41 protein-coding genes are annotated in these 42337 nt (G+C 66.0%); 26 read left to right on the plus strand and 15 right to left on the minus strand.

Annotated elements, in window-relative coordinates:
• The first annotated feature begins 54 nt into the window (after positions 1-54).
• The 4 genes from ACE3P0_RS17855 (at position 55) to ACE3P0_RS17870 (ending at position 6862) form a co-directional block, all read left to right on the plus strand.
• On the plus strand, positions 55-2154 hold the full coding sequence (locus ACE3P0_RS17855) for a molybdopterin-dependent oxidoreductase (RefSeq protein ID WP_374404107.1): 2100 nt from the start codon (positions 55-57) through the stop codon (positions 2152-2154).
• Complete coding sequence (locus ACE3P0_RS17860; protein ID WP_374404108.1) at positions 2151-3929, plus strand: DUF885 domain-containing protein; 1779 nt, start codon at positions 2151-2153, stop codon at positions 3927-3929. Before ACE3P0_RS17855 ends, ACE3P0_RS17860 begins: the two co-directional genes overlap by 4 nt.
• A gap of 30 nt (positions 3930-3959) precedes the next feature.
• The gene (locus ACE3P0_RS17865) at positions 3960-4754 is read left to right on the plus strand and encodes a TIGR00266 family protein (protein ID WP_172203353.1); all 795 of its coding nucleotides are present in this window, start codon (positions 3960-3962) and stop codon (positions 4752-4754) included.
• Positions 4755-4879: 125 nt separating this feature from the next.
• Positions 4880-6862 carry an acetoacetate--CoA ligase gene (locus ACE3P0_RS17870; RefSeq protein ID WP_374404109.1) on the plus strand — a complete coding sequence of 661 codons (1983 nt, stop codon included), beginning with the start codon at positions 4880-4882 and terminating at the stop codon, positions 6860-6862.
• Here ACE3P0_RS17870 and ACE3P0_RS17875 read toward each other — a convergent pair.
• The 8 genes from ACE3P0_RS17875 to gatC form a co-directional block, all read right to left on the minus strand.
• A complete protein-coding gene (locus tag ACE3P0_RS17875) occupies positions 6854-7300 on the minus strand; it encodes a GNAT family N-acetyltransferase (RefSeq protein WP_374404110.1) in 447 nt (148 codons plus the stop codon). The genes ACE3P0_RS17870 and ACE3P0_RS17875 overlap by 9 nt on opposite strands.
• Positions 7301-7371: 71 nt before the next feature.
• Positions 7372-8553: an ABC transporter substrate-binding protein gene (locus tag ACE3P0_RS17880; RefSeq protein ID WP_374404111.1), complete on the minus strand. Its 1182-nt coding sequence runs from the start codon at positions 8551-8553 to the stop codon at positions 7372-7374.
• A gap of 311 nt (positions 8554-8864) precedes the next feature.
• Positions 8865-10325 (minus strand): Asp-tRNA(Asn)/Glu-tRNA(Gln) amidotransferase subunit GatB, encoded by a 1461-nt coding sequence (gatB, locus tag ACE3P0_RS17885; RefSeq protein WP_374404112.1) that lies wholly within the window; start codon positions 10323-10325, stop codon positions 8865-8867.
• Between the two features lie 57 nt (positions 10326-10382).
• Positions 10383-10979 (minus strand): hypothetical protein, encoded by a 597-nt coding sequence (locus tag ACE3P0_RS17890; protein ID WP_374404113.1) that lies wholly within the window; start codon positions 10977-10979, stop codon positions 10383-10385.
• Positions 10980-10981: 2 nt separating this feature from the next.
• Positions 10982-11611: a LysE family transporter gene (locus ACE3P0_RS17895; protein WP_374404114.1), complete on the minus strand. Its 630-nt coding sequence runs from the start codon at positions 11609-11611 to the stop codon at positions 10982-10984.
• On the minus strand, positions 11608-13104 hold the full coding sequence (gene gatA, locus ACE3P0_RS17900) for an Asp-tRNA(Asn)/Glu-tRNA(Gln) amidotransferase subunit GatA (RefSeq protein ID WP_374404115.1): 1497 nt from the start codon (positions 13102-13104) through the stop codon (positions 11608-11610). The genes ACE3P0_RS17895 and gatA overlap by 4 nt, the downstream gene beginning before the upstream one ends.
• 27 nt (positions 13105-13131) lie before the next feature.
• Complete coding sequence (locus ACE3P0_RS17905; protein ID WP_374404116.1) at positions 13132-14118, minus strand: aldo/keto reductase; 987 nt, start codon at positions 14116-14118, stop codon at positions 13132-13134.
• A 13-nt stretch (positions 14119-14131) separates the two neighbouring features.
• Positions 14132-14419 (minus strand): Asp-tRNA(Asn)/Glu-tRNA(Gln) amidotransferase subunit GatC, encoded by a 288-nt coding sequence (gene gatC, locus ACE3P0_RS17910; protein WP_374404117.1) that lies wholly within the window; start codon positions 14417-14419, stop codon positions 14132-14134.
• Between the two features lie 232 nt (positions 14420-14651).
• Here gatC and ACE3P0_RS17915 point away from each other — a divergent pair, with 232 nt between their 5' ends.
• From ACE3P0_RS17915 to ACE3P0_RS17950, 8 genes are all read left to right on the plus strand, one after another.
• A complete protein-coding gene (locus tag ACE3P0_RS17915; RefSeq protein ID WP_374404118.1) occupies positions 14652-15695 on the plus strand; it encodes a rod shape-determining protein in 1044 nt (347 codons plus the stop codon).
• Positions 15696-15800: 105 nt separating this feature from the next.
• Positions 15801-16715 carry a rod shape-determining protein MreC gene (mreC, locus tag ACE3P0_RS17920; RefSeq protein ID WP_374404119.1) on the plus strand — a complete coding sequence of 305 codons (915 nt, stop codon included), beginning with the start codon at positions 15801-15803 and terminating at the stop codon, positions 16713-16715.
• Between the two features lies 1 nt (position 16716).
• The gene (gene mreD, locus ACE3P0_RS17925; RefSeq protein ID WP_206254144.1) at positions 16717-17238 is read left to right on the plus strand and encodes a rod shape-determining protein MreD; all 522 of its coding nucleotides are present in this window, start codon (positions 16717-16719) and stop codon (positions 17236-17238) included.
• A gap of 16 nt (positions 17239-17254) precedes the next feature.
• Entirely contained in the window at positions 17255-19135 is a 1881-nt protein-coding gene (gene mrdA / locus ACE3P0_RS17930) for a penicillin-binding protein 2 (RefSeq protein ID WP_374404121.1), read from the plus strand.
• On the plus strand, positions 19132-20259 hold the full coding sequence (gene rodA / locus ACE3P0_RS17935; RefSeq protein WP_374404123.1) for a rod shape-determining protein RodA: 1128 nt from the start codon (positions 19132-19134) through the stop codon (positions 20257-20259). The genes mrdA and rodA overlap by 4 nt, the downstream gene beginning before the upstream one ends.
• The gene (locus ACE3P0_RS17940) at positions 20256-21365 is read left to right on the plus strand and encodes a septal ring lytic transglycosylase RlpA family protein (RefSeq protein WP_374404125.1); all 1110 of its coding nucleotides are present in this window, start codon (positions 20256-20258) and stop codon (positions 21363-21365) included. The genes rodA and ACE3P0_RS17940 overlap by 4 nt, the downstream gene beginning before the upstream one ends.
• A gap of 190 nt (positions 21366-21555) precedes the next feature.
• A complete protein-coding gene (locus ACE3P0_RS17945; protein WP_374404127.1) occupies positions 21556-22671 on the plus strand; it encodes a YbdK family carboxylate-amine ligase in 1116 nt (371 codons plus the stop codon).
• Positions 22668-23528 carry a gamma-glutamyl-gamma-aminobutyrate hydrolase family protein gene (locus ACE3P0_RS17950; RefSeq protein WP_374404128.1) on the plus strand — a complete coding sequence of 287 codons (861 nt, stop codon included), beginning with the start codon at positions 22668-22670 and terminating at the stop codon, positions 23526-23528. Before ACE3P0_RS17945 ends, ACE3P0_RS17950 begins: the two co-directional genes overlap by 4 nt.
• 2 nt (positions 23529-23530) lie before the next feature.
• Here the strand turns inward: ACE3P0_RS17950 and ACE3P0_RS17955 are convergent, their stop codons facing one another.
• On the minus strand, positions 23531-24001 hold the full coding sequence (locus ACE3P0_RS17955) for a MarR family winged helix-turn-helix transcriptional regulator (protein ID WP_374404130.1): 471 nt from the start codon (positions 23999-24001) through the stop codon (positions 23531-23533).
• Between the two features lie 145 nt (positions 24002-24146).
• Here ACE3P0_RS17955 and ACE3P0_RS17960 point away from each other — a divergent pair, with 145 nt between their 5' ends.
• The 7 genes from ACE3P0_RS17960 (at position 24147) to ACE3P0_RS17990 (ending at position 30705) form a co-directional block, all read left to right on the plus strand.
• A complete protein-coding gene (locus tag ACE3P0_RS17960; protein WP_374404132.1) occupies positions 24147-25457 on the plus strand; it encodes a chloride channel protein in 1311 nt (436 codons plus the stop codon).
• A 109-nt stretch (positions 25458-25566) separates the two neighbouring features.
• A complete protein-coding gene (locus tag ACE3P0_RS17965; RefSeq protein ID WP_374404133.1) occupies positions 25567-26712 on the plus strand; it encodes a D-alanyl-D-alanine carboxypeptidase family protein in 1146 nt (381 codons plus the stop codon).
• A gap of 17 nt (positions 26713-26729) precedes the next feature.
• Positions 26730-26993 carry a YbeD family protein gene (locus ACE3P0_RS17970; RefSeq protein ID WP_374404134.1) on the plus strand — a complete coding sequence of 88 codons (264 nt, stop codon included), beginning with the start codon at positions 26730-26732 and terminating at the stop codon, positions 26991-26993.
• A gap of 153 nt (positions 26994-27146) precedes the next feature.
• Positions 27147-27797, plus strand: a complete 651-nt coding sequence (lipB, locus tag ACE3P0_RS17975; RefSeq protein ID WP_374404135.1) for a lipoyl(octanoyl) transferase LipB — start codon at positions 27147-27149, stop codon at positions 27795-27797.
• A gap of 9 nt (positions 27798-27806) precedes the next feature.
• Complete coding sequence (gene lipA / locus ACE3P0_RS17980) at positions 27807-28757, plus strand: lipoyl synthase (RefSeq protein ID WP_374404136.1); 951 nt, start codon at positions 27807-27809, stop codon at positions 28755-28757.
• A gap of 247 nt (positions 28758-29004) precedes the next feature.
• Positions 29005-29550, plus strand: coding sequence for a porin family protein (locus tag ACE3P0_RS17985; RefSeq protein WP_374404137.1), 546 nt, complete (start codon positions 29005-29007; stop codon positions 29548-29550).
• A gap of 141 nt (positions 29551-29691) precedes the next feature.
• A complete protein-coding gene (locus ACE3P0_RS17990) occupies positions 29692-30705 on the plus strand; it encodes an AraC family transcriptional regulator (protein WP_374404138.1) in 1014 nt (337 codons plus the stop codon).
• A 12-nt stretch (positions 30706-30717) separates the two neighbouring features.
• Here the strand turns inward: ACE3P0_RS17990 and ACE3P0_RS17995 are convergent, their stop codons facing one another.
• Entirely contained in the window at positions 30718-31626 is a 909-nt protein-coding gene (locus ACE3P0_RS17995; protein WP_374404139.1) for a LysR family transcriptional regulator, read from the minus strand.
• 118 nt (positions 31627-31744) lie between these two features.
• Between ACE3P0_RS17995 and ACE3P0_RS18000 the strand changes: the two genes are divergently transcribed.
• Together ACE3P0_RS18000 and ACE3P0_RS18005 are read left to right on the plus strand one after the other, a co-directional pair.
• A complete protein-coding gene (locus tag ACE3P0_RS18000; RefSeq protein ID WP_374404140.1) occupies positions 31745-32680 on the plus strand; it encodes a DMT family transporter in 936 nt (311 codons plus the stop codon).
• A gap of 148 nt (positions 32681-32828) precedes the next feature.
• Positions 32829-33860 carry a low specificity L-threonine aldolase gene (locus ACE3P0_RS18005; RefSeq protein ID WP_374404142.1) on the plus strand — a complete coding sequence of 344 codons (1032 nt, stop codon included), beginning with the start codon at positions 32829-32831 and terminating at the stop codon, positions 33858-33860.
• A 173-nt stretch (positions 33861-34033) separates the two neighbouring features.
• Here the strand turns inward: ACE3P0_RS18005 and ACE3P0_RS18010 are convergent, their stop codons facing one another.
• From ACE3P0_RS18010 to ACE3P0_RS18030, 5 genes are all read right to left on the minus strand, one after another.
• On the minus strand, positions 34034-34528 hold the full coding sequence (locus ACE3P0_RS18010; RefSeq protein ID WP_374404144.1) for a hypothetical protein: 495 nt from the start codon (positions 34526-34528) through the stop codon (positions 34034-34036).
• Positions 34440-35246, minus strand: coding sequence for a hypothetical protein (locus tag ACE3P0_RS18015; RefSeq protein ID WP_374404145.1), 807 nt, complete (start codon positions 35244-35246; stop codon positions 34440-34442). Before ACE3P0_RS18015 ends, ACE3P0_RS18010 begins: the two co-directional genes overlap by 89 nt.
• A 201-nt stretch (positions 35247-35447) precedes the next feature.
• Positions 35448-36014: a thermonuclease family protein gene (locus ACE3P0_RS18020; RefSeq protein ID WP_374404147.1), complete on the minus strand. Its 567-nt coding sequence runs from the start codon at positions 36012-36014 to the stop codon at positions 35448-35450.
• Positions 35992-38175 carry a primosomal protein N' gene (locus ACE3P0_RS18025; protein ID WP_374404148.1) on the minus strand — a complete coding sequence of 728 codons (2184 nt, stop codon included), beginning with the start codon at positions 38173-38175 and terminating at the stop codon, positions 35992-35994. The genes ACE3P0_RS18020 and ACE3P0_RS18025 overlap by 23 nt, the downstream gene beginning before the upstream one ends.
• 342 nt (positions 38176-38517) lie before the next feature.
• Positions 38518-39708, minus strand: a complete 1191-nt coding sequence (locus tag ACE3P0_RS18030; protein WP_374404149.1) for a class I SAM-dependent rRNA methyltransferase — start codon at positions 39706-39708, stop codon at positions 38518-38520.
• Positions 39709-39840: 132 nt separating this feature from the next.
• On the opposite strand from ACE3P0_RS18030, the gene ACE3P0_RS18035 reads away from it, so the two are divergent.
• The 5 genes from ACE3P0_RS18035 to ACE3P0_RS18055 all read left to right on the plus strand — a co-directional run.
• Positions 39841-40227, plus strand: a complete 387-nt coding sequence (locus ACE3P0_RS18035; RefSeq protein WP_374404150.1) for an MAPEG family protein — start codon at positions 39841-39843, stop codon at positions 40225-40227.
• The gene (locus tag ACE3P0_RS18040; RefSeq protein WP_374404151.1) at positions 40227-40628 is read left to right on the plus strand and encodes a hypothetical protein; all 402 of its coding nucleotides are present in this window, start codon (positions 40227-40229) and stop codon (positions 40626-40628) included. Before ACE3P0_RS18035 ends, ACE3P0_RS18040 begins: the two co-directional genes overlap by 1 nt.
• Before the next feature lie 28 nt (positions 40629-40656).
• Complete coding sequence (locus ACE3P0_RS18045; RefSeq protein ID WP_374404152.1) at positions 40657-41028, plus strand: VOC family protein; 372 nt, start codon at positions 40657-40659, stop codon at positions 41026-41028.
• Positions 40965-42023, plus strand: a complete 1059-nt coding sequence (locus ACE3P0_RS18050) for a GNAT family N-acetyltransferase (RefSeq protein ID WP_374404153.1) — start codon at positions 40965-40967, stop codon at positions 42021-42023. Before ACE3P0_RS18045 ends, ACE3P0_RS18050 begins: the two co-directional genes overlap by 64 nt.
• A gap of 120 nt (positions 42024-42143) precedes the next feature.
• Positions 42144-42337 (plus strand): 4Fe-4S binding protein (locus ACE3P0_RS18055; RefSeq protein ID WP_374404154.1); only part of this gene is annotated, 194 nt, incomplete at its 3' end.

The following is a 42337-nucleotide window of genomic DNA, read 5'->3' on the forward strand; positions in this document are numbered from 1 at the left end:
GGAACACATAGAATCTCGCTTTCCGGCTACCCGCCGGCCCCCTGAGCGAGCGCCATGAGCGAAACCACCCCCACCGCCGGCAAGCACGTCGTCCGAGCGGCCTGCCCCCACGACTGCCCCGACACCTGCGGCATGCTCGTCACGGTCGAAGACGGCCGGGCCACCAAGATTCAAGGTGCCCCGGATCTGCCGATCACCAACGGCGCGCTGTGCACCAAGGTCGCCTTCTACCTCGAACGCACTTACTCCGAACAGCGCCTGCAATACCCGATGAAGCGGGTTGGCAAGAAGGGCGAGGGCAAGTTCGAGCGCATCAGCTGGGATGAGGCGCTCGACACCATCGCCACCAAGTTCAAGCAGATCGCCGCGGACGACCCGCGCGCAATCACGCCCTACAGCTACGCCGGCACCATGGGCCTGGTGCAGGGCAGTTCGATGGACCGGCGCTTTTTCCACCGCCTCGGTGCCAGCCTCCTCGCCCGCACGATCTGCGCTGAAGCCGGCTTCCAGGGCTACAAAGCCACCATCGGCGCGACGCTGGGCACCGACCCGGAAGCCTTCGCGGACGCGCCCTACATCATCATCTGGGGCGCCAACCCGGTGGTGTCGAACCTGCACCTGTGGAGCCGGGTGCAGGAAGCCAAGCGGCGCGGCGCGCGCGTGGTCTGCATCGACCCGCTGCGCACCCAGACCGCGGAGAAGTGCCACTGGCACCTGCAGCCCTACCCCGGTACTGACGGCGCGCTGGCGCTGGCGATCATGCATGTGCTGGTGCGCGACGACCTGCTCGATCACGACTACATCCGCGACTACACGCTGGGCTTCGATGCGCTGGCCAAGCGCGTGCGCGAGTGGACGCCCGAACGCGCCGCGCGCGAAACCGGGCTCGCCGCCGCCGACATCGAACAACTGGCGCGCGAGTACGGCACGGCCAAGCCCGCCGCGATTCGCGTCAACTACGGGCTTAACCGCTGCGCCGGTGGTGGCAGCGCGATGCGCGCGATCACCTGCCTGCCGGCGTTGACCGGTCACTGGCGCCACGCTGCGGGCGGCGTGCTGCTCTCCACCTCCGGTACCTACGCGGTGGATGGCCTCGCGCTGGAGCGCCCCGACCTCTATCCGGAAGACCCGCGCTTCCCGCCGCGCACGATCAACATGAGCACGATCGGCGACGAGCTGCTGCATCGCGACGACCCGAAGCTGCGCGCGATCATGGTCTACAACTCCAACCCGGTCGCGGTAGCGCCGGACTCCAACAAGGTACGCGCCGGCTTCGGCCGCGAAGACCTGTTCGTGGTGGTGCACGAGCTGTTCCAGACCGACACGGCCGACTACGCCGACATCCTGCTGCCCGCCACCAGCCAGCTCGAACACTGGGATGTGCACAAGAGCTACGGCCACCTGAACGCGCTGGCCAACGTGCCCGCGATTGCGCCGCTTGGCGAGGCTCGGCCCAACACCTGGGTGTTCCGCGAACTCGCAAAGCGCATGGGTTTCACCGAGCCCTGCTTCAGCGAGGACGACGAGGCCATCGCCGCGCAGGCCTTCCGCAAGGACCACCCGCGCAACGCCGGTTTCGACTGGGAGACCATGAAGCGCGACGGCTTCCAGCGCATGGCGCTGCCAACGCCGTTCGCCCCCTTTGCTAAGGGCGGCTTCCCGACGCCTTCGGGCAAGTGCGAGTTTTACTCCGCCTCGCTTGAGGCACAGGGCCACGACCCGCTGCCGACCTACGTGCCTCCGCACGAGGGGCCAACCTCCAACCCGGCGCTGGCGGCAAACTACCCGCTCGCCTTCATCAGCCCACCTGCGCGCAACTTCCTCAACACCACGTTCGCCAACATCCCGCGCTTTTTGAAGGCCGAGGGCAAGCCCTGGCTCGACATGCATCCGCAAGACGCCGCCGCGCGCAACCTGGCCGACGGCCAGCGTGTGCGCATCTTCAACGACCGTGGGGCCTTCCACGCAACGTTGAGGGTGGACGCGGCACAGCCCGGTGTCCGCGCCGGCGTGGTCAGCGCGCCGTCGATCTGGTGGCAGAAACTCTCCGGCGACGGTGAAAACGCCAACGCGGTGACCTCGCAAGCGCTCACCGACCTGGGCAACGGCCCGACCTTCTACGACTGCCTGGTGCAAGTGGAGGCCGCAGCGTGAAGAAGCCCGAGATGCGCCATTCGGTCGCCGCCGCGCTGATCGCCAGCCTGTTTGCTGCGGCGCCGCCGGCGAATGCCGATGTGGCGCCGGTTGTGCCCACCAATCCCGTCTCGCGCGCCGATGCGAGCTTCGACACCTTCAAGCAGGGCTTCATCGACGCCCTGCTGACACAAAACCCGGAATGGGCCTTGCAGGTCGGCCAGTATCGCGACGCGCAGCGCCTCGCCATTCCGGACCCCGCGGCAGACCTTGCGTTCGCACAGAAATGGCTCGGGCAACTCGCGCGCCACCCGGTCGGGCAATTGTCCGAATCGAACCGCGTCGACCGCGCGTTGATCGAGAACCAGCTACGCAGCATCCAGTGGTACCGCAGCCAATTCCGCAACCTGGAATGGGATCCGAGCGAATGGAATATCGGCGAAGGCTTCTCGATCCTGCTGACGCGCGACTACGCGCCGCGCGACGCCCGCCTGCTCGCGATCTCGGCCCGCCTCGCACAGGTACCGGCTTACTACACGGCAGCCCGGCACACAGTGCGTCGCCCGACGCTGGAACACACGCGACTCGCGATCCAGCAAAGCCAGGGCGTGCTCGATCTGCTTGGCGCGCCGCTCGAATCGGCGATCAACGACTCGACGCTCGACGAAGCGCGCCTTGCCGAGCTGCGCACGCGCGCGTCGCTCGCGCGGCAAGCGGTGCGTGAATGGATCGCCCATCTCGAAACGATGCTGCCGCGCCTGACGCGCGGCGAGGCACGCAGCTTCCGCATCGGGCCAGCGCTGTATGCGCGCAAGTTCGCCTACGACATCCAGACCGATCTGACACCGACGCAGCTCTACCGCGCCGCGCTGACCGAGAAGGAGCGCCTGCACGCGAAGATGGATGCGCTCGCCGCAACACTGTGGCCCAAGTATTTCGCCGATACGCCGCTGCCTGCCACGCGGCTGGAGCGCATCAGCCAGCTGATCGGCAAGCTCTCGGAACGTCACGTCGCGGCAGGGGAATTCGTCGACGAAGTGAAGCGGCAGATCCCGCAGCTCGAAGCCTGGGTGCGCGATCATGACTTGCTGACGCTGGACCCGGACAAACCGCTGCAGGTGCGCGAGACACCGCTGCACAAACGCGGCGTGGCCGGCGCTTCGATCGATGCCCCCGGGCCTTTCGATCCGGCAGCGACCACCTGGTACAACGTCGATCCGCTCGACAACGAGCCCGCCGCCGAGCAGGAAAGCACCCTACGCGAATACAACCACTGGATGCTGCAGATCCTCAACATCCACGAAGCGGTGCCTGGCCACTACGCGCAGCTGGTCTACGCCAACCGCTCGCCCAGCCTGGTGAAAAGCCTGCTCGGCAACGGCGCAATGATCGAAGGCTGGGCGGTGTACGCCGAGCGGATGATGCTCGAATCCGGCTGGGGCAACCACGAGCCGGAGATGGAGCTGATCTACGCGAAGTGGGCGTTGCGGGTGGTGTGCAACACGATCCTGGACTACAGCGTGCATACGCTGGGCATGACCGAAGCGCAGGCGATGCGCCTGCTGCGCGATGAAGCCTTCCAGCAGGAAGCGGAAGCACAGGAGAAATGGCGCCGTGTGCAGCTCACCCAGGTCCAGCTGACCAGCTACTACAGCGGTTTCGCCAGCATCTACGCGCTGCGCGAGGATCTACGCCGCCGCGAGGGTGAAGCCTTCAACCTGAAAGCCTTTCATGAGCGCTTCCTGTCTTTCGGCAGCGCACCGGTGAAATACATTCGTCAGATGATGCTGCACTGAAGCGGCACGAATCCAAAAGGAGAGACCACCATGGCCATGGATGTTGTGGACTACGAGATCAAGGGCGACGCGATGCAGTTCGTCGAGATCGAACTCGATCCCGGCGAGGCGGCGATCGGCGAAGCCGGCGCGATGATGTTCATGGAAGACGGCATCGAGATGGACACCATCTTCGGCGACGGCTCCAGCGCGCAGCAGGGCCTCTTTGGCAAGCTGATGGGTGCGGGCAAGCGCCTGCTGACCGGCGAGTCGCTGTTCACCACGATCTTCCACAACGAAGGCAGCGGCAAGAAGCGCGTCGCCTTCGCGGCCCCCTTCCCGGGCCACATCGTGCCGGTGGATCTGGCGAAGATCGGCGGCACGCTGATCTGCCAGAAGGATTCCTTCCTCTGCGCGGCGCGCGGCGTCTCGATCGGCATCGCCTTCCAGCGCAAGCTCGGCGCAGGCCTGTTCGGCGGCGAGGGCTTCATCATGCAAAAGCTCGACGGCGATGGCATGGCCTTCGTGCACGCCGGCGGCACGCTCGTGGCGAAGGAACTGCGCGCAGGTGAAACGCTGCGGGTCGACACCGGCTGCGTCGTGGCCTATGAATCGAGCGTGGACTTCGACATCCAGTACGTCGGCCGCATCAAGAGCGCGCTGTTCAGTGGTGAAGGCCTGTTCTTCGCCACGCTGCGCGGCCCCGGCAAGATCTGGCTGCAATCGCTGCCGCTGTCGCGCATGGCCAACCGCATCGTGATGGCTGCACCAGCGGCGGGCGGGCAGTCGCGCGAGGAAGGCTCGGTACTGGGCGGCCTCGGCCGCCTGCTCGACGGCGACAACTGATCGCCCACGATCCGCCGCGCGCTCCGGCGCCGGCGGATCGCGCCAGATAGTCGCCGCGGCGCCTGACGCCAGCATGACAGTCCGCGCATGATGCGCCGATCTGCATTCATGAACGGAGACGACGGATGGAAGATCAGATCGCCTGGCGCCCTTCCGACGCAATGATCAAGGCCGCGCGCATCACCGCGTTCGGCGACTGGCTGGCCCGCGAACGCGGGCTGTGCTTCGATGACTACGCGCAGCTGTGGCAATGGTCGGTGGACGATCCTGATGCGTTCTGGTGCGCCGTGTGGGACTGGTTCGACATCCGTGCCGATGCGCCGCGTGGTCACGCGCTGGCCGACGCGACGATGCCGGGCGCAACATGGTTTCCCGGCGTACGGCTCAATTACGTCGATCAAGTCTTCCGCCACGCCAGCGATCAGCGCCCAGCGATCGTGTTCCGCAACGAGGCTGGCGATGCACGTGAAGTGTCATGGGCGGCACTGCAACGCGAAGTCGCGGCGCTGGCGGCGTCGCTGCGCGCGATGGGCATCGGCCCTGGCGACCGCGTTGTCGCCTACATGCCCAACATCCCGGAAACCGTCAGCGCCTTCCTCGCTGTCGCGAGCCTCGGCGCAGTGTGGTCGATCTGCTCGCCAGACATGGGCCGCGTCGCGGTGCTGGACCGCTTCCGCCAGATCGCGCCGAAAGCGATGCTGGCCGTCGACGGCTACCGCTACGGCGGCAAGACGCACGACCGACGCGAGCTGGTCGCCGAACTGCTCACCGAGCTCCCCACGGTAGCGCATCTCGTGCTGCTGCCGCAGCTCGATGCAGTGATCGACGCGACGAGATTCCGTAACGGCGTCAGCTGGGCCAGCGTCACGCAGGGCGATGCGCCGCTCGTCAGCACGCCAGTACCCTTCGACCACCCGTTGTGGGTGGTGTATTCCTCCGGCACCACCGGGCTACCCAAACCGATGGTGCATGGGCAGGGCGGCGTGGTGCTGGAGCATGTAAAGCTCGCCGGCCTGCACCTGGATCTCGGCCCGCACGATCGCTACCACTGGTTCAGCAGTACCAGCTGGATGATGTGGAACGCGCAGATCGCCGGCCTGCTCGTCGGGGCGACGATCTGCATTTACGACGGCAGCCCCGGCTACCCGGATCTCACTGCGCTGTGGCGCTTCGCTGGCGAAAGCCGCGTGAGCTATTTCGGCGCCGGCGCGGCCTTCTATGCCTCCTGCCAGAAAGCCGATATTCACCCGGCCGAAGTGGCCGATCTTTCCGCACTGCGCGGCCTCGGCTCGACCGGCTCGCCCCTTTCGCCCGAGAACTACCAGTGGCTGTACGACGCGGTGCGCAGCGACATCTGGATCAGCCCGATCTCGGGCGGCACCGATATCGTCAGCGCCTTCGTCGGCGGTGTGCCGACGCTGCCCGTGGTGCGTGGCGAAATGCAGTGCCGCTGCCTCGGCGCACGCATCGAGGCCTTCGACGAAGCGGGCAAGGCCTTGCACGACGAAGTCGGGGAACTCGTCTGCACTGCGCCGATGCCCTCGATGCCGCTCTACTTCTGGAACGATGCGGGCAACCGACGCTATCGCGACAGTTACTTCGATGTGTACCCCGGCATCTGGCGCCACGGCGACTGGGTGCGCATCACGCCGCGCGGCGGCGCGGTGATCTATGGCCGCTCGGACGCCACAATCAACCGCCACGGCATCCGCATGGGCACGAGCGAGCTGTATCGCGCAGTGGAAGACCTGCCGCAGGTGATCGACAGCCTCGTCGTGGACCTCGAATACCTGGGGCGCAAATCCTACATGCCGCTGTTCGTCGTGCTGCGGGAAGGCGACTCGCTGACGTCGGCGCTCGAAGGGGCGATCCGCGAACGGATCAAGCAGGCACTGTCCGCGCGCCATGTGCCGAACGACATCTTTCAGGTCGCAGCGATTCCGCGCACGATGTCCGGCAAGAAGATGGAGCTGCCGATCAAGAAACTGATGATGGGCCAGCCGCTCGACAAGGTCGCCAACCCGGACACCATGGCCAACCCTGACAGCCTCGCCTGGTTCATCGACTTTGCGCGACGGCGCACCGAACGCAGCGGCGCCTCAGACTGAGGTGTAGATGCTGGGCTGGTGGCGCTCCATGTAGCGATCGGGTGCCGCCAGCTCGGTAAAGCCGTATCGCGCGTACAGGCCGTGCGCGTCGCCGGTTACCAACACCATGCGGCGCAGGCCTTGCAGCTCGGGATGCGCGACGACCGCATCCATCAACTGTTTCGAATAGCCCTGCCCGCGGTGCGCAGGCAACACGAACACATCGGCCAGATAGGCAAACGTCGCCCTGTCGGTGATCACACGGCCGAACGCGACTTGCACATCACCCAGAAAACCGCCGAAGCACAGCGAGTTCGCCACCGCGCGATCGAACACCTCACGCGGCAGACCCTTCGACCAGTAAGCTTCTTGCGACAGGAAGCGATACACGCCGTCGAAATCGAACTCGGTCAGCGTGGTCGAAATGCGCAGCGGCGTAGCAGGCGGAAATCCTGACATCGGGGCAACTCCAGACATGACGCCGCATGCTACGGCGCGCCAAGGCCCGCATACAACCCACCGTGCGCGCCTCAGCGCACCAGCTCGCCCTGCCTGCCCAGGATGGCTACCTCGACGAAGCGCGAGCCTTGACGTGATGCCCCTCCGAACGAGATGTCGAAACCGCCGATGTCGAAACCACGCAAGCCCTGCAGCGCCGCGCCCAGGCGCGCCGGATCGGCATTGCTGCCAGCCCGACGCAAGCCTTCGATCAACACCTGCGCCGACACATAGCCTTCAAGCATCACGGAATTCACCGTGAATTCAGCGGCGTCCTCCTCGCTCGCGCCGCCGAGTTTGAGGTCGTTCGCAAAGCGCCGCAGCAGCGCCGCGCTGGCACTACCCGCGGCGGGCACCGTCTGTGTGATCAGCAAGCCGCGGGCACGATCGCTGCCGACCCGCTCCGCGATCCATCGCCCGTCGGCCGACGACAGCGCCATCATCACCGCATGGCGCGGATCGCGCTGGTAGCTGGCCACCATGGCGGCCATCAGGGTGGGATCGGTCACCGCGAACAGCACGGCCTGATGCGGCACACGCAGCACCGCGTCGATCGCCTCGCGCACATTCGGCAGTTCGTGTGCCTGGGTGTCGCGCTTGGCCTTGTTGTCGTGCGCCACGCGCGCAACGAGCCGCAAGCCGTGCTGCGCCGCGAGCGCATCGGCCAGCGCAAGGATCTCGGTACCCACCTCGTCCTTCTGATGTACCAGCGCCACCTCGCGCATGCCCGACATTTCGCAATGCTGGAACAAGGCCTTGATCTCGTCGCGATAGCCGGCGCGCGTCACGAACACCTGAGCGGAGCCGGACTCCAGCACCCTCGCAACCCCCGCACGCGGCCCCACCAGCGGAAGACCAAGCGCTTCGGGCAGGCGGGCTTGCAGCAACGCCAGACTCGCTTCATTGCTGCTGAGCCCGAACAGCGCAATCGGTTTGGTTTGTTCCACCAGTGCGCGCGTTGCGGCAAGCGCCTTGTCCGGCTGCTGCTCGTCGTCGCGCACGACCAGTTTCAGCTTGCGGCCGGCAACACCGCCACGCGCGTTTGCTGCGTTGAAGGCCACCATCGCGCCGGCGCGCAGATCGTTACCGATGTGTGCGCTCGATCCGCTGAAGCTCGCCACCTGCGCAACCACCCAATCGCCTGCCGCACGCGCCGGCGCGGCGCACACCATACCGATCGCCAACAGCCAGGCCAAGCTGAACCCTTTTTTCATCCCCAACACTGCGCCTCCCGAGGTTCGATTCCGTGGCCGCCCCCGCGACCGCGGCTGATACAGGCCCCACGGCTGTGCCACGGGGAGCGCGATGATAGGCATCGCCCGACGCCGCTGCCGATGCCCATTACCCCTGTCAAATTGCCCAAATTCGACAATTTTCCGAGAAACCGATCGGCAGCCCGACGCGCGGTGGCGCGGTAGCTCTCGGCAGGAACAGGCGCACCCGAACGGGGGCCCTGCGCCAGGGACGCACCAAAGCAAACGGCCGGGACATGCCCGGCCGTTTGTGTGTAGGGGTAAAGCAGGCGTCAGCCGCCGAGTTTCTTCTTCAGCAACTCATTGACCTGCGCCGGCGAGGCCTTGCCCTTGCTCGCCTTCATGACCTGGCCCACCAGCGCGTTGAAGGCCTTCTCCTTGCCGGCGCGGAACTCCTCCACCGACTTCTGGTTGGCCGCCAGCACCTCGTCGATGATCGGCTCGATCGCAGACAAATCGGTGACCTGCTTGAGGCCCTGCTTCTCGATCGCCTCGTCAGCACTCGTCGCGTCACCATTCCACAAGGCATCAAAAACCTTCTTGGCGGCCGAGTTCGAGATCGTGCTGTCGGCAATGCGTGCGAGCATGCCAGCCAGCTGCGCGGGCTTGACCGGCGCATCGGTGATGTCGCGGCCTTCCTTGTTCAGACGCGCGGCCAGCTCGCCCATCACCCAGTTGGCCGCGGGCTTTGCCGATGCCGCGCCGACGATGGCAACTGTGTCGACGTAGTACTGCGCCATCTCGCGGCTGGCGGTGAGCGTTGCCGCGTCGTAGGCGGAGAGCTGGTACTCGCCACGGAAGCGTTCCTGCAGGGCGGCCGGCAGCTCGGGCAACTCGCCCTTCACGCGTGCGATCCATTCGTCGGAAATCACCAGCGGCAGCAGATCGGGGTCGGGGAAGTAGCGGTAGTCCTGCGCGTCTTCCTTGCTGCGCATCGCGCGGGTTTCACCTGCGTCCGGGTCGAACAGCACGGTGGCCTGCTGAATCGTGCCGCCGTCTTCCAGGGTTTCGATCTGGTAGGCGATCTCGGCTTCGATCGCCTCCTTGAGGAAGCGGAAGCTGTTGAGGTTTTTCACTTCGCGGCGCGTACCGAGCTTCTCGGTGCCCTTCTTGCGCACCGATACGTTGGCGTCGCAGCGGAAGGAGCCTTCCTGCATGTTGCCGTCGGAAATATCGATCCAGCGCACCAGCGAATGCAGCGCGCGGGCGTAGGCAACGGCCTCGTCACTCGACCGCATCACCGGCTCGGTGACGATCTCCAGCAAGGGCGTGCCGGCGCGGTTCAGGTCGATGCCCGACATGCCGTGGAAGTCTTCGTGCAGCGACTTGCCGGCGTCTTCCTCAAGGTGCGCGCGGGTCAGCTCGATGACCTTCTCGTAGGCCTTGTCGCCCTCGCCGACCTGCACCGTGATCGTGCCGCCCTGCACCACCGGCAGCTCGTACTGGCTGATCTGGTAGCCCTTCGGCAGGTCGGGGTAGAAGTAGTTCTTGCGCGCGAAGATCGAAGTCGGCGCGACCTTGGCACCGATCGCCAGCCCGAAGCGGATCGCACGCTCGACCGCGCCGCGGTTCAAGACCGGCAGCACGCCCGGCAGCGCGATGTCGATCGCCGAGGCCTGGCGGTTCGGCTCGGCGCCGAAGGCGGTGGAACTGCCGGAAAAGATCTTCGATTGCGTCGAGAGCTGAACGTGTGTTTCCAGCCCGATCACGACTTCCCAGTCGGCTCTGCTCATTTCGTGTCTTCCAATCTCGGTGCTGCACAACTTGCAGCGCCGCATCTCAAATCAGGTTCAGTTGCAACGGTTTACCCGCCGGTCGTACAGGATCGGCAGGATGTAATCCATCGTCGATGACGGTTTGCAGTACTGCTCGCAGTTGCTGTAGGCCAGCGTCACCTTGGGGCCCTGCTCCCACATCCGCAGCGTGCAGCGGCCACTGCGCGCCTTCAGTTCGACCGACGGCATGCGCTGCGTCTGCGTGAAATCGGGCAGCGCGAATTCGCACACACCGCCCTGCGGCGTCGCCAGCCGCGTGCGCAGGTAATGCACATTGCCGTCAGCGACTTCGATATCGGCCTGCGCGGTGTGGTGCCGTTCGTCGTGCGCCGCGCAGCGGAACGTCACATTGAGCGGCTTGGCTTCCATTGCCTTCTTGGGCCGCCCGACAGCCGGCGCGGCGGGGCTGGGTGGCGTCGGCTTCAGCGGCACTGCGGGCAGCGGGCGGTCCGCACCCTTGCCGCTCGGCGCCTTCTCGGCCATCACCGGCGGCTTGGCCGGTTCGAACACTTCGTCCTCGCCTTTCTTGCCGACCTTTTCCGTCGCGCAAGATGCCAGCAAGGCGAGACTCAGCGCCACCGCCACACGACGCGCCACCTGGGACACCCGCACGCTCATGCTGCGCGTTTGAAGTTCGCCAGCAGCAGCCCGACACACACGAACAGACTGCCGAAGAAACGGTTGGTCCAGCGGATGTGATTCGGGTCGCGCAGCGCCGCCAGCACGCGCGCCGCGAGCAAGGTGTAGCCGCTCATGACGACCGCGTCGGTGAAGAACAGCGTGCCGGCGCAGATCAGGTACTGCAGCGCCTGCGGCGCGTGCGGATCAATGAACTGCGGCAGCACTGCGAGCATGAAGATGATGCCCTTCGGATTGCTCGCATTCACAAGGAAGCCACGCAGCACCAGCGCGCCGCGCGCCGCCGGCACCACCTCACCGGCATCCTCCACCAGCGGCTTCGGCTCTGCCCGCCACTGCTGCACACCCAGCCAGATCAGGTAGGCCACGCCAAACCACTTGATCGCCATGAAGGCCACGTTCGAGGCCGCGAGGATCGCGCCCAGGCCGAGTGCGACGACCAACACCAGCAGCCCGACGCCCATCTGCAAGCCGAGGATGTTCCAGGCCCCGCGGCGGAAGCCGTAGCGCAGGCCCGCAGTCATGCACGACAGCGCGCCGGCACCCGGCGACAGGCTGATCAGCCACGACGCTGCGAAGAACGCGAGCCAGGTTTCGAGTTTCACAGCGCCGGCGCCTTGGCGTGGAAGTCCGTCGCTTGCTGGAAGCGGTGTGCGATTTCCAGCATGCGTGCTTCATCGAAGTAGTTGCCGATCATCTGCAGCCCGACCGGCAGACCGCCCGCGCCGAAGCCGCAGGGAATCGACATCGCCGGCAGGCCGGCAAGGTTGATCGCGACGGTGTAGATGTCCGCAAGGTACATCTGCACCGGGTCGTCCGCCATCTGGCCGATCGGCCAGGCGGTGGTCGGGCTGGCCGGCCCAAGCAGCACATCGCACTGCGACAGCGCGGCCTTGAAGTCTTCCGCGATCAGGCGGCGCAGTTTCAGGGCCTTGAGGTAGTAAGCGTCGTAGTAGCCGTGCGACAGCACATAGGTGCCGACCATGATGCGGCGCTGCACTTCGCGGCCGAAGCCTTCCGACCGGCTACGCATGTACATCGCCTCAAGCGCCGACGTCTTGTCGTTGACCAAGTCGCGGTATTCCGCGGCGCGGTGTCCGTAGCGCACGCCGTCGAAACGGCTGAGGTTGGAGCTCGCCTCGGCCGGCGCGATCACGTAGTAAGCCGGGATCGCCAGTTCGGTCTTAGGCAGGCTGACTTCGACGCGCACGGCGCCGAGCTTCTCCATCTCGCGGATCGCAGTTTCGATCGCGTCGCGCACATCGGCGGCGAGGCCGTCACCGAAGTATTCCTTCGGCACGCCCAGGCGCACGCCAGCGAGCGGCTTGGCCGGATCGGCCGGGGCTTTCGCGAGCAGGCGGGTGTAGTCCTCGGTTTCGCGCTCGGCCGAGGTCGAATCCTTCTCGTCGAAGCCGGCAAAGGCGTTGAGCAGGATCGCGCAGTCCTCGGCGCTCTTTGCGAAGGGGCCGCCCTGGTCGAGCGAGGACGCATAGGCCACCATGCCCCAGCGCGATACGGCGCCGTAGGTGGGCTTCAGGCCGGTCACGCCGCACAGCGAGGCGGGCTGACGAATCGAACCACCGGTGTCGGTACCGGTGATCGCCGGCGCCAGGCGCGCCGCCACCGCTGCCGCGGAGCCGCCCGAAGAGCCGCCGGGTACGCGCGACACATCCCACGGGTTCTTCACCGCGCCGTAGGCCGAGTGCTCGTTGGTCGAGCCCATCGCGAATTCGTCGCAGTTGGTCTTGCCCAGCATCACGGTGCCGGCGGCCTTCAGACGCGACACCACGGTGGCGTCGTAGGGGCTGACGAAATTCGACAGGATCTTCGAGCCGCAGGTCGTCAGCACGCCTTCGGTACAGAAAATGTCCTTATGCGCGATCGGGATGCCGGCGAGCGGGCCCACCGCCCCCGCAGTGCGTGCGGCATCGGCAGCGGCGGCCTGCGCCAGTGCACCCTCACGGTCGACCGTGATGAAGGCGTTGAGCGAAGGGTTCAGCGCCGCGATGCGGTCGAGGAAGGTCTGCGTCAGTTCGACGCTGGAAAACTGTTTTGCCGAGAGGCCGGCAGCAAGCTGTTTGAGGCTCAGTTCAAGCACGTTGGATCCGTGTGGCAGTGCCCGCGATCACCAGAGGTGGTGCACCGAAGGCTTGATCAATCGTTCGTAGATATCGCGCACCGCCGCCATCTCGGCCTCGGTGAGCGCACGCAGTCCTTCGACGGCGAGGTTGGCGTCGAGCTGGTCGGGGCGCGAGGCACCCGGGATCACCGTGGACACTTGCTGGAACATCAGCACCCAGCGTAGCGCCCACAGCGCCAGCGGCGTGTGGTCCGGGAATACGCGCTTGAGCTCCTCCACCGCCTGCAGGCCCAGTTCATAGGGCACGCCGGAGAAGGTCTCGCCCTTGTCGAAGGCGGCCCCGTCACGGTTGAAGTGGCGATGATCTTCCGCACCAAACGTGGTGTCGCGACCGAATTTGCCCGACAGCAGGCCACTCGCCAGCGGCACCCGCACAATCACGCCGATGTCGCGCTTCGCGGCCTGCTCGAAGAACAAGCCGGCTGGGCGATGGCGGAACATGTTGAAGATGATCTGCACCGTGGTGACGTTCGGATACTCGATCGCCTTCAGCGCTTCCTCGACCTTCTCGACGCTGACGCCGAGATTGAGGATCTTGCCTTCGCGCTTGAGGTCATCGAACAGGCCGAAGATTTCCGGCCGGTAGAACACCTCGGTCGGCGGGCAGTGCAGCTGGATCAGGTCCAGCGCTTCGAGGCCGGAGTTCTTCAGGCTCGCCTCGACGAAGCCACGCAGGCGCTCGACGGAGTAGCCGGCATTCACATGCGGAGAGACCTGGCGCCCGCATTTGGTCGCGACGAACACCCGTTCGCGGCGCGCACGCACGACGCGGCCCACGGCCGCTTCGGACATCCCCGCGGAGTAGACGTCGGCGGTGTCGATGAAGTTGATACCGGCGTCGATCGCGCGATTGAGGATCGTCTCGGCGTTGGCGTCCGAAAACGCATCGCCCCAACGGCCGCCAACCTGCCAGGTACCCAGCGCGATCTCGGAAACCTCAAAACCGGTCTTGCCCAGCCTGCGTTGCTGCATGGCAACCTCCCGCTTACTCGATGACCTTCGGAACCAGGTAGAGACCTTCTTCCGCCTGTGGCGCCACGGCCTGGTAGGCGTCGCGACGATCGGTTTCCGAAACGCGGTCTTCGCGCAGGCGCTGCGCTACAGCCTGGGGGTGATAAAGCGGTTCGACACCGGTGGTATCGACGGCCTGCATGCGTTCGATCAGGCCGAAAATCCCGTTGAGCTTTTCCTGCGAGGCCGCGGCCTCCTGTTCGTCCAGCTCGAGCCGGGCAAGCCGCGCGATGCGGTGAACGTCGTCGTGAGTCAGCGACATGGCCGGAATTTCATTCAAAACAAGGAATTGAATAGGTTATCATAGACCCTTTACCCGCCCTAGCCGGACGGGTGCAGGGCACCGTCGAACGGCGGTTTGCAGCCAAGCGAGGCCACTTTGGCCCACTGATCGGCCGCCCCGGTTCGCGACATCCGCAGCCGGCCATGCGCCACAAGGGCGCACCCCGCACCGCCCCGGGCACCCCCCAGACAAAACACGGATTTACTCAGACATGTTCGGATTCCTGCGTTCTTATTTTTCGAACGATCTCGCGATCGACCTCGGTACCGCCAACACCCTGATCTACGTCCGCGGCCGCGGCATCGTGCTCGACGAACCTTCGGTGGTCGCGATCCGCACCGAAGGCGGCCCGAACGCGAAGAAAACGATCCAGGCCGTGGGTTCGGCCGCCAAGCAGATGCTGGGCAAGACGCCGGGCAACATCACCGCGATCCGCCCGATGAAGGATGGCGTGATCGCCGACTTCACCGTCACCGAGCAAATGCTCAAGCAGTTCATCAAGAAGGTGCATCCTTCGTCGATGCTGGCGCCGAGCCCGCGCATCATCATCTGCGTGCCCTGCGGCTCGACCCAGGTTGAGCGTCGCGCGATCCGCGAATCGGCACTGGGCGCTGGCGCTTCGCAAGTGTTTCTGATCGAAGAACCGATGGCCGCCGCAATTGGCGCCGGCTTGCCGGTTGCGGATGCGACCGGTTCGATGGTGGTCGACATCGGCGGCGGCACCACCGAGGTGGGCGTCATCGCGCTCGGCGGCACGGTGTTCGCGAACTCGGTGCGTGTCGGCGGTGACAAGTTCGACGAAGCGATCGTGAACTACATCCGCCGCAACTACGGCATGTTGATCGGTGAAACCACCGCCGAGAACATCAAGAAGGAAATCGGTTCGGCCTTCCCGGGCTCCGAAGTCCGCGAAATGGAAGTCAAAGGCCGCAACCTCGCCGAAGGCATCCCGCGCGGCTTCACGATCTCCAGCAACGAGATCCTCGAAGCGCTGGCCGATCCGCTCAACTCCATCGTGTCCGCCGTGAAAAACGCGCTCGAGCAGACCCCGCCGGAACTCGGCGCTGACATCGCCGAGCGCGGCATGGTGCTGACCGGTGGCGGCGCGCTGCTGCGCGACCTCGACCGTCTGCTGATGGAAGAAACCGGCCTGCCGGTGATCGTCGCCGACGATCCGCTGACCTGCGTGGTGCGCGGTTCGGGCATGGCGCTCGAAAAGATGGACAAGCTCGGCAACATCTTCGCCAACGAGTAAGCTCGCCGCGAAGCAAGCCACCCGGCAGCGCGCGCGTGAAGCGCGCGTTGCCCGTTCACCCCACGCCGCAGGCTTTCCGCACGCGAACCGAAGCGCCCAGACACCATGTCCGTCGTCGGTCACCAGCCTCCTCCATTCTTCAAGCGCGGCCTGCCGGCATCGGCGCGGCTCACGCTCTACCTCGTGCTGTCGATCGGGCTGCTGGTGGCCGACCTACGTTTCCGCTACCTCGAAACGGTGCGCCACGGCGTCACGGTGCTGACCTATCCCTTGCAGATCGCCGCGTCGACACCCGCGGAATGGGCCAACCGCACCTACGACTACTTTTCCTCGCTGAGCAGCCTGCAGAGCGAGATCAAGAACCTGCGCGCGCGCGCACTGGATGACGCGAAACGCCTGCTGCGCCAGCAGAGCCTGGAGAACGAGAACCATCAACTGCGCGAACTGCTCGCGATGCGCGAGCGCATCGGTGCGCGCAGCATCGCCGCAGAAGTGCTCTACACCGCACGTGACCCGTTTGCGCGCCGCGTGATCATCGATCGCGGCGAGCGCGATGGCATTGAGCAAGGTCTTGCCACCATCGACAACGCGGGTGTCGTCGGGCAGGTGACACGGGTATTCCCGTTGCAGGCGGAAGTCACGCTGCTGACCGACAAGGATCAAGCGATTCCGGTGAAAGTGGTACGCACCGGCCAGCGCGCCGTGATGTTCGGCGCCGGCGGCGGCATGCTCGAACTGCGCTACCTCGCAGCCAACGCCGATGTGGAGCCCGGCGACGTGATCGTCACCTCAGGCCTCGACGGCATCTACCTTCCCGACCTGCCGGTCGCGAAAGTCGTGAAGGTCAACCGCGACGATGCACGCGGCTTCGCGCGCTTTATCTGCCAACCGGTCGCCGGCATCGAGCGCAGCGGTGCCGTGCTGGTGATCGGTCGCAACGTGAAGCCGCTCGAAGACCCGACCGCCAACGACCCGGCGCCGCCGACCACCACGCCGGGCGGCCGCCCGAAGAGGAAGTGACATGCAGCCAACGCACCGCTCCAGCCGCATCCTGCTGCCGGTCCGCATGGGCTGGGTGTGGATCACACTGTTCCTCGGCCTGACGCTGAACCTGGTGCCGACGCGCGCGCTGCCCGGCGTGCCGGATTTTGTCGCGCTGGTGCTGGCTTTCTGGTGTGTGCGCGAGCCGCTGCGGGTGAACATGGGCGCAGGCTTCTGGCTCGGGCTGCTGACCGACATCGGCTACGGTTCGGCGCTCGGTCAGCACGCGCTCGCCTATGTGCTGCTGGCCTTCATTGCGAGCACCATGAGCCGCCGCCTGCTGTGGTTCCCGCCCGCGGCACAGGCGCTGCAGATGGTGCCGCTGTTCCTGATGACGCAGATCGTCATGCTGGTGGTGCGCCTGATTGCCGGCGCCGAGTTCCCGGGCTGGGAGTACTTCTTCACCACCTTCACCACCGCGCTGCTGTGGTTCCCCGCGCACTTCGTGCTCTTGCTGCCGCAGATGCAGCCGATCGAACGCGACCAGAACCGTCCGCTCTGAGCGGCGTCGAAAAGCGATGGAATTCAAGACCCCCGAACAGGAGATTTCGCGCTTTCGCGGCCGTGTGCTGGCAGCGAGCATGTTTGTCTTCTTCTGCTTCGGCCTGCTGGTCGCACGCTTCGTGTGGCTGCAGGTGATCCGACACGATTACTACAGCACCCGCGCGGAGGACAACCGCATCTCGCTGGTGCCGATCGTGCCGAACCGCGGCCTGATCGTCGATCGCAACGGCCTCGTGCTGGCGCGCAACTACTCCGCCTACACGCTGGAAATCACGCCGGGGCGCGTCAAGGATCTGGACGCCACGATCGATTCACTGGCCGGCATCGTCGATATCCAGCCGAAGGACCGCAAGCGCTTCAAGAAACTGCTTGAAGAGAGCAAAACCTTCGAAAGCCTGCCGATCCGTAACCGCCTGACCGACGAGGAAGTGGCGCGCTTTGTCGCCCAGCGCTATCGCTTCCCCGGCGTGGATATCAAGGCGCGCCTGTTCCGCCAGTACCCGGAAGGCGAATTTGCGTCCCATGTGCTGGGCTACATCGGCCGCATCAACGACAAGGAAAAGACGCGCATCGAAGAAGACGAGGACCGCGCAGCGAACTATCGCGGCACCGAGCACATCGGCAAAAGCGGCCTGGAACAGAGTTACGAAGACGAACTGCACGGCACCACCGGTTTCGAGCAGATCGAGGTGGATGCCGGCGGCCGCGCGGTACGTTCGCTTGCGCGCACTCCGCCGGTGCCGGGCCGCAAGTTGGTGCTGACGCTCGACAGCCAGTTGCAGAAGATCGCCGAAGCGGCCTTCGGCAACCGACGCGGCGCCTTGGTCGCGATCGAACCGGGTACCGGCGGCGTGCTGGCGCTGGTCTCCAAGCCGACCTTCGACCCCAACCTGTTCGTCGACGGGATCGATCCGCAAAACTGGGACGCTCTGAACAATTCGCCCGACCACCCGCTGATTCATCGCGCGATCTACTCGTCCTATCCGCCCGGATCAACATTCAAGCCCTTCATGGCGCTCGCCGCGCTGATGACCGGCAAGCGCACGCCGTCGCAGGCGATTTCGGACCCCGGCTACTTCTGGTTCGGCGGCCACCAGTTCCGCGACGACAAGAAGGGTGGCCACGGTTCGGTCGACATGGCCAAGTCGATCATCGTCTCCTGCGACACCTACTACTACGCGCTCGCCAACGACATGGGCATCGACTCGATCGCACGCACGCTCGGTCAGTTCGGCCTGGGCTCGCGCACCGGCCTCGATATCGGCGGCGAAGCCACCGGTGTACTGCCCTCGCCGGAATGGAAGAAGAAACGCTTCAAGAAGCCCGAACTGCAGAAGTGGTACGCCGGCGAGACGATCTCGGTCGGCATCGGTCAGGGCTACAACAACTACACCATGCTGCAGATGGCGCACGCGACCGCCACGCTCGCGGCCGGCGGCGTGATGTACAAACCGCACCTGGTGAAGTACGTGCAAGACCCGCGCACTAATGAAAAGCGCGTCATCGAGCCAGAGCCGATCAAGACGATCCCGATCAAGCCCGAGCAGGTCAAGGTGATCCACGACGCGATGGTGGGCGTGAACAAGTTCGGTACCGGCGCGCGCGCCTTTGCCGGGGCACCCTACGTGGCTGCCGGCAAGACGGGCACCGCGCAGGTTTTCTCGCTCAAAGGCGGCAAGTACGAATCGCACAAGCTCGGCGAACGCCTGCGTGACCATGCGCTGTTCATCGCCTTCGCCCCGGCCGAGGCGCCCAAGATCGCGCTGGCGATCCTGGTTGAAAACGGTGGCTTTGGTGCCGAATCGGCCGCACCGATCGCGCGCCAGGTGCTCGACTACTACCTGCTCGGCAAGGTGCCGGAAGGTGCTGCACCAGAACAACCGGGGGCGGAATGATCCTGCAACGCCTGTGGCGCCGCATTGCCGCGCCGATCGACCCCTTCCTGTTCGCACTGCTGATGCTGCTGATCGGCTTCACGACCGTAGTGCAGCTATCGGCCTCGCCGGACCGCATTCAGGCGCAGCTGATCAACACCGGCGTCGCGCTGGCGGTAATGTGGGTGGTCGCCAACATTTCTCCGCAGCGGCTGCAAAGCCTGGCGCTGCCGCTATATGTGGCGGGCGTACTGCTGCTGGTGGCGGTGGCACTGTTCGGGCAGATCTCGAAGGGCGCGCAGCGCTGGCTGGACCTGGGCATCATGCGGATTCAGCCCTCCGAGTTGCTTAAGATCGCGATGCCGCTGATGCTGGCCTGGTACTTCCAGATTCGCGAAGGTTCGCTCGCGGTGCGCGACTTCATCGTCGCAACCGTGCTGCTGGCGATCCCGGTCGGCCTGATCGCCAAACAACCCGACTTGGGCACCGCGATCCTGGTGCTGTCCGCCGGACTGTTCGTGATCTTCTTCGCCGGCCTCTCCTGGAAGCTGATCGCGCCGGTCATGCTGGCCGGAGCGGTCGGGGTGGGCGCAATCATCGCCACCGAAGACAAGATCTGCGCACCAGACGTGCAGTGGCCGGGCCTGCGTGAGTATCAGAAGCACCGTATCTGTACGCTGCTCGACCCAACCTCCGATCCGCTTGGCAAAGGCTTTCACACCATCCAGTCAGAGATCGCGATCGGCTCTGGCGGCGTGCTCGGCAAGGGCTGGCGCAACGGTACGCAGACGCAGCTGGAGTTCATTCCCGAGCGCCACACCGACTTCGTCTTCGCGGTGATCTCGGAAGAGTTCGGCCTGATCGGCAACATCGGCCTGCTGTTCACCTTCCTGCTCGTGATCCTGCGCGGCCTCCTGATTGCCGCCAACGGCGCAACCGTGTTCGGGCGTCTGCTGGCCGGCGCGATCTCGCTCTCCTTCTTCACCTACGCCTTCGTGAACATGGGCATGGTGACCGGCATCCTGCCGGTGGTAGGCGTGCCGCTACCGCTGGTGAGCTATGGCGGCACCGCCCTGGTGACGCTTTGCCTGGGCTTGGGTATCCTGATGAGTGTTGCCCGCCACCGGACGCTGCTCCAGAAATGATCCGCCGCGTTTTCCGTCACGGTTCCACCCGCCTGCCGATCGGCACGCTATCGGCGCTGGCAACCGCGCTGGTGCTTTCCGCCTGCGCCACCTCGCCCGCTCCGGTCAACCCGCAGCCTGAGGCTCGCCCCGTACCCCCGAGCGCCAGCGGCAGCAAGCCGAAGGTCGTGCAGAAGAAGGGCGGCGGCTACTATAAGGACGACGGACCCGGCGACGACATCCCGGACAACCTCGATTCGGTGCCGGACGCCGAACCGAAGGCCGAACCGCTGCACCGCTTCGCCAACAATCCCTACAGCGTGTTCGGCAAGGAGTACGTACCGGCACAGCAGGTCGCGCCATACCGCGAGCAGGGCCTCGCCTCCTGGTACGGACGCAAGTTCCACGGCAAGCCGACCTCAAGCGGCGAAAAGTACGACATGTACGGCATGACGGCGGCGCACCCGACGCTGCCGATCCCGAGCTACGCGCGCATCACCAACCTGCGCAACGGCAAGTCGGTGATCGTACGGATCAACGACCGCGGCCCTTTCCATTCCGGGCGCGCGATCGATCTTTCGTACGCGGCCGCCTACAAGCTCGACTACCTCGATACCGGCCACACGGATGTCGAGATCGAAGCGATCGTGCCGGAAGGCATCGAGGTTCTCGCCTCGAACATTCCGCCGATCCGCCAACGCGGCCCGGCCCCGAAGCGCACACCGCTCAAACCCGTGCCGCCCGAGCCGGTCGAGGTCGCCAGTGCCAAGCCCGCTCCAACGCCGCCGACAAGCACGCGAACCGAAGCGTCAGTGGTCGCTGCCGCCCCGATCAGCGCGGCCGCCGTTACGGAACTCAAACCGCTCGCCGCCTCAGCCCCTGCCGCGGCAAAAACCAGCGGGATCTTCCTGCAACTGGGCGCCTTCGCCAGCGCCGCCAACGCCGAAAGCTTCCGCAAGTTCGTCAGCCACGAGATGGGATCGTTGGCCGATCAGCTGCAAGTGCTCGCACTCGACGGCCGCTTCCGTCTGCATGCCGGCCCCTATGCGAGCGAAAGCGAGGCCCGCGGCATCGCAGATCGCATCAGCGCAGCCTTGCGCTTCAAGCCCTTCGTCATCACGCGCTGACGGCGGGCCGGGCCCCGCTCCCGACGCCACCACATCACCTCGAATCACCGCACACACATCGGTTTTGTCTTTTTATATTTGCCCAAATATAATTAAGACACTCACTTGGTAGTTCCCTCACCGGCCTGACCTTCAGGCCTCCTGTCCCCGCACCGCAGGTGCGAGTTCATCCACCGACACGGAGGCAGCCATGAGCCTTGCCGCTTTCACGCCATCCACCCCGCTCACGCTGGGAGTGGAACTCGAACTGCAGATCATCGAGCGCAACACCCGTGATCTCTCGCCCCGCGCATCGCAGTTGCTCGACCTGCTTGCGCAACAGCCCTTCCCCGGCGAAGCCAAGCCGGAGATGACACAGTCGATGATCGAGGTCTCCACCGATGTCCATCGCGACGTTGCGAGCCTGCAGGCGCAGTTGCGCGAGATCCGAGACACGCTGACCGGCGCCGCCCGCACCCTGGGCGTGCGTCTTGCCGGTGGCGGTACGCATCCGTTCCAGCTCTGGCAGGAGCGCCGCATTTACCCCGGCGAACGCTACGAGGCACTCGCCAACCGCTACGGCTACCTCGCGCGACAATTCACGGTGTTCGGGCAGCACATCCATGTCGGCGTTGAGTCGGCTGACGATGCGCTGTACCTGACCCATGCGCTCGCCCGCTACGTGCCGCACTTCATCGCGCTGGCAGCCAGTTCGCCTTATTGCCAGGGGGCGGACACCGGTTTTTCCTCGTCGCGGCTCAACAGCGTCTTCGCTTTTCCGCTCTCCGGCCATGCGCCGCCTATCCTTGAATGGGGACGTTTCGAGCACGAGTTTTATGAACCAATGCGCGCCGCAGGCATCGTAGCCAGCATGAAGGACTTCTACTGGGACATCCGCCCCAAACCCGAGTACGGCACCGTAGAGCTGCGCGTGTGCGACACGCCGCTGGATGTCGACCACGCCGCAGCGCTGGCCGCTTATCTGCAAGCGCTGGCGCTGTGCTTGCTGAGTGACCGCCGCGATCCGCCGCAGGAGCGCGACTACCTCTGCTACACCTTCAACCGCTTCGAGGCTTGCCGCTTCGGTTTCGAGGGCGAGTACATCAATCCACGCACACTGGCGCGCAAGAAGCTGCGCGAAGACATCCTCGATACGCTCGATGCGCTGACAGGCGACGCACGCGCGCTCGACTGCGCCGAATCGCTCGCCGCGCTCGCGCGCTTCGCGCGGGGCGAAACGCTCGCCGACTGGCTGCGCGCGCAGATGCACGACCCATTGCCGAGCCACACGCTGGTTGATGCCGCCACGGCGCGCTTTCTCACATGAACGACGACACTCCGCCTCGTCGCCGGGGCCCGTTCGGCCGCCCGCTGCGGATCGGGCTCTCGGCGCGGATCTTCCACCCAGATGCGCAACGCCAAGGCGTGTTCCGGCGCACCCTGCAGATTCTCGAACAGAGCCTGGTGCACTGGATCGGCGCCCAGCATGTGATGGTGTTGATGGTGCCCTCGGTCCTCGGCGACGGGCCGATCCGCCGCAGCGACATCGCGCTCGCCGACTACGCCGACTATCTCGATGGCCTCGTGCTGCAAGGTGGCGCCGATGTCAGCCCGGGGGCCTACGGCCAAACCCCACGCTGCGACGCCTGGGCGGGCGACCCGGTGCGCGACGCCTACGAACTGGAGTTGCTGACCGGCTTCATCGAACGCGGCAAACCGGTGTTGGGCATCTGTCGCGGCATGCAGCTGATCAACGTGGCCTTCGGTGGCACCCTGCATCAGGATCTGCCCTCGCTGTGCGGCACGGGCGAGCGTCATGAGTCGGCCGCCTACGACCGCAACCGCCACGCCGTAACGCTGACCCCGGAAGGCCTGCTCGCGCGCACGCTCGACCCCGCAGCCGGCTGCGACGTGGTATCGATCCATCATCAGGCGGTGGATCGGCTCGGGCGCGATCTTCAGATCGAGGCTTGCAGCACCGACGACGGCATCATCGAAGCGATTCGGCTCGATGCCCCCAACTTCGTGCTGGGCGTGCAATGGCACCCGGAGTTCCATCCGGGCCAAGCCGGCGTGCTCAACTGCGACCCGCTGCTCGACCGCTTTCTCGGCGAAGTCGCAGCGGCGGCGGAGTCAAACTTCTGGCTCGACGCCGGAAGCGGACCACGCAACCGCGAGCCCTAGCGTCATCCGCTGCGGCCGAGCGGAATCTGCCCCGCCTCGGCATCCGCCTCCAGCGCATCGATCAGCACTGACAGATCCTCGCCGAGCCGCTCAAGCGTCGCTTGCGGCAAGCGCGCCAACGCGTCTGGCAACACCCCCTCGAACGGGCCCGGCACCTTGCCGAGCGACAGCTGCCCGGCGGCAAGGATCCGCAGCTCGACACTGCGCCTATCCTCTGCACCGCGCGCCACCGCCACCATCTCGCGCTTGACCAGCGTCTTGACCAGATTGCTCGCCGTGGACTGGTGAATATCCATGCGGCGCGCCAGCTCGCCGATGCCAATGCCCGGATGGTCGCGCACCAGACTCAGCGCCCAGACCTGTGCGCCGCCGAGCCCGGCCTGCATTTCCACCTGCTGGAAGTGCGTGCGGACGGCGTTGAAGACGATGCGGAACTGCCGCAATACATCGGCCGGCGTGGCGGTGTGGTTCATGTTCTTTTCGTGATCTGGCGGAACAGGCGTCGGGGCTGCGCAGCGCAGCGGATTGTGCAAGTGTGGCGTCTGCGCACCGGTGGGCGATGCGGGCGCCGAAACTGATTATATTTGTACAAATTCAAAATGCCGCAAGCGAGCGCCCATGCCCCCACAGCCTCATGTTGCCACCGCCCTGCAGCAGGAACTGTCGGACTGGCGCCTGTGGGCGGCGCGGCTGGTGGTGCTGTCCTTCGCGGCAGCAAGCGGGCTCGCGATCGTCGGCTTCACCTGGCTCGCAGAGGTCGCACTGGCCGCCTTCTTCCGGCTGGAAAGGGCGGCGTGGTGGGCGCCACTACTGTGGACGCCGCTGCTGACGGCCATCATCGTCTGGCTCACGCGCCGTTTCGCACCAGGCGCTGCGGGCTCCGGCATCCCGCAACTCATCGCCGTGCTCGAAAACGAAGCCGCCGCCACGCAACGGCCGCTGTTCGTGTCGATGAAACTGTCGATCGCCAAACTGTTCCTCACCGCAGCGGGCCTGCTGGGTGGGCTGGCGCTCGGCCGCGAAGGCCCTTCGGTGCAGATCGCCGCCGGCATCATGCGCAACGCCCGCCGCTGGCTGCCGGCGCAATCGCAGATCTCGGAACACGGTTTGCTGATGGCCGGCGGCGCAGCAGGCATTGCGGCGGCTTTCAACACACCGCTGGGTGGCGTGATGTTCGCGATCGAGGAGCTGTCGCGCCGGCCGGAACAGCGGCGCAACGGGCTGTTGATCGGCGCGATCGTGCTCGCGGGCCTGATGGCCGTATCGGTGTATGGCAACAACACCTACTTCGGCGTGATCCGCGTCGAGCGATTCAGTTTCCGCATGCTGGCGCCGGCCTTGCTGGTCGCGTTGCTGTGCGGTGCGGCGGGTGGGTTGTTCGCGCGGGCACTGATCGCCATGCAGAGCGGCCGCTCCACAGACCGCTTCTCACGCCTGCGCGGGCGCGCGCCGATCCGTTTCGCGGCGTGCTGCGGCCTGCTGATCGCGCTGATCGGCGTCGTCAGCCAGGGCGCGAGCTACGGCAGCGGCTACGCGCAGACCAAGGCGATGATCGCTGGCGCCAGCGAATCGACGCATCTGTCGGTGCTGCTGCGCTTTGTCGCGACCTGGTTCACCGCCATCTCGGGCGTGCCGGGCGGCCTGTTTGCGCCCTCGCTGTCGATCGGCGCCGGGCTGGGCAACAGCGTCGCGACGCTGATGGCCTACCCGAATGCGCCCACGCTGATCGCGCTTGGCATGGCGGCCTTTCTGGCTGCCGTGACGCAGGCGCCGCTGACCGCCTTCATCATCGTGATGGAAATGGTCGACGGCCACGAGCTGGTACTGAGCCTGATGGCCTGCACGCTGATCGCAAGCGGCTTGTCGCGCCTCATTAGCGCACCGCTTTACGCTGCGCTCGCCGAGCAGCAACTGGCGCGTCTGAAATGAGCCTCCGAAACGCCAGCGCCCAAGTGTTTCAGCATGTACACAGCCCGGCCGCACTGGCCTCGACGGGTATAATCCTGCGCTCCGTCCGCAGCCCCTCCGCAGAATCCCCATGACACGACTGTTCGCCGTCCTGATCTCGCTTTCGCTCGCCCTCACCGCACCCTTCGCGCGCGCCAACGAGCCCACGCCGCCCGCATTGGCCGCCCGCGCCTGGCTGCTCTACGACGTCGGTTCCGGCCAGGTGCTGACCGCCCAGGGCGCTGACGAGCGCATCGAACCCGCGTCGCTGACCAAGCTGATGACCGCCTATGTCACCTTCAGCGCGCTGAAGGCCAAGACGATCTCGATGGACCAGCAAGTCGCGGTGTCTGAGAACGCGCGCAAGTCCAGCCTCGACGGCTCGCGCATGTTCATCATGCCGGGCATGCCGGTAACGGTGCGCGAGCTGATCCAGGGCATGATCGTGCAGTCCGGCAACGACGCCTGCATCGCGCTCGCCGAGCTGATTTCCGGCTCAGAAGAAGCCTTCGTGTCGCGCATGAACAAGGAAGCGCAACGCCTGGGCATGAAGAACAGCCAGTTCCGCAACGCCGCGGGCCTCACCGCCGACGGGCACTACATGAGCCCGCGCGATCTGGCCACGCTTGCCGCGGCGATCATCCGCGACTTCCCCGAGTACTTCTCCTTCTATTCACAGAAGGAATTCACCTACAACAAGATCAAGCAGCCCAACCGCAACCGCCTGCTGTTCATCGATCCGACCGTCGATGGCATGAAGACCGGCCACACCGAAGCTGCGGGTTACTGCCTGGTATCCACCGCCAAGCGCGGCTCGCGCCGCCTGATCTCGGTGGTCACAGGCACCACGTCGGATTCGGTGCGTACCGCCGAATCGCAGAAACTGCTGAACTACGGCTTCCTGTCTTGGGAAACCACCAAGCTCTACGCCGCCAACGCCGCAGTGCAAACCTTCCCGGTGTGGCAGGGCAAGGCAGACAGCGTGAAGGCCGGCTTCACCAACGATCTGGTGCTGTCCGTGCCGCAGGGTGACGCTGCCAAGCTGAAGGTTCAGCTCGAAAGCCGCCAGCCGCTCAAGGCGCCGATCGCCAAGGGCGCACAACTGGGCACCCTGACCGTGACGCTGGACGGCAAGCCGCTCGGCACCTACCCGGTCGTGGCGCTGGAAACGGTCGAGCAAGCGGGCTTCTTCGGCCGCTTGTGGGACGCCATCCGCTACTGGATCAAGAACCTTTGAGCGCTGGAGCAAGCACGATGTCGAACGCCGAACTGCTTGAGTTTCCCTGCGACTTCCCGATCAAGGTGATGGGCGAGACGCGCGACGATTTCGCCCAGACCATCGTCGAGGTGGTGCGGCAGAACGCGCCGGACTTCGACGCCACCGGCGTCGAGATGCGCGCGTCGAGCGGCGGCAAGTACATCAGCCTGACCTGCACCGTGCGCGCCACTTCGCGCGAACAACTCGACAACATCTATCGTTCGCTGACCAGCCACCCCTTCGTCAAGGTGGTGCTCTGAACAGCCATTGGGCCGCGTGGCGCGCGCGCGGCCATAAACGCGCGGGTATGGGGGAATAACCCCACCGCCCGCGGCGTTGCCCGGTCGGCGCCCGACCGATAAAATCCCTTTTTTCGTCAAGCCCTTGCGTCGATGCGGGGCAAGCGCCACCGCATGAACGCCCTGCCCCCACCGCTGCTGCGCAAGCCGCTCGGCCGCGTCGAGTACGAACCGACCTGGCACGCGATGCAGGCGTTCACCCGTGCCCGCAGCGACGATACGCCCGACGAACTGTGGCTGGTCGAGCATCCGCCGGTGTTCACACTGGGCCTTGCCGGCAAGCCCGAACACCTGCTGCGCGAAACCGGCATCCCGCTGGTGAAGATCGACCGCGGCGGCCAGATCACCTATCACGGCCCGGGTCAGGCGGTGGTTTATCTGCTGATCGATCTCGCACGGCGCGAGATCAAGGTGCGCGAACTGGTCAGCCTGATCGAGCAGGCGATCCTCGATGTGCTGCGTGGCTACGGCATAGCCGCGGAATTGCGCGACGGCGCGCCCGGCGTGTATGTCGGCGGCGCCAAGATTGCCGCGCTGGGCTTGAAAATCGCCAACGGCTGCAGCTACCACGGGCTATCGCTCAACTGCGACATGGATCTTTCGCCGTTTTCGGCGATCAATCCCTGCGGCTATCCGGGCCTGGAGTCGGCTCAATTGAAGGACTTTGGCGTCGTCGATCCGCTCGACGTCGTGCATCGCAAACTGGCGGACGCGCTCGAGGCGCGCTTCGCCCACCATCACGCTGCCCGCCGGGCAGCGGCCTGAAAGGACATCATGGCTGAAGTCGGCAAGAAGCTTCGCGGCGCGGACAAGACGGCGCGCATTCCGATCAAGATCGTTCCGGTGGCCGAGAAGCTGCGCAAGCCGGAGTGGATCCGCATCCGCCTCGGCGGCGCAGAGGAAACCGCCCGCTTCAACGAGATCAAGGACACGCTGCGCGACCACAAGCTGCACACCGTGTGCGAGGAAGCCTCCTGCCCGAACATCCACGAATGCTTCGGCAAGGGCACTGCGACCTTCATGATCATGGGTGACATCTGCACCCGCCGCTGCCCGTTCTGCGATGTGGGCCATGGTCGCCCGAACCCGCTCGACGAGAGCGAGCCGGCCAACCTCGCCAAAACCATCGCCGCGATGCGCCTGCGCTACGTCGTGATCACCTCGGTGGACCGCGACGACCTGCGCGACGGCGGCGCGCAGCACTTCGTCGACTGCATCCGTGAAACCCGCGCCGCCTCACCGAATACTACGATCGAAGTGCTGGTGCCGGACTTCCGCGGCCGCATGGAGATCGCGCTGGAGATCTTCGACCAGGCCCCGCCGGACGTCATGAACCACAACCTCGAAACGGTGCCGCGCCTCTACAAGGCCGCACGCCCGGGTTCGGACTACGCGTACTCGCTGCAACTGCTGAAGGAATTCAAGGCGCGTCACCCGGATGTGCCGACCAAATCCGGCCTGATGGTGGGTCTGGGCGAAACCGACGAAGAGATCCTCGAAGTGATGCGCGACCTGCGCGCCCACAACGTCGAAATGCTGACCATCGGCCAGTACCTGCAACCCTCCGGCGGCCACCTGCCGGTGCTGCGCTATGTGCATCCGGACACCTTCAAGATGTTCGAGACCGAAGCGCTGAAGATGGGCTTCAAGAACGCCGCCTGCGGCCCGATGGTGCGCTCCTCGTACTGGGCCGACCAGCAAGCGCAAGGGGCTGGCGTGGTCTGAACCCCGCCCTTGCCCAGCGTTTACGCGGCCCGCCCGGTGGCAACACCCGGCGGGCCGTTCTGTTTTCTACACCCGCTTACATCTGCTTCGGCAGCTTTGGCTCGGCCAGCCAAAGCCGTGTCCCGCCCGGACAAGCGATTTCACCGCCCCCCTCCTTAGCATTCACCTCACCGAAAGACAGCGCGGATTCAGACAGTTACCAGAGTCCTCTGCCGCGCGGGATTCGTGAGAGACGAAAGGAACAAACATGAAAACCCAACTGATCATCGCCGCCGCAGCCGCCACCTTTGCCGGGGGCGCCATCGCGGCAGACCAGGGCTTTTACGTGGGCGGCAACGTCGGTGCCTCGAAGGCAGACATCAGCGGCGCCGGCGAAATCAAGGACACGCCGACGACCTGGGGGGTCTATGGCGGCTACGACTTCACGCGCAACTTCGCAGTCGAGCTGGGCTACCAGGATCTGGGCAAGTCCAAAGCCGGCGGCCTCGAATCGAAGAATGAAGCGGTGTCGGTGGACCTCGTCGGCAAGTATCCGGTGACCGAGCGCTTCGACCTGTACGGCAAGGTCGGCCTGGCCTACATGGACCGCGACCTGCGCGGCGCCGGTTACGACGAGAGCAAGTCGGGTACGGCCGCGAAGGTCGGCTTCGGCGGCGAGTTCAAGGCCACGCAGAACGTCGGCATCCGGGCAGAAGTCGCTCACTACGCGGGCGGCCCGACCTTCGACGCCACCAACGCCAGCTTCGACAGCAACCAGACGCTGTTCACGATGGGTGTGAACTACAAGTTCTGACCCTCACGCGCAGCACATCTTGAAACGCATCGGGCGGTCGGAAGGCCGCCCTTTGTCATTTGTGTAAACGCGTGCAGTCGGCAACGCCGGGCGACAAATCTCCCCCTAGAATGGGGGGACATTTCCTTCAGGCGACCGACCATGCAGGACACTTGGCTCAGCAGCGTGCTGCTGCTCGTTCACACCGCCCTTGCCGACCGCGGACTGGACGCTGATGCGATTGCCGCAGGTGCAGGCATCGAACCTGCCGTGCTGCACGACCCGAATGCGCGGATTCCGCTGGCACCCGCGGCGCAGTTCTGGGAAGCCGCCGTGCGCGCCATCGATGGCGATCCCTGCTTCGGTCTTGATGTGGCAGAACGACTCAACCCGACAACGCTGCACGCAGTCGGTTTTGCATGGCTCGCCAGCGCAAACCTGCGTGAAGCGGGTCGGCGGCTGGTTCGCTACTTCCGTATCGTCAGCGCGGTGGACGAAATCGAGATCCGCACCGAGGCCGGGCGCACCTGGCTGGTGTTCAACACCGAAGACGGCTTCACGCTGCCGCGCAGCTACGACGCGCGCATGGCCTCGCTGGTGCGTCTGTGTCGCGCGATCGCAGGGCCCGACTTCAAGCCTGCCGCGGTCCGCCTGCGCCATCCGCGCAACGCGGCCGCCGAGCGGATGCAGGCGTTGTACGGCGTGGCGCCCGAATTCGGCGCCGGCGAATACGCCATCGCGATCGACGATGCGGATCTCGATCGCCCGCTGCCCAGTGGCAACGCCGAGCTGGCGCTGTCGGCCGAGAACATCGCGTCCGAATACCTCGCGCGCCATGCGAAGGACGACATCCTTGCGCGCGCGCGGCGTGCGCTGATCGAGCTGCTGCCGTCGGGCGGTGTGAGCCGTGGCGTGATCGCGCAGAAGTTGTTGTTGTCCGAGCGCACCTTGCAGCGGCGCCTGGCCGACCAGGGCTTCACCTTCGCGAGCCTGCTCGAAAGCCTGCGCCAGGAACTGGCCTATGACTACCTGCGCACCGGCACGCACTCGATCAACGAGATCGCCTACCTGCTCGGCTTTGCCGAAATCGCGAGCTTCACGCGCGCCTTCCGCCGCTGGAGCGGCGTCGCGCCGTCCACCTGGCGCGACGCGCAGTTCGGTGGTGTCGCCGCCTGAGCGGGCACAGGCTCACACGCCCGACCGCCCGGACTGCGAAATCAGCGTCAGGTGGGTAATCAGCTCGCGCTGGTAGGGCGACAGCGTCTGCTCACGGCGAAAGCACAGCTTCATCTCGCGGCTACCCCAGGCATCGTTGAGTTCCACCACGGCCAGCGGCACGGCGGCCGAACCCGCCTGGGCGGCCGAGTGTGGCACCACGGCAACGCCAACCCCGGCGCTGACCATGCGACACACCGCGTCGAAAGCACGCACCTGCGCGCGGATGCGCGGCCGACGCCCCGCCTCGCGCGCACGATCGAGCAGGAAGCCGTGGATCGCACTATCCGCCGACAAGCTCACGTAGTTCTCCGCCAGGGTGTCGGCGTAGTGCAGCCGCCCGCGGCTGGCGAACGGGTGCTGCGGGCTGCAGATCAGCACCAGCCGATCGGCGCGGTAGGGCAGGAAGGCCAATTCAGGGCCACCCACCTCGCCCGCCACGATGCCGACGTCCGCCGCGCCGGACACCACCGCGCTGACAATCGCGGGACTGGAATGCTCTTCGAGCAGCACATCAACCTGCGGCTGCGCGGCAAGAAAACCGGCCAGATCCTGCGGCAGGCTGCCGCCGATCGCATTGGTGTTGGCAAACAGACGCACCACACCGGCCACGCCGCGCGCAAAGGTGCCGAGTTCGGCATCCAGCAGCGCCACCTCCGACAACACCCTGCGCGCATGGCGCAGCATTGCCTCGCCAGCCGGCGTCAGCGCCACGCCGCGTGGCCGCCGTTCGAACAGCGCCGCGCCGGCCGCATCTTCAAGCCGCCGTATGCGCGCCGAGGCGCTGGCGGGCGCCAGGTGCACCCGCTCGGCGCCCTGCGTCAAATTGCCGCTGGCCGCGATCGCGCCAAACAGCTGAAGATCGGTCAGGTCGTATCGCATGTTGCTTGCGTTCGTTAAAAGCGAATGATTACTTCGGAAAATACCAATTGTCCATACGGCACGGAATCGACTCCAATTGGGATCCAGTCAATTTGGCGCAATTTGCCTCGACCGATTCGTGTTCCGAAATTCCGAAACCACCGGCTTCTGGCTCGCGATATTCGCCGCGCTTGGCTTCTCCGCCAAGGCGATCTTCGTGAAGCTGGCCTTCCCGTACGGTGTCAGCCCGCTTGCGCTGCTTGCGCTGCGCATGGCTTTCGCCGCGCCGGTGTTCGGCTTCATCGCGCTGCGCAGCTCGCGCAATGCCGCGCCGCTGTCGGCAGGGGACTGGATCGCGCTGAGCGCGCTCGGCCTGCTCGGCTACTACGGCGCATCGCTGCTGGATTTCATGGGCCTGCGCTACATCTCGGCCGGCCTCGAACGCCTGATCCTGTTCACCTACCCGACGATCACGATGCTGATTGCGGTTTTCGTGTTCAGCCGCACTTTCTCGCTGCGCGACATCGGTGCGCTGACGCTCACGTGGCTCGGTATCGCGCTGGCCTTCGCACACGACTTGCAGCTCTCCGCCGACGCAGGCGCGGTGGCGATCGGCGGTGCCCTGGTGTTCGCCTCGGCGGTCTGCTACGCGCTCTACCTCACCGGCTGTGGCGAGATGGTGTCGCGGCTCGGTAGCCGGCGCTTCACGGCGCTCGCGATGTGCGTATCGACCGCGACGACCTTCCTGCATTTCGGCATGACGCAACCGCTCGACAGCCTTGCGCAGCCGATGCCGGTGATCTGGCTGGCGCTCGCGATGGCGGTATTCTCGACCGTGCTGCCGGTCTTCATGCTGAGTGCGGCAATCCGCGAACTGGGCGCCACGCGCACGGCGATGCTCGGCAGTGTCGGCCCGGTCCTGACGATCGGCCTCGGCGCGATCTTCCTGAATGAACCCCTGTCGGCCGCGCAATTGGCCGGCACCGTGCTGGTCGTGCTGGGCGTGTCACTCGCCAGCCGCCCCGCCACCAAGAAACATGAGGCCCCCGCAGCGCTCAAGCGTGCGCGAGTCTAGTACCGGTGTTTCCTCCCTCAGGTCTCGTACCTTGAGTTCGGCGCGACGTTCCGACGTCGCGTTTTTTTTGGTCGCGTGGCTGTAAGTGGGCGCTCGATCGCCGATGCTAGACTGGCTTTCACCCGTCAACCAACGCGGACACCCCGCCATGCAACATACCGAATTCGCCAGCGACAACACATCGGGGATCTGCCCCGAGGCGATGGAGGCCCTGCTCGCCGCCAACAGCGGCACGCTCGCCTCTTACGGCAACGACGAATGGACACGCCGCGCCTGCGACGCGATCCGCGCGACCTTTGAAACCGACTGCGAAGTCTTCTTCGTCTTCAACGGCACCGCGGCCAACTCGCTGGCGCTCGCCTCGCTGTGCCAGAGCTACCACAGCATCGTGTGCCACAAGCTCGCACACGTTGAAACCGACGAATGCGGCGGGCCCGAGTTCTTCTCGAATGGCCCCAAACTGCTGCCCGCCGGCGGCGCCGACGGCAAGCTCGACGCTCGCGGCATCGAGAAGCTCGTCGCCGCCCGCACCGACATCCACTACCCGAAGCCGCGCGCGGTCACCATCACGCAATCGACCGAAGTCGGCACCGTGTATTCGCTCGACGAGGTGCGCGCGATCGGCGCCGCCTGCAAGGAGATGAACCTCTCCCTGCACATGGACGGCGCCCGCTTTGCCAACGCCGTGGCCAGCCTCGGCGTCAGCCCCGCCGACCTGACCTGGCGCGCCGGGGTCGATGTGCTGTCATTCGGCGGCACGAAGATGGGCATGCCGGTCGGCGAGGCGGTGGTGTTCTTCGACCACGAACTCGCGCGCGACTTCGCCTACCGCTGCAAGCAGGCCGGCCAACTGGCCTCGAAGATGCGCTTTCTGGCCGCACCGTGGGTCGGCATGCTTGCGGACGACGCCTGGCTCGCGCGCGCCAGCCACGCCAACGCGATGGCGCGCCGCCTCGGCAACGCGCTCGCGCGCCTGCCCGGTGTGGCGCCGCTGTTCCCGGTGCAAGCCAACGCGGTATTCGTCAGCATGCCGCAGCAAGCAGCGGATGCCTTGAAGGACAAGGGCTGGGCCTTCTACAGCTTCATCGGCGCGGGTGGCGCTCGCTTCGTGTGCTCCTGGGCGACGCAGCCAGAGCAGGTGGATGCGCTGGTGGCGGATGTGAAGGCCTGCCTGGGCTGAACGGTGCGCCACCGGTTTTGCCGAGACTTGAAAGGAAGCCGGCGCCGACATTGATATCGGAGTCGGTGTCCAACTTGAATCTGAATCCCTGGTCGCGGATCGCCTTCGCCCATTGGCCCTGCGTCCGCAACTCGGCTGCGAGAAGGAAGAGACGGATCTCTCGGGACACCGTTTCAGCCTTCAGTGAGCTTGAATGTGGCAAGCGACTCGCGGTACCAGCGGTCGAGCAGATCGAGATGAGTGCCGTTGTCGATGGCGGCCAGCAGCGTTGATAGGTCTGCGGCATAGCGCTCAGGCCAGTTGTCCTTGTCGGGCGTTCCGTCAGCTCTGAATTTGGCGCCATCCTGCTGAAAAGCAGCCACCGCTCGCTCGATGTAGACGCGCCCTCCCGTGACACCGCCTGCACAGAGCAAGGAGCAACCAACGCGGGAGACCTCATGTGTATAGGGGATGTCGAGCGGCAGGTCCTTGTATTCATCGACAAACGCCAACGGCTGCGCCATCCGCTCAAAGAAGGTCATGCCGCCTGTGCGGAACTGCTCGACAACCTGGCGCATGGAGTCGAACGCTTGCGCGTCGTCAGCACCGGACCATGGCAGCCAACTGCGTTCGCCGGGGGGCTCGAAATAGACCTGCCTCCCGTAGGACAGGAAATCGCGGCGCGGCATCAAGAGCTCTGCCCCCCCGTGCGTAGAAACCATTTGGGTCGCGTCGACATCTCTCAAGGTAGAAGTACTGCGCAATGCGGTTTCTAACACGGTAGTACCAACGCTTCTTGAGCAGCTTGAAGCCATGTTCGGCCAGCACCGGCAGCAGAATCTGGCCGATTGCCTTGTCCAGCGGCTCGGGGCCGCGACGCGCGCTGGCCTTCGCCGAAAAGCGTGCGCGCGCACGCGCCAGCGCTTCTTCCGCGGTGAAGATTTCGCCCGTCTGCATGTCGACGACGCGGCCACCCGCAATCGACGCCAAGCTGGCCAGCGCGGCGAGCGCGAGCGGGAAGTCGTCGTCGCCTTGGGCGCACAGGGTCACGCACCAGTCCATCGGCGGCTCGGCAAAGCACAGTTCGTCGTGCTCTTGCTGCGTCATCGCGTCGCTGAGCAACTCGAAACCCGCCTCGTCACCGCACGGGATGAAGCCCGCGCTGCCCCTGATGTCGAAATCGGTGTCGAGCTTGAATTTGAAGCCCTGCTCGCGAATCGCCTTCGCCCATTGTCGCGGCGTCGGCAGGTTGGCTTCAAGAAGGTAGAGACTGAGGTCTAGGGACACGTGCAAGTGGGTTTGCAGGAATTGTTCGGGAGGCCGCGCGCGCGCAGTTGTTCCAAGCAGAACTGCTTCATCGCGACGCGCAAAGGGAGGGCGCGAGATTAACGTCCATGCCAAAGACATAGACGCTCGACTCGTAACAGATCTGCCAAGTCGATCACGCCCGCACCACCGTGCCGGCAGTTGGGCCTGGCAAAGCTGAGTGCCCCTGACGCCGGTGCGCGTGTGGCGGTGCCGTGCTTCAGCAGATCACTTGCGCGCCAGTCCCCTGCTGACGAGGGAGGCGCTCACACCGAAGGTAAGCCGGCAATGCGCGCTTGGTGGCTACCCCCGCCACCCACTCCGCCAGACCCACGGCGGGATCGGCGAGGCGTCGCGCCAGAGGCCAATGCGGCGGCGGCGTACCTCCTGTTCGGAGTACTCGTACTGCCCCTGCGCCTGCGGATCCTGGCGCTTGGCGTAGGCGCGATACCACCAGGCGAGGCCAGCGGCGATTTGCGCGTGCCCCAGGTCGAGGTTGTGCGGGCAGTCGGCGCGGCCGGCGCAGGGCATGTCGGGCGAGCTGACCCACGCGACGCCGACATAGCGGCCGTACTGATCGCGCTCACGCCATTCAACGGTGACCGATGCGCCAAGCGCGAGGCGTTTGAGGTTCTCGCCCGAATCACGGCCCCAGGGCTGGTCGTGCTCGGGCGCATCCACGTAGGCAAGGCGCACCCGTCGCACGTTGCCGCTGCGATCGCGCACATGCAGCGTGTCGCCGTCGTCCACCGCGCGCACCTCGCCGTTGAAGCGGCCGCCACGGGCCTGCGCGCCAAGGCTGCCGAACAGCGCGGTGAACGCGACGAGCGAAATCAGGAGGCGGCGCTTAGAGATCGATCGGATCGACATCGACATGCCAGCGCAGCATGCGCGGCGACTTCATCGCATGCAGCAGCGGCACCCAATGGGCGAGCAGTTGCTGCAGCGCGCCGCGGGTGTCCGCTTCGATCACGAGTTGTGCCCGCTCCAGCCGCGCACGCCGCACCAGCCGCATTGGCACCGCGTCGTACAGCCGCACAGCGTCGGCGTAGGGCTCGGCGGCTTCGCGCGCAGCGTTGAGGAAATCGATCGCCTGCGCGACTTCGGGCGCCTCGGCGCGCAGCACAGCCTGTGCGCCGCAGGGCGGGAAGTGCGCCTGTGCACGTTCGTCGAGCTGCGCGTTGGCGAAGCCTTCGAAGTCGTGCCGGCGCAGCGCGTCGAACAGCGGATGTTCGGGGAACTCGGTCTGGATCAACACTTCGCCAGCAAGCCCGGCACGCCCGGCGCGCCCGCCGACCTGCATCAACTGCTGGAACAGGCGTTCCGGTGCGCGGTAGTCGGCCGCGAACAGCGAGGCATCCGCGCCGATCACGCCAACCAGCGTGAGTTTGGGGAAGTCGTGCCCTTTCGCCAGCATCTGCGTACCGACCAGGATGTCGGCCTCGCCGGCTTCAATCGCGTGGCGCAGCGCCGCCCAGTGCGCCGGCGTCTTGATGCTGTCGCGGTCGGCCCGCAGGATGCGCGAATTGGGAAAGCGCGCAGCGAGGTATTCCTCGACGCGCTGGGTGCCACGGCCGAAACCGTGCAGATCCTGATTGCCGCACTGCGGGCAGGCACGCGGCACCGGTGCTTCGGTGCCGCAATGGTGGCAGCGCAGGATGCGTTCGGAGAGGTGGAACACCCGGTGCGCCGAGCAATGGTCGCAATCGCTGACCCAATTGCAGGCGGGGCAGGCCAGCACCGGCGCGTAGCCACGGCGGTTCAGAAAGATGAGGCTTTGCTCGCCGCGTTCGATCCGCGCGGTGATCGCGGCCTCCATCGGTGGCGACAAGCCGTCCTTGAGCTTGATCCGGCGGGTATCGATCAAGCGCACCACGGGCGGGGCAGCCGCTGCGGCGCGACGTTCGAGCTTGAGCATGCGGTAACGCCCGCTCTGCGCGGCCTGCCAGGTTTCCAGCGAGGGCGTCGCCGAGCCCAACACGATCGGCACGCCGGCTTGCTGCGCACGCCACACGGCGAGATCACGCGCCGAGTAACGCAAGCCATCCTGCTGTTTGTACGAGGCATCGTGCTCTTCGTCGACCAGGATCAGGCCGAGCCGCGGCAGCGGGCTGAAGACGGACAGCCGCGTGCCGATCACGATGTCCGCGCTGCCGTCAAGTGCCGCGATGAAGCCACGGCAACGCGCGCCGTCGGTCGCGCCGCTGTGCAGGGCGACGCGGCGGGCACGCGGGAAGCGCGATGCGACGCGGGCTTCGAGCTGCGGCGTGAGGCCGATCTCGGGCACCAGCAGCAGCGCCTGTTTGCCGGCGGCCAGCGCGCGCTCGATCAGGCGCAGGTAGACCTCGGTCTTGCCGCTGCCGGTGATGCCGTGCAGCAGGCACGGCGCGAAACGCCCAGCCGCCGCCCACACGGCATCCACCGCGACGATCTGCTCGTCGTTGAGCGTCGGCGCGGCGCTCAGATCGGCCGCGGCACAGGACGGCGCCTCGTCGACCCAGCCGCGCTGGCGCGCTTCGCGCACCGCCACCGCGCCGAAGGCCTCGACCAGCGCCGAGCGCGGCTGCTCGCCCGCCAGCAGATGCTCGGCAAGCGCACGCACGCGCGATGCGCGGCCGGGGCTCGCCAGCGCGGCGTGGCCGGCCGGGCTGAGCGCCAGCCAGGGGTCGGCACTGCGGTCGTCCATCAATTCGGCACCGCGCAGGCCAGGCGGCAGCGCGACGGCAACCGCTTCGCCGAGCGGATGGTGGTAGTAGCGTGCCGCGAACTGCACCAGCGCGAGCCAGTCGGCCGGCAAGGCCGGCACTTCGCGCAGGATCGGGCCGAGCGGCTTGAGGCGGGCCGGATCGACCGCCGCGAGATCGGGTAACGCGAGGATCACGCCGATCTTTTCGCCGCTCGCAAACGGCACGCGTAAAAGGCGGCCGATGTCCGCCGCCGAGATATCCACCGGCGCCAGGTAATCAAAGCTGCGCGGTAAGGGCACAGGCAGCGCGACACGAACGACGCAATTCAAACGATCAACTGTCACGACTGCATTTTTCTATTTTTATTCAGCACGTTGCACATCAAACATGAGATACAGCCGTCACAGTTTGTTTTAACCCTTTCGTAACAAAGGGGCTTTTCAACAATTGTGGATAACTTTGTGGGTGATTGGGGATGCTTTACTGCGGGACGCACCAATTCGGGTCCGCGTCAATCCCGCAGCGCAACATCCAAAAATATAACTTCCGTTTAATTTCAATCGCTTACACCGAACAAAGAAAGTCAACGCCTGGCGACCACGTTTTTTCCATTCACAGGCCGCCAGATGTGCATAACTCGGGATCGCGTCATCGCGCACTTGTCAAGCGAGCGCCCTTGAGCACCCTCAAACGACCTGGCAAACCAGGCCCTTGAGGTACTCCCCTTCCGGAAAGGCGAGGCCGATCGGATGGTCCGGTGCGGCCGACAGGCGGTGAATGATCTGCGCGTCGCGGCCGGCGTCCGACGCGGCGCCGGACAGGATGGTCTGGAACAGCTCCTGCCCGATACCGCCGGAGCAGGAGTAGCTCATCAGGATGCCGCCCGGGTTGAGCAGCCGGAAGCCGAGCAGGTTGATGTCCTTGTAGGCGCGCGAGGCGCGCTGCGCATGTGCGGCACTGGGCGCGAACTTGGGCGGATCGAGCACGATCAGGTCGAAGCGGCGACCTTCGGTGCGCAGCTCGCGCAGCGCGGCAAAGACGTCAGCCTCCCACCAGGTGGCGCGGGCAGCATCCAGCTGCGGGTTGCGTTCGACGTTGCGCTGCGCGCTCGCCAGTGCGTGGGCGGACGAATCGATCGACAGCACTTCGCGCGCGCCGCCCGCCAGCGCCTGCAGCGAAAAACCGCCGGTGTAGCAGAAGCAGTTCAGCACGCTGCGGTCGCGCGCCAGATCGCGCGTGAGCCGGCGGTTCTCGCGCTGATCCAGATAGAAGCCGGTCTTGTGGCCGCTCACGGCGTCCACGCCCAGCAGCACGCCGTGTTCCTCGATCGCCAGATCGGGGTCCGGCTCGCGGCCGGCCAGCACGCCAACGGTGGGCTCCAGCCCTTCGAGCGTGCGCACTTCGGAATCCGAACGCTCGTAGATGTTGGCGCAGCCTGTGGCCTGCAGCAGCCCGGCGACGATCGCATCGCGCCAGCGGTCGGCGCCGGCGCTGGTGAGTTGCAGCACGATGGTGTCGCGGTAGCGGTCGGCGATCACGCCGGGCAGGCCGTCCGATTCGCCGTGGATCAGCCGCATGCCGTCCTGGCCGGCGAGCATCGGGTGCGCCGTGCGGCGCGCCACGGCGGCGGCAACGGTGCGCTTGAAGAAGGCGTGGTCGATCGGCGTTTCGGCATCGAAGCTCCACATCCGCGCGCGGATCTGCGAAGCGGGCGAGAACGCGGCACGGCCGAGCACGACGCCGCGCTCCGACACCACATCGACGGTGTCGCCTCCCCGCGCGCGGCCGGTCAGGGTCGCGACCGAGCCGGCGAAAATCCACGGGTGGCGGCGCATGACGGAGCGCTCCTTGCCGGGCTTGAGAATGAGTTGGGCCATGGGGGCGTTCCTGCGGGCAAAACGGGATTTTCGCATGGCCCGGCAGTCCGGCGCGATGCCGTGCGCGGGCGACAAGGGGCCGACACCACGCCAAGCCGATTACACTGCCGCCCACACCACGGAGACCCGACCATGAAAATCAGCTTCCTGTGCGTCCTGATTGCCGCGATCCAGCCTTTCCTGTGGGCTGGCGCCGCGAAATTCGGCGGCCAGCGCAGCGGCACCCGTTACGACAATCGCGCGCCGCGCGACACGCTGGCGCACCTGAGCGGCTGGCCGCTGCGCGCCAACTGGGCCCAGCAGAACAGCTTCGAAGCCTTCCCGATCTTCGCCGCCGCGGTGCTGATGGCTTACGCCACAGCAGTGCCGGCGGCGGTGATCGACTTCTGGGCCGTTTGTTTCGTCGTCGCCCGCTTCGCCTACTTCGGCTGCTATGTCGCCAACCTTGCCACGCTGCGTAGCCTGGTCTGGTTCGTCGGTGTCGTCGCCTGCGTGCGGCTGATGTGCGCGGCGATCTGATGCGCCGCAGCGCCCTGGCAATCGGCGTGCTGGGCCTGCTTGCCACGCCGATCGCCTTTGCGCTGCTGCCGCGCATAAGACCGAGCGTAGCCGGCACCCCCGACCCATACACCGCCGCAACACTGTTTGCCTTCCTCGCGCTGCCCTGGCTGATCGTGCTGGCGGCCGCATGGCGTGGCGCAAGCCGCTTCGCGATCGCGAGCGGCATTCCGATGCTCGGCGTCGAGGCAGCGGCACTGGGCGTTGCGTTGTTGCACCCGGTCGGCACGCTGGCTGCACTGCTGTACCTCGTGAAGCCTATCGGGCAGGTGCTCGTCTGCCTACCGCTCGGCGGCGTGATCACTTGGGCAATCAGCCGCGCGCGGGTAATTGCGGCGGGCCGCGCCAGCAGCCCAAAATGAAGGCCACCGCCGCCAACGGAGACGCCCCATGAGCACAACCTTATCGAGCCTCGGGCAGATCGCCCTGCATGTGGCCGACGCCGACGCGTCCGAACGTTTCTATCGCGATGCGCTCGGCCTGCCCTTCCTGTTCCGCTCCGGCAATCTCGTCTTCTTCGACTGCGCCGGCGTGCGCCTGATGCTGCAGGGCGGCCCGGCCCCGCGCTCGCCCGGCAACACCGTATGCCTGTACTTCAAGGTGCCGGCGATCGAGCCCGCGATGGACGAGTTGAGCGATCTCGGCGTCGAGTTCGAAGGTGCGCCGCAGCTGATCGCCCGCATGCCGGACCACGAACTGTGGATGGGCTTCTTCCGCGACCCGGATGGTTACCTGCTCGCCTTGATGGAGGAGCGGCGCTGAACGCCCCGCAAAACACCGGCGCCGAGGCGCCGATCGTCATCGACATCGAGGCCTCCGGCTTCGGGCCGCGCAGCTATCCGATCGAAATCGGGCTCGCGCTCGGCGACAACCGCGCGCTATGCACGCTGGTCTGCCCTGAAGCCGAATGGACCCACTGGGATGCCAGCGCCGAGGCGATTCACCATATCTCGCGCGACAGCCTGCTCCAGCATGGCCGGCCGGCCGCACAGGTGGCCGAAATGCTCAATCGCGAGCTTGCCGGCAAGGTGGTCTACACCGACGGCTGGGCGAACGACTACACCTGGCTGGCGCTGCTGTTCGACGCAGCTGGCCGCGTGCCCGCCTTCCGCCTCGACAACCTGCGCACCCTGCTGAGCGAGGAAGAGGCCAATCGCTGGCACGACACCAAGGCCCAGGTGCAGGCCGAACTGCACATCGAACGCCACCGCGCCAGCAACGACGCACGGGTGCTGCAACTGACTCTGCTGCGCCTCAAGCACGGGCTGCAACCGCTCGGCGAACGCGGGCGCAGCCACGAAGCACATCTGCTCGACGAGATGGCAAAGCTCGATGCGCTGACGCTGGGTGATCTGATCGCCGCGCAGCGCGGCATTTTCTCGGCCGAAACCCAGCGCGAGCACCACGCCGCTGCACTTGCCTGCGGTGGCCGCGTAATCGCCGAACACCTGCAGCACAGCCTTGCGGGCTATGTGCTGCTACGCCCCGGCGAGCCGCAGAGCTGGGAAATCCTGTCGATCAACATCCACCCCTGGTATCGCAGCACCGGCCTGCATCGGCGCCTTCTCACCCGCACACTCGCGCACCTGATCTCCCACGGTGCCGTTACGCTGCGCAGCCGTGTGCTGCCGGGGCACGAGGTCGCGATGCGGTTGCACGAAAAACTCGGCTTCGCGCGCGAAAACGCCGGCGACGACAGCAACCTCCACTACCTGATCCGCGTCGCCGACCTGGCGCGCAGGCTCCGCCAAGCCTGACCGGGCATTTTGCGCCGCACAATAACCCTTCGATCCGTAAGGGCTAAGTACACCGCATTGATGTTCATCAATGCTTCTGCGGCTCCACGCGCGCCCAATGCAAACGCACAAGGGTGGTGCATGGATCCGATACGACGCCGACTTCTGGGGGGAAGACACCCTTCCGCCGCACAGCGCTACCTGCCACCGTGGGCCGGAGATGCGCAAGCCTTCCTGCAACGCTGCACGCGCTGCGGTGATTGCGTGCGCGCCTGCCCCACCGGTCTGCTGGAGCCCGACGTCGACGGCTATCCATCACCACAGTTCGCGCGCGC

The sequence above is a fragment of the Niveibacterium sp. genome (genome assembly GCF_041909475.1).
In the GTDB taxonomy this organism is placed as follows: Bacteria; Pseudomonadota; Gammaproteobacteria; order Burkholderiales; family Rhodocyclaceae; genus Niveibacterium.

Coding starts and splice junctions, on each gene's coding strand:
- ACE3P0_RS18020 (WP_374404147.1), bottom strand. CDS start 36,014: ATGTCGATCCGATCGATCTCTAAGCGCCGCCTCCTGATTTCGCTCGTC.
- ACE3P0_RS18045 (WP_374404152.1), top strand. CDS start 40,657: ATGAGCACAACCTTATCGAGCCTCGGGCAGATCGCCCTGCATGTGGCC.
- ACE3P0_RS17865 (WP_172203353.1), top strand. CDS start 3,960: ATGGCCATGGATGTTGTGGACTACGAGATCAAGGGCGACGCGATGCAG.
- ACE3P0_RS17905 (WP_374404116.1), bottom strand. CDS start 14,118: ATGCAGCAACGCAGGCTGGGCAAGACCGGTTTTGAGGTTTCCGAGATC.
- ACE3P0_RS18005 (WP_374404142.1), top strand. CDS start 32,829: ATGCAACATACCGAATTCGCCAGCGACAACACATCGGGGATCTGCCCC.
- lipA (WP_374404136.1), top strand. CDS start 27,807: ATGGCTGAAGTCGGCAAGAAGCTTCGCGGCGCGGACAAGACGGCGCGC.
- ACE3P0_RS18040 (WP_374404151.1), top strand. CDS start 40,227: ATGCGCCGCAGCGCCCTGGCAATCGGCGTGCTGGGCCTGCTTGCCACG.
- mrdA (WP_374404121.1), top strand. CDS start 17,255: ATGGAATTCAAGACCCCCGAACAGGAGATTTCGCGCTTTCGCGGCCGT.
- gatC (WP_374404117.1), bottom strand. CDS start 14,419: ATGTCGCTGACTCACGACGACGTTCACCGCATCGCGCGGCTTGCCCGG.
- ACE3P0_RS18015 (WP_374404145.1), bottom strand. CDS start 35,246: ATGTCTTTGGCATGGACGTTAATCTCGCGCCCTCCCTTTGCGCGTCGC.
- mreC (WP_374404119.1), top strand. CDS start 15,801: ATGTCCGTCGTCGGTCACCAGCCTCCTCCATTCTTCAAGCGCGGCCTG.
- ACE3P0_RS18030 (WP_374404149.1), bottom strand. CDS start 39,708: ATGGCCCAACTCATTCTCAAGCCCGGCAAGGAGCGCTCCGTCATGCGC.
- ACE3P0_RS17880 (WP_374404111.1), bottom strand. CDS start 8,553: ATGAAAAAAGGGTTCAGCTTGGCCTGGCTGTTGGCGATCGGTATGGTG.
- ACE3P0_RS17855 (WP_374404107.1), top strand. CDS start 55: ATGAGCGAAACCACCCCCACCGCCGGCAAGCACGTCGTCCGAGCGGCC.
- ACE3P0_RS17990 (WP_374404138.1), top strand. CDS start 29,692: ATGCAGGACACTTGGCTCAGCAGCGTGCTGCTGCTCGTTCACACCGCC.
- ACE3P0_RS17995 (WP_374404139.1), bottom strand. CDS start 31,626: ATGCGATACGACCTGACCGATCTTCAGCTGTTTGGCGCGATCGCGGCC.
- ACE3P0_RS17960 (WP_374404132.1), top strand. CDS start 24,147: ATGCCCCCACAGCCTCATGTTGCCACCGCCCTGCAGCAGGAACTGTCG.
- rodA (WP_374404123.1), top strand. CDS start 19,132: ATGATCCTGCAACGCCTGTGGCGCCGCATTGCCGCGCCGATCGACCCC.
- ACE3P0_RS17940 (WP_374404125.1), top strand. CDS start 20,256: ATGATCCGCCGCGTTTTCCGTCACGGTTCCACCCGCCTGCCGATCGGC.
- ACE3P0_RS17915 (WP_374404118.1), top strand. CDS start 14,652: ATGTTCGGATTCCTGCGTTCTTATTTTTCGAACGATCTCGCGATCGAC.
- ACE3P0_RS17985 (WP_374404137.1), top strand. CDS start 29,005: ATGAAAACCCAACTGATCATCGCCGCCGCAGCCGCCACCTTTGCCGGG.
- ACE3P0_RS17970 (WP_374404134.1), top strand. CDS start 26,730: ATGTCGAACGCCGAACTGCTTGAGTTTCCCTGCGACTTCCCGATCAAG.
- ACE3P0_RS17950 (WP_374404128.1), top strand. CDS start 22,668: ATGAACGACGACACTCCGCCTCGTCGCCGGGGCCCGTTCGGCCGCCCG.
- ACE3P0_RS17875 (WP_374404110.1), bottom strand. CDS start 7,300: ATGTCAGGATTTCCGCCTGCTACGCCGCTGCGCATTTCGACCACGCTG.
- ACE3P0_RS17870 (WP_374404109.1), top strand. CDS start 4,880: ATGGAAGATCAGATCGCCTGGCGCCCTTCCGACGCAATGATCAAGGCC.
- ACE3P0_RS17955 (WP_374404130.1), bottom strand. CDS start 24,001: ATGAACCACACCGCCACGCCGGCCGATGTATTGCGGCAGTTCCGCATC.
- lipB (WP_374404135.1), top strand. CDS start 27,147: ATGAACGCCCTGCCCCCACCGCTGCTGCGCAAGCCGCTCGGCCGCGTC.
- ACE3P0_RS17945 (WP_374404127.1), top strand. CDS start 21,556: ATGAGCCTTGCCGCTTTCACGCCATCCACCCCGCTCACGCTGGGAGTG.
- ACE3P0_RS18035 (WP_374404150.1), top strand. CDS start 39,841: ATGAAAATCAGCTTCCTGTGCGTCCTGATTGCCGCGATCCAGCCTTTC.
- mreD (WP_206254144.1), top strand. CDS start 16,717: ATGCAGCCAACGCACCGCTCCAGCCGCATCCTGCTGCCGGTCCGCATG.
- gatB (WP_374404112.1), bottom strand. CDS start 10,325: ATGAGCAGAGCCGACTGGGAAGTCGTGATCGGGCTGGAAACACACGTT.
- ACE3P0_RS17965 (WP_374404133.1), top strand. CDS start 25,567: ATGACACGACTGTTCGCCGTCCTGATCTCGCTTTCGCTCGCCCTCACC.
- ACE3P0_RS18010 (WP_374404144.1), bottom strand. CDS start 34,528: ATGCCGCGCCGCGATTTCCTGTCCTACGGGAGGCAGGTCTATTTCGAG.